The organism is Achromobacter spanius, assembly GCF_029637605.1.
GTDB lineage: Bacteria > Pseudomonadota > Gammaproteobacteria > Burkholderiales > Burkholderiaceae_B > Achromobacter > Achromobacter spanius_E.
In genome coordinates, this window is record NZ_CP121261.1 from 4851328 (window position 1) to 4907321 (window position 55994).

A 55994-nucleotide genomic window follows, 5' to 3' on the forward strand; every position below is an offset into this window, starting at 1 on the left:
GGAACGCCGGGGCGGTCCAGCCAGCGGCACAGGTCCACCAGCCATAAATTGCGGTCGGCCAGCGGCGCGTCCGGATCGGCGTTGGCCAGTATCACGTCCAATTGCGGCCCGCCGTGGTGCGTAGCCCGCCACTTGCGCCAAAGGGAGGTAAGCATCGATGGCCTCGAGGTTCATGGGAAATCGGGGAAATCGTGAAGACAGGCGGGGCATTGCGCGGTGATCAATGGTACGCCGGAAGGCGCCGCCCGGGCAGGGGCCGTCGGTGGATAACTATGTGGGCAAGCCGGTGGAAAAGGGGTGGATAGCCAGTGGATAGGCGGTGGATAGCCGGTGGACAACGCGGGATAACTTTTGGTGACGCATACGCGATCTCTGTTTCCGGGTATTCCCGTAGATTTCGGGTACGCTGCCCGGTGCTTCGCGCGTGCCGGCCCGGACTGCCATGCCTGCCCGTGCCGCCATGACGGGGCGTCGGGCACGCTTGCGCCGGCCGCCGGCCGCCGTCCCTGTCCACCGTCCGTTTTCACCCTTAGCTGCTTCTTGCCATGACCCTGACTTTCAATGGGCGCGCCTTCGCCGCCCTGCTTGCCGTAACCGCGCTGTTGGCCGTGATTGCCCTGTATGGCGCGCCCTATCCGTTCTTGCGCGGGTTCATGGGTGACGTGGTGGCGGTGGGTTGGGCGTTTTTGCTGTACCGCACGTTCATCCGCGCGCGCGTGTTGCCGCTGGCGGTTGCTGCGCTGTTGACCGGTTACGCGGTCGAATTCTGCCAATACCTGGCGCGGCTTTACGGCTTGCAGATTCAGCAGCCGGTGTTGCGGGTGGTGCTGGGCAGCGTGCCCGATTGGTGGGACGTGCTGGCCTACACGGTGGGGTTTGTGGTGGTGCTGATGCTGGCTGGCGCCAATGAACGCCGCCAACACGCGGCGTCTCTGCAGCATGCCCGGATGCGGGCCAGCCTGCGCGCGCGCCGCTAGGCGGCATCGCGCTTGGGCCGGTGCAGAGGCGCCGGCCCGGCTACCGGCTTAGCGGAGCCCGGCCGGCAAAACATCAACCTGCCTGACACACCGGTTCGTCGTCGTGCCGACGGACCGCGGGGGCTGCCGCGCGCAACGGTTGCAGCCGGGCGCTGCGGAACGGCGCAAACAACTCGGTCCAGGAAGACGGGAACAGGGGGGTGGCGTGGCGCACCGCATCGCGGCGGGCGTAATGCGTCAGCAGTTGCTGGCCGATGGGAGCGTCTCCCAGAGGGTGGCGGGTAGTCATGGTATTTCCGTATTGCATTGATAATGTATTCATTGTACTCAGCGCTCGCCATGTCGTCCACCCAGCTTCCTGCCGCTTGTCTTATCCACAACCCCTTGATTTGAAGGGCTCTGGCCCCTTTTCTACCGAACATCTTCGGGATTGCCCTAGCAGTCCAAAACAGTAGACGGTATACAATGTTCATCATTCCCGGGCTAAACCCAGCCTGGTATCCCTCCCTACTGGACTGGAGCGCGTCATGGCAGAACTGATGAACCGAGATGAATTCCGCACCGCGTTGGAAAACGCGATCAAGGGCAAGAGCGCCAATGCGTCGCCCTTTTCCATTGCCTGGGCCGAAGGCAAGCTCAGCCGCGAACATCTGTCGCGCTGGGCCGAGAACCACTACCACTATGTCGGCCCGTTCGCCGACTACCTGGGGTATCTGTACGCCCGCACGCCCGACACCTACACCGAGGCCAAGGACTTCCTGCTGGCCAATATGTATGAAGAAGAGATCGGCGGCGACCGCCATACCGACCTGCTGATCCGCTTTGCCGAAGCCTGCGGCACGACGCGCGAACGGGTCACCAACCCGGACAACATGTCGCCCACCACGCGCGCGCTGCAAAGCTGGTGTTATGCCGTGGCCATGCGCGAAGACCCCATCGTGGCGGTGGCGGGCCTGGTGGTCGGCCTGGAATCGCAGGTGCCGTCCATTTACCGCAAGCAGACGCCGACGCTGCGCGAAAAGTACGGCTTCACCGATGAAGAAGTGGAATTCTTCGACCTGCACATCGTGTCCGACGAGATCCACGGCGAACGCGGCTATCAGATCGTGCTGGAACACGCGAACACGGTAGACCTGCAGCAGCGCTGCCTGAAGATCTGCGAAATCGGCGCCCAGATGCGGCTGCTGTACACCACGGCGCTTTACACCGACTACGTGCAGCACGAGATCAAGCTGCCCGAACTCGGGCTGGCCGCCTGATTGTTATTGGTGTTTTCCGGGGCCGCGCCGTATAGGCGCCGCGCCCGGCCCGCCGTTCCTGGACGACAGACTCATGCCTACCGTTGTATTTCATAAAGGCGGCCAGACCTACACCGACGTGGTGAAGGACAACACCAATCTGGTGGTGCGGGCCGGCATCAAGCAGTTTCCGTATCCGCATCTGCGCTACGAATGCGGCATGGGCAAGTGCGCCAAGTGCGCGTGCCGCGTGCTGGCTGGCGCCGAGCATCTGCCGCCGGTCAACTGGAAAGAGAAAAAGCAGTTGGGCGACCGTATCGACCAGGGCTATCGGCTGGCCTGCCAACTGTGGTTGAACAACGATGTCGAGCTGGTTCAGGACGGGGAGGCATAACGCCATGGATGCCGTGTACGTAATCCTGACGTCCAAGCCCGGCGTGTTCCGCACCGAGGTCGGCAGCGATGTCGACATCATCGAAACGTATGACTACGCGTTCTACGGGCGGGCCTTGGCCGTGTTCTGCATTGCGCGACTGCACGGCGACACGCGCCTGATCGTGACGGAAGAAACGCCGCCCTATGTCGTCAATCGCGTGCCCGCCAAGTTTCTGGAGAAGTTCGCGTCGCTGGAGGCGGCTCGCAAGGAACTTGCCCACCTGACCCGCTTTGGCAGCATGGAATCCACCTTGACGCTGCGCCCCGCCGCCATCGTCGCAAGGCATTGAAAAAACATGGTTCAGATTACATTCGTCTCGAACGGCGGCAAGGTTGCCACCGCGCCCGAGAACAGCAACCTGCTGCGCGTTTCGCTCAAGGAAAAAGGGGGCATCCCCTTCAAGTGCGGGGGCGGCCTGTGCGGCACCTGCAAGTGCCGTATCGAGGAAGGGCTGGAGCACACTGACGCGATCAAGCCCAAGGAACGCAAACACCTGCGTCCCGAAGACTTCGAGGCCGGCTACCGCATGGCCTGCCAGACCTTTGTGAACGGCGACGTAAAGGTGTCGTGGGTGGTGCAGAACGGCAAGGGCGTGGTGGTGGGCGTGGCGTCAGACGCGGCCGACGCGCCGGTGCCATCCGCCTGACACGGCGGGCGCAACGCCCGTTGCGCTTTTTGCCTTATTGCTTACTGGCCTGATCAGTCAGCCGCGCCATGCGGCTGCTGGGCGTCGGTGTAGGCCTTGGCCGCGTTGTGCACATGCTGGCTGGCCAGCAGGGCGGCCAAGTCGCCATTGCCGGCGATCACGGCATTCAAGATCTGCGAATGTTCATCCCAATTCGCCTTGGCGCGATGCATGTTGCTGGGCGCGAACAAGAGCGCCGTGCGGTCACGCAGCGAGCGCATCAGATCCGTCAGCACCACGTTGCCGGCAATGGTGGCCAGCATTTCGTGAAACTGGGAGTTCAGCGCCAGGAACTTGTCCAACTGTTCGCCGCGCGCGGCTTCGGTGCCTTCGCGCAGGAATTCCTGCAAGCGTTCCACGGTTTTGGCGTCGCGGCGTTGCGCCGCCAGCTTGGCGTTCAGCCCTTCCAGCGTGGCGCGCACTTCCACCATGTCGTAGGCGATGGCGTCCGACAGTACCGATACCGATGCGCCGCGCCGCGGCTCGATGGTGACCAGCCCTTCGGCGGCCAATGCGCGCAGCGCTTCGCGCACGGGGATGCGCGACACGCCCATTTCCTCGGACAAGCGGCCTTCCACCAAGCGGTCACCGGGGGTGAATTCCCCGCTGAGTATGCGTTCGCGCAGCTTGTCCCGGATGACGGCGAACAACTGCGGATGCTGCTCGCCGATCTTCAGCGGGGCGGAAGACGGCGTCTCTACGGCTTGCGGGCTGACGGGAGAAGTGGTCATGGCGAGCAGATATGGATTAATGGATACAGTCCGCATTGTATTACCGGGTGTAGCCGAATGCCGCGAGGGCAAGCGCGCATTGCGGCGCCGGACACCAGGGCTTCCGGCATCGGGGCGGCCAACGTCGAGGCGGGCGGGGCTGCCAACATCAGGCGCCCCAGAAGGCCTTGGCCAGCACCCCCACGGCGCTTAGTGCGCATACCGCAAGCAGCACGCTGCGCACGGCATGCGGCGGCAGCCGGTTGCGCAAGCGATTCGAGACCGCAAAGCCCGCCAGCAGAAAAGGCGCCAGGCTAAGCGCCAGCCCAACGTGGTAACCCGTGTACCGCTTGGCTAGCGCCAGCATGGCCAGAGAGAAAATCGACCCCAGGAACAGCACCACGCCCAGCGTGGCCCGTAGTTGGGGCGGCGCGGTGTGTTGCAACACGATGGCGATGGGCGGGGCGCCCACCGACGTCATCGTTCCCATGATGCCGGAGGCCACGCCGGCCCCGGACACCCGGCCCGGCGTGGCGGTAAAGCGCAAGCCTGCCACGCTCAGGGCCACGGCCACGAGGATCACGCCGGCGAACAGCACGCCCAGGGTCTGGGGCGCAAAGCGCGCCATCGCGTAGATGGCCAGCAGCGTGCCGACCGCGCGGCCGGCCAGCGCATAAGACACGGAAGACCAGTCGATAAAGGTCCGCTCGCGCAAGGCGGTCAACAGTGAGATGAAGCCGCCCAGCGTCAGCAAGGGGCCGGGCGCCAGTTGCGGAAAGAACATTGCCGCCACCGGGGCCGCGAACATGGCGAAGCCGATGCCGCCCACGCCTTGCGCCACGGCGGCGCCGAACACCACCACGGCCATGGCGGCGTAATGCCAAAAATCGGGGAAAGACAGGGCGGACATGGGCTAAGCCTATTTATGTATACGATAGTCAGGCGTGAATTTCGGATGCAGTGAGCCCCGGTACCCAAAGGCAAGGGTAAACCCGTAATTTTCGGGCGAGATTCATGTAATTTTCAGAATTATCGGTTTCCCTAGGCACTGCATATTTCGATTGGTATGCCTGCAAACGAAATATAGTATACCGACTGTGGCGACCTAACAGCCACGTCACAAGGGGAATCACGCATGCAAGCGGACGTCGTGCTCACTGCTGCTCACTGGATGTATCTGATCAGCGTGGCCGCCATCATCCTGACGATGATTTTGCGGGCCAATGTGGTGGTGCCATCGGTAATCGGCACTTTTCTGGTGGTGCTGGCCATCACCGGCAGTCCGATCAGCGCGCTGATCGGCATCTTTTCGGCCAGCTTCGTGGCGGCCAAGGAATTGTTCAACATTTTCCTGGTCATCACGTTCATGACCGCCCTGCTGAATTCGCTGAAGACCTTGCAGGCGGACGTGCGCATGGTGCAGCCGTTTCGGCGCGTGATGCGGGGCGGCCATTCGGCATTCATCATCATCGCGCTCTGTACCTATGTGCTGTCTCTGTTCTTCTGGCCCACGCCCGCCGTGCCGCTGGTATCCGCCATCTTGCTGCCCGCCGCCATCGCGGCCGGCCTGCCGCCCCTGGCGGGCGCCATGGCGATTGCCATTGCCGGCCAAGGCATGGCCCTGTCGTCCGATTATGTGATTGGCGTGGCGCCCAGCATCAGCGCCAAGGCCGCGGGCGCGGCGGTCAGCGCGGCCGTGGTGGCCGACCGTGCGCTGGTGTTGTCGCTGATAACCGGCGCCGTGGCGCTGACCGCGGCCTATCTGCTGATCCGCAAGCACATCGTTCCGGCCAACGCGGGGCTGTTGGACGCCTGGCAGGCGCGTGCCCAGGACGGCAGCCTGGCAAGCATCGAGCAATCTGGCTCATTCGACAAAGCCGAACTTGCGCGCGGCACCATGGGCACCGACCCGGCCTTGCCCAACGGCGTCACCGTCAGCGATGAAGAACGCCGCCGTGTGCGCTGGTCCAAGACCTTCGCCGTGGTGACGCCGCTGGCCTTCCTGACGGTGATCGGGGTGATGGTGCTGCCCCGCCTGTTCCCATCGCTGCCCGCCTTGCGCGGCGGTGACGCGGCGGCGCTGGTGGGCGGTGTCGCCTTCGTGGTGATGATGCTGGTGACGCTGGCCGCCGAAGGCCCGCGCAAGATGCTGGATGTGTGCCCCGAGCACGTGACGGATGGCTTTGTCTTCGCGTTCAAGGCCATGGGATCGGTCCTGCCGATTGCCGGCTTCTTCTTTATCGGCGCCAACGAGACAGCGGCGCAGATCCTGGGCGTTTCGCAGGCGCAGGCCCCTGGGCTGCTGTTCGAAGTGATCTCGGCCGGTCAGCACCTGATTCCCGAAAACCACTTCCTGGTCGCGTTCGGCGTCTTGCTGGTGGGGATGATCACCGGCATCGACGGCTCTGGTTTTGCCGGGTTGCCGCTCACCGGCACCTTGTCGGGCGCGCTGGGTCCGGTGGTGGGCGTGGACGCGGCCACCCTGGCCGCCGTGGGCCAGATGGGGGCGGTGTGGACGGGCGGGGGCACGCTGATCGCGTGGTCTTCCCTGATTGCGGTGGCCGGCTTCGCCCGCGTGAACGTCCTGTCGCTGGTGCGGGCGCTATTGCTGCCGGTACTGCTGGCGCTGTCCGTGTCCACCATTTGCGCGGTGCTGATCTGGGGTTGAGCTTCGGATAGTGCCAATCAAAGAGGGGCCTGCGGGCCCCTTTTTCACAAGCCTGCCTGGGGTTTCCACGTATCGTTCTTCAAAGATTAAAGTATACAATGTTCATAAATTACCTCAGACGCCCCATCTCGGGCCAAGCCCGCACCGACAAAGGAAGCGCTCCCGTGGACGATCTTTCGCAGCAAACCTTCATGAACCATATCGGCGGCGCCTGGGAGCCCAGCGCCACCGGCCGCACGGCCCCCAACATCAACCCCGCCGACACCAGCGACATCGTGGGTAACTTCCCGGTATCGGACGCCGACGACGCGCGGCGCGCGGTGCAGGCGGCTGACGCGGCCTTTGCCGCCTGGCGCGACACGCCGATCTCGAAGCGGGCGGCCATTCTGTTTCGCGCGGCGCAATACCTGGAAGACCACGCCGACCAATTCGCCCGCGAACTGACGCGCGAAGAGGGCAAGGGCCTGAACCTGGCCAAGGACGAAGTCATGCGCTCGGCGCAGACGATCCGTTTCTATGCCGTCGAAGGGCAGAGCTTTACCGGCGAAACCTTCGTCAATGATGATCCGGACATGGTGGTCTACAGCCAGCGCGAGCCGCTGGGCGTGGCGGCCGTGATATCGCCCTGGAACTTCCCCATTTCCATCCCGGCCCGCAAGATCGCGCCCGCGCTCATCGCCGGCAACACGGTGGTGTTCAAGCCGTCGTCGGACGCGCCGTTATCGGGCTACCGCCTGACCGAAGCCTTTGTGCAGGCCGGCTTGCCCGCGGGCGTGCTGAACCTGGTTGTCGGCCCGGCGGCGGCGGTGGGCGCCGCCATCACCGGCGCCCCGGCGGTGCGCGCCATCTCGTTTACCGGGTCCACCGCAGCGGGTGAACAGATCCACCGCAGCGCCGGCCTGACGACGCGCACGCAGATGGAACTGGGCGGCAAGAACCCGCTGATCGTGCTGGCCGACGCCGACCTGGACCGCGCCGTGGACCTGGCGGTCAAGGGCGGCTTTTCGCTGAGCGGCCAGGCCTGCACGGGGACCAGCCGCGTACTGGTGGACGCCAAGGTGCGCCAGGCGTTCACCGAAAAACTGGTCGCGCGCGTCAAGGCGCTGACCATCGGCAATGGCCTGGAAGGCAACTTCGATCTGGGGCCGCTGGCCACCCGCAAGCAGTTGGACAATGTGCTGAGCTACGTGGCGATCGGCAAGGAAGAGGCCACGCACCTGTGTGGCGGCGAGCAACTGACCGGCCCGGGCTTTGACGGCGGTTACTACGTCACGCCCGCGCTCTTCACCGACGTGACCCAGCAGATGCGTATCGCGCGCGAAGAGATCTTCGGGCCGGTGATCGCGCTGATTGAAGTCGATGGCTACGACGACGCCATCGCCAAGGCCAATGACACGGAATACGGCCTGTCCGCCGCCATCGCCACCACCGACGCGCGTTACGCACACCGCTTCGCGCGCGACATCCAGGCGGGCACGGTGAAGATCAACCGCACCACCACCGGCAACCTGATCAACGCGCCGTTTGGCGGCCTGAAGCATTCCAGCACGTCCACGTTCCGGGAATCCGGCCGGGTGGGCCTGGAGTTCTACACGCAGATCAAAACCATCTACCGCGCGGGCTGAACGCGCGCCATCAATCACTGAAGAGGCTACGAATATGAAGCAGATCTACCGCCTGGAACTGGAAGAAGCGCGCGTGATGGTGCGTGCCGCCATGGCCAAGTCCGAAGCCATCGGCGTGCTGGAATCCATTTGCATCGTGGACGACGGCGGCTACCCCATCGCCTTGGAACGCATGGACGGTGCGCGCATCACCGGCCCGCAGATCGCCTGGAACAAGGCCTTTACCGCCGCCGGCCACAAGCGCTCGACGCACTTGTTCAACACGCCGCCCAATGGCCCCGCGCTGCCCGGCAACGAAGCCTTCGGCATCCAATGGAGCTTTGACGGCAAGTTCGCCGTGTTCGTGGGCGGCTTTCCCATCGTGGTGAACGACGAGGTGATCGGCGGCGTGGGCTTGAGCGGCGGCAACGGCGAACAGGACACGCAGGCGGGTCTGGCCGCGTTGGCGGCCTTGGCCGAACTGCTGGAGCCGCGCGGCATGAAAGTGCTGGTGCAGGCCGACATCAAGAAATAAGCGAGGCCCGTCATGGCATACCGCGTGCATATCCTGCAGACCGGCGCAGCCTTCGTTGCCGGCGCCGACGAATCGCTGTTGGAAGCCGCCGAACGCGCGGCGGTGAAGCTGCCGCACGAATGTACCTTTGGCGGCTGCGGCACCTGCCGCATCAAGCTGGAATCCGGCGCGGTGCGCTATGACGAATTCCCGATGGCGTTGACGCCGGAAGAAGCCGCCGAAGGCTACGCGCTGGCTTGCCAGGCGCGCGCCGAAAGCGATCTTTGCATCAGCGTGCCCAGCAGCCGCCAGGTGTTTCCCGAGCCGCGCCAGCTTGCCGCCACCGTGCACCGCATCGACGCCTATACGGACGACATCATCCACCTGACGCTGGCGCTGCCTGATGGCGGGCTGGACTATGTGCCGGGCCAGTACATGAACGTGCTGCTGCCGGATGGCGAAACGCGCAGTTTTTCCATGGCATCGGTGCCCTCGGATGGGCTGGTCGATTTTCACGTGCGCCGGATTCCCGGTGGCCGTTACACCGACCTATGGCTGGGGCAAGCGCAACCCGGCGCGGCCTTGACGATCGAAGCGCCGTTGGGGGTGTTCAGCTATCACGAGGAAGATTGGCGCCCGCTCATCATGGTGGCCACGGGCACCGGCATCGCACCCATCAAGGCCATTCTGGAATCCTTGCTGGACAAGGAAGACTGCCCGCCCGTGACCCTGTATTGGGGCATGCGCACGCAGGCTGACCTGTATCTGCAAGATGAAATCGCGGGCTGGGCGGGACGCTTGTACGAATTCAATTTCGTGCCCGTGCTGTCGCGCGCGGACGCAAGCTGGCAAGGCCGTCGCGGCCATGTGCAGGACGCCGTGGCGCAAGATCACGACGACCTGTCCGAACACGCGATCTACCTGTGCGGCGCGCCCGCCATGATTCAAGACGCCAAGCACATGCTGGCCGGACGCGGCGCCAGCCTGGACTACATATACGCCGACAGCTTCACCTTCCAGCACGCGCTGGAGCCGGCGGGCTGACGGCAAAGACGTCCGGCCTGGCGCCCTAGCGGAACACCAGCACCGGCAGCCGCGTCTTGGCCAGCACGCGCTGCGTTTCGCTACCCAGCAGAAAGCCCGTCATCCCGTGGCGCCCGTGCGACCCCATGATGATCAGGTCGCAACCCTGGCCCTTCGCGGTTTCCACAATGGCCTCGTGCGGATGGTCGTTGATCAGCACGACGCAATTGCACGGCACCAGCGCGTGGCGGGCTTCGATTTCAAGACCGTTCAGGTAGTTTTCCGCGTTCTTGCGCGTCTGGTCGGTGTGATGCGTTTGCGTGGTGCCCAGCATTTCGGCCTGGTGAACCAGCAGATGGTCCTCCGGAATGGCGCGGATGAGCGTGATGGTTGCGCCCATTTCCTTGGCGAAAACGAGCGCGCGCTTGAATGCCGATTCGGACAGCAGTGAGCCATCCACGGCGATGAGCAAGTGCCTGTACATGTTGCCTCTCCTTTAGGAAAAGGAATGTCGAGCAACGGCGAAATCAGTATAGGCCCGGCCCTGCCGGCAATCCAGTCCCGCAGAAGGACGAGGCGCGCGGCGCCAGGGCTTCCCATGCCCTGGTGATAGGCATATATTGTCAGCGCGTCATCCGGCAGTTCCCTCGTGGCTTTCAGCTTCATGCGTTGCAACACGGAGAACGGTTCATGCGTCGACTGCAAGCGTGGTTAATTTCTTGTTTGTGTCTGGGGCTGGCGGTCTGCATGCCCGCGGCGGCGCAAACCAAGCTGGACAACGGGCAATTGGATCAGTTGATGGCGCCGGTGGCGCTGTACCCCGATTCATTGCTGTCGCAGATCCTCATGGGGGCTACCTACCCCGACGACGTCGCGGCCGCCGCCAAATGGTCGGCGGCGCATACCTCGGAATCAGGTGACCAGGCGGTCAAGGCGGTCGAAGGCGAGGCCTGGGATCCCAGCGTGAAATCATTGGTGGCGTTCCCGTCGGTCATGGACATGATGGGCCGCCAACCTGACTGGGTGAAGTCCGTGGGCGATGCCTTCCTGGCGCAGCCGGATGCCGTGATGGATTCGGTCCAGCGCTTGCGCACGCAGGCGCAAAAGGCCGGCAACCTGAAAAGCACGCCGCAGCAGACGGTCACCACCAACACCACCAACGAGAAGACGGTGGTCGTGATCGAGCCGGCTGATCCGCAGGTGGTCTACGTGCCCAGTTACAACCCCACCGTGGTCTACGGGGCGTGGGCTTACCCGTCCTACCCGCCTTACTACTATCCGCCGCCGCCTGGGTCCGTCTTTGGGACCGCGCTGGTGTCCGGCATCGGTTTCGGCTTGGGCGTGGCGGCGGTGAATTCGATGTGGGGCGGGTTTGACTGGGGACACAACGACGTCGACATCGACGTCAACCGCTACAACAACGTCAACGTCAACCAGCGGATCAACAACGCCAACAACAATAATGTGTCCTGGAAGCACAACCCGCAGAACCGTGGCAACACGCCTTATGCGGACCAGGCCAACCGCCAGCGCTTTGATAGCCAGCGGCAACAGGGCCTGCAGAACCGGCAGGCGGGTCAGCGGCCGGGGCAAGGTCAGGGCGGACGCGTGGCTGGCGCCGCACCTGCGCCGAACTCCCGCGACGCCGCGCGTGATCGCGCTGCGCAGTCGTTCCAGGGACGCACCGGGGAGCCCATTGCGGGCCATGCGCAACCCGGCGCAGGGCGCGGCCAGGGCGCCGGCACCGCAGGGCGAAATGGCCAAGGCGCGGCAGGACGGTCAGACGGCCAGGGGGCTCGCAGCACACAGGCCGGCACCCATAGCCCGCGCTCTTCAAGTGTGTCCACGCAGAACCACCAGGCCGCGGCCCAGCGCCAGCGCGCGGATGAAAGCGCTGCCCGTGATCGGGCCCGGGCGGCCAACAGCAACAACGCACTGCGCGATTCCGGCAACGGCGACCGCATGCGCCAGCAAAGCCACCGAAGCGACATGAGCCGGGGCGGGGGTGGAGGCGGCGTCCATCGCGGCGGCGGCGGGCACGCGGGTGGCGGCGGCCATTTCGGCGGTCGGAGGTAGCACCATGGACAAGGGAAACTTCATGACGAATGCCTGGATTCGTGCCCGTGCCCTGGGTGGCGCGACACTGCTGGCGATGGGGCTGGCCGCGCCGTTGGCGGCGCAAAGCCTGTATCCCACCCCCGAGGCCGCGGCCGATGCCTTCGCCGACGCCCTGGCCACCAGCGATTCCGTTGCCATGGCAAAGGTGCTGGGACCCAACCACAATCAGCTGGTGCCGGGCGGCGTGGCGCAAGACGACATCTACCGATTCCTGGCGGCCTGGGCCAAGAAGCACGAGGTCGTCACCGACGGTGGCCGCTCCTGGTTGGCCGTGGGCGAATCCGGCTGGACCTTGCCCGTGCCCATCGTAAGCGCGGGCAAGGGCTGGCGGTTTGACCCGGTGGCAGGCAAGGCCGAACTTCAGCGCCGTGCGATCGGCCGCAATGAACTGACCGCCATCGAAACCCTGCAGCAACTGCAGGCCGCGCAGACCCGTTACCAGCAAGGCGTGGGGCAAGGCCGCTACGCCAGCCGCCTGGTCAGCCGCCCCGGCGCCATGGATGGCCTGTACTGGCCGGAGGTGCCCGGCGCCCCGCCGCAAGCCCTCGGGCCCGACGCGCTGGTCATGGGCCCGGAGGTGCCGGTGGCCGATGCGTATTACGGTTATCGCTACAAAGTCCTGCCGGGCGGTAAAGACATGGCCTACCGCATCGTGGCATGGCCCGCGCGGTACGGGCAGACGGGCATCGGCACCTTCGTCATCGGTCCGCAGGGCGGGGTACGCGAGGCCGATCTTGGCCCCTCGTCCGCCACCCGCGCGGCGTCGCTGCGCGACCGCGATGTCGACGCCGGAAACTGGGTGGAGGCCGACGCGCAACCCGCTGGCGCCAAATGAGTTTTTGGCGTTTCCGGGGGCTGCGCGAGCAGGGGTTGTTGCTGAGTGGCAACAGGCGCAAGCGAATGCTCCCCAGCCCCTGCTTGATGCCCTTTTGAAAGGTGCGTGTGCATAAAATGGCGAGCACTGGGATCGGTGCCCGATCCTCCTTCGCCGGACCTTGAAATTGAACCCCTTGCATTTTGTCCGCTACGCCCTGGTTGGCGTAGGGATGGCGCTTAGCGCAGCGGCGGCATCCGCCCCGATTTTTGTCCTGAATTCCTTGGACGCCAACGTCAGCATCGTCGACCCGGTGTCCTACAAAGAGCTTCGGCGCGTACCCACCGGCAAGGAACCGCACCACCTGTACCTGACGCCCGACGAAAAGTCGCTGATGGTGGCCAACGCGACGGGCAACACCATCACCATGATGGATCCGAAGACAGGCGAGGTGCAGCGCACCCTGAAGGATATCGTCGACCCCTATCAGTTGCAGTTTTCTCCGGACATGAAGTGGTTCGTCACCGCCGCCAACCGGCTGGACCATATCGACATCTATGCCTGGCAGCCGCAGCATCCGGGCGCGGAACTGAAGCTGGTCAAGCGCTTGCAGGCGGGCAAGACGCCCAGCCACATCATGATCGACAAGCGCAGCACCACGGCCTACGTCACCTTGCAGGACAGCGACCAGTTGATCGCCATCGACCTGGCCACGCAGACACCGAAGTGGACCGTGTCGGTGGGCAAGACGCCGGCCGACGTGTTTCTGACGCCTGACCAGAAAACCCTGCTGGTGGCGCTGACGGGCGATTCCTTCGTGGAAGCCTATGACGTCAGCCACGGTCCCGCCAAGCTGATCAAGCGCATCCCCACCGGCGCCGGCGCGCACGCCTTTCGCGCGCAGGGCGACAAGCACCATCTGTTCGTCAGCAACCGCACCGCCAACTCCATCAGCCGTATCGACATGCTGACGCTGACCGTCACCGACACCTTCGCCGTGCCGGGCGGCCCGGACTGCATGGACATCCTGGCGGATGGCAAAACGCTGCTGGTGACGTCGCGCTGGGCACGCAAGCTGACCGTGGTGGATTTGGAACAGAAGAAGGTCGTGAACCAGGTCCCGGTAGGAAAATCGCCGCACGGCGTATGGACGCTGAACCATGCACCAACCCGTTAAGAGCTTGCTCGCTGTCGCCCTTGCATTCGCCATCCCGATGGCGCATGCCGCGGCGCCGACCACCTGCGACAAGCCGGTCTACCTGACCTTCGACACCGGCCACATGGGCGTGGCGCCGCTGATCGCGGACGTGCTGGCGCGCCATCATGTGAAGGTCACTTTCTTCCTGGCCAACGAACGCACCAAGACAGACGGCGCAAGTTTGGACGACGTGTGGGCGCCCTGGTGGAAGGCGCGCGTGGCGGAAGGCCATGCGTTTGCCTCGCACACCTACGACCACGTCTACTGGCAGGGCGACCTGCCCGGCGGCAAATTCCGCGTGAAGCCCAGCGCCGGCCCCAACACCGGCAAGCGCGCCGAAATGACGTCGGAACAATACTGCGCCGAGATCAAGCGATCCGCCACCCGCTTCCATCAGATGACGGGCGCCACCATGTTGCCGCTGTACCGCGCGCCGGGTGGCAAGACCTCGCCCGCCTTGCTCAAGGCCGCAAAAGAGTGTGGCTACGAACACGTGGGCTGGTCGCCAGCAGGTTTCCTGGGCGATGAACTGCCCAGCGACAAATTCCCCAACGCCAAGCTGCTGGACCAGGCCCTGCGCACGATCAAGCCAGGCGACATCCTGCTGGCGCATCTGGGCATCTGGTCGCGCCAGGACCCCTGGGCGCCCGCCGTGCTTGAACCCCTGATTGTCGGCCTGCAACAGAAGGGCTATTGTTTTGCCACCCTGGACAAGAACCCCGCCTATCGCGACTGGATCGCCACGCATCATTGATCATGGAAACGCTTAGCCAATTCTTCGGCGCAAGCCAGCAATGGCTCTTCGAAACCCTGATCCAGCCCGCGCTGTTTCACCTGGGCATGAGCAACCTCATCGAAGACGGCTACGACGCCACCATGTGGCTGCTGGTTGGCCTGGTGCAGGTGGCCGTGCTGGTGCTGGTGCTCGGCCCGCTGCAACGCCTGCGGCCGGTCGAACCCGTTACCGACCGCCGCCAGATCGGCATCGACGTGCTCTACACCTTGATCCACCGGCTGGGCGTTTTCCGGCTGGCGCTGTTCTTCACCATCGACCCGTTCTGGGACAGCGTGTTCGGGCAGTTGCACGTGTGGGGCTTCGCGCCGTTCCAGCTTGACCAGTACTGGCCCGGCGTCACCGACAAAGCCTGGGTCAGCCTGATCATCTATCTGCTGCTGTTCGACGCGGTCGACTACTTCTACCACCGCGCGCAGCATCGCTTTGGCTGGCTATGGGCGCTGCATGCCGTGCATCACAGTCAACGCCAGATGACCGTCTGGAGCGATGACCGCAACCACCTGCTGGACGACATGCTGCGCGACGTGCTGGTCGTGTTCGTGTCGCAACTGGTGGGCGTGCCGCCCGCGCAGTTCGTAGTGGTGGTGGCCATTACGCAATTGGCGCAGAGCCTGTCGCACGCGAACCTGCGCATGCACTTTGGCGCGTTGGGTGAACGCTTGCTGGTCAGCCCGCGTTTTCATCGGCACCACCATTCCATCGCCTATGACGCCTCCACCCCCGGCCCCGTCGGCGGCTATAACTTCGCCGCGCTGTTCCCCATCTGGGACGTGCTGTTTCGTACCGCCCGCTTCGGCGTGGGCTACGGCCCCACGGGCATCCATGACCAGCAGGCCGAATTGGGCGGACGCGACTACGGCCGCGGATTCTGGTCCCAGCAATGGCTGGGATTGAAGCGCATGGTGGGGCGTGACCGCGAGCCGGCGTCCGCACCGCCCGCGCCGCCGGGAGCGGCTGAGCGGGCTTGATGTCGGTCTGAAGCCGCGCGAAGAATGAACCCGCGCGACGAACCAGGCCTACGCCGCGTCGTGCGTGGTTTCGCGCTTGATCTCGTCGTGGCGGCGTTCCATTTCCTGGCGCAGTTCGCGGCGCAGGCGCGCGGCTTCGAAGCGCTGCCGCTCTTCCAGGTTGCGCGGGGCCAGCGGGGGCACGGCCGTGGGCGCGCCCTTGTCGTCCACCGCCACCATTGTGAAATAACAGCTGTTGGTGTGGCGCACGAGCTTCTGGCGGATGTCTTCGGTGACGACCTTGATGCCGATCTCCATCGACGTGCGCCCGGTGAAGTTCACGGCCGCCAGGAAAGTCACCAATTCGCCCACGTGGATGGGTTCGCGAAACACCACCTGATCCACGGACAGCGTCACCACGTATTGGCCGGCGTAGCGGCTGGCACAGGCGTAGGCCACCTGGTCCAGGTACTTCAGAATGGTTCCGCCGTGGACGTTTCCTGAAAAATTCGCCATGTCCGGCGTCATCAGGATGGTCATCGACAATTGGTGGCTAAAGGCGTCGTCCATGGCGGGCGCTCATCACTCAAAAATAAAACGCCTATGGTAGCGGCAGTGGCTGTCATGGTGCCGACTACTGGGCACGTCCTAGGGTTTATTCGCGGATGTCCGGGCTGACGCTGGCGCCAATGGTTGTGCAGGCCCTTGCGTCGGCGGTTCCGGCATCGCCTGCGCGACTGGCGACGCGGCGTCGGGCAGCGCCTCGGGCCCGTTGCGTACCAGCGCCGGTGGGATCCACAAGCCATCCAGCAACGCGGGCTGCGGCTCGTACACGCGCAGCAACAGAGTCGCCGGCCCCGCCGACGGCAGCGGTAGCCAGTTGGCCTGCTGTTCTGGCGGGGGCGGCGTGTGGCTGATGGGCAGCTCCAGCGAACCGTCGGCGTTGTAAAGCAAGGGCGAGCGGTCGCCCAGGGCATAACGGTTCAGGATATTTGCCACCGGCATGCCCTGGCTGTCGTAGGCCGCCAGCGACCACGACGCGCCGGCGGGCGGCAACTGCCCGGCTTCAAAGCGCATGACGTAGTGGTGCGCGCCATCGATAGGCGCGCCCTGGCTGTCGGCCGCCAGCAGCAGCACGGACAAGTCTTCGGGCAGGCCGGCGCCGGGTTGTGCCTGGGCGGCCAGCGCGCGGCGCAGATAGGCGTTGCCGTACACGCCCACGCTGGCCGTCTCCTGCTGCCACCCGTTCAGGCTGCGCAAGCTGGCGCCCGCGGCGGCGGCCATGCGCTCACGCGCGGCGCGCAGGCCGCGTCGCATGCCTTGTTTGGCGGGGTGGTCCAGCTTGTCGAAGTCAAAGGGCCTGCCGGGTATCAATCCCACCCGGCGCAGCATGGCCAGCACCGGCTGGTCGGTGGCGTGCGGCGGATTTTGGCGCAGCAGCGCGGCGGCGTAGGTGAAGTAGGCATCGGTCGGCATGGATTCCACCTGTTCGCGCACCGGAATCTTCAGGTCCAGGTTCGGGTCGGACTTCACGCGCTGCGATTGCGCGGGCAGGTTCCATTGCGACAGCGGCGTCAGCGTGTAGCCATCCTGCAAGGCGTGCACGGCCGCATAGTCGGCGGGTCCGTTGGTTTGGATGAGGATCTTGCTCCAGACGTGGGCAGTCGGCGCGTCGATGCGCGCCATGCCCGAAGGCAGCGTGCCCGTCCAGCCGGGCGGCACGATGACGGTGTTGGACTTGGCGGTGCCCGTGGTGCGCTGGCCCAGCGTGGCGAAGACGTCCGTCCACATATCCAGCAGGGTCAGCGTGGACAGCCGGCCCTGGGTGTCGGGCACCGACAGCACCACGGGGCCGGCCGTCAGGTCCACCCAGCCCGTGCTGCGCAGCATGTCGGGGTTGGCCCAGGGCGAGGCCGCGACGGCGCCGGCCTGGGGCAGCGTGCGGCCATGCAGGAAGGTGTTGGCGGCCGCGCCTTTGTCGCCTTGCGACGGGTGCGTGAACTGGCGCCGGGTCAGGTCCATCGTGACCAGCGGATAAAAGTACAGATAGCCCTGCATGGCCGCTTGATGCGCGGCTTCGGTGGCGGCGGCGGCGGGCGTGGGGCGGCCGGACGCGGGGGCGGCATGCACGGTGTGGGCGGGCGTTCCAGCCAGACAGGCAAGCAAGAGGGCCGAGAGGGCAAAGCGGTCCAGACGGTCCAAGCGGGCAAAGCGGCGCATCGGCATTCCAATTGTCAGGCAGTCAACGCGAAATGTAGCAGCCGGCAGACAATCCAAAATCTGCGAACAACTTCCATTTCGCTTTCATTTCCGCAGTGCAGCGTGCGTTTTACATGGCGTGGGCGTCCGCCTTGGGCATATACTTTTCCAATGTCCTTCGATGCCGTAGGGCTTTTTCCGCGTTGGGCGAGCCATCGGCTTTGTTCATTCACCAGGAGAGGAGTGCTTCATGGTCAACATGAATCGCCGCCAGTTCTTCAAGGTGACGGGTGCAACCCTGGCAGGCTCCAGCCTGGCATTGCTGGGGGTAGCCCCCGGCACGGCCATGGCTGAGGTCCGTCAGTACAAACTTGCGCGCATGACTGAAACGCGCAACACCTGTCCCTACTGTTCGGTCGCCTGTGGCTTGCTGATGTACGGTCTGGGCGATGGGTCCAAGAACGCGCGTGCCAGCATCATGCACATTGAGGGCGACCCTGATCACCCCGTCAACCGCGGCACGCTCTGTCCGAAGGGTGCGGCGCTGATTGACTTCATCCACAGCCCCAACCGCCTGAAGTACCCGGAATATCGGGCGCCCGGTTCGGACAAGTGGCAGCGGATGTCCTGGGACGAAGCACTCACCCGCATCACCAAACTCATGAAAGCCGACCGCGATGCGAACTTCGTCGAGAAGACCGCGGACGGCAAAACGGTTAACCGGTGGCTGACCACCGGCATGCTGGCCGCCTCGGCAAGCAGCAACGAGGTGGGCTACGTCACGCACAAGACCGTGCGCAGCATGGGGATGTTGGCATTCGATAATCAAGCACGTGTCTGACACGGCCCGACGGTGGCAGGTCTTGCCCCGACGTTTGGCCGTGGAGCGATGACGAACCATTGGGTCGACATCAAGAACGCGGACGTAGTGTTGATCATGGGCGGCAATGCCGCCGAGGCCCACCCCTGCGGGTTCAAGTGGGTAACCGAAGCCAAGGCCCATAACAAGGCCAAGCTGATCGTCGTGGATCCGCGCTTTACGCGCTCGGCGTCCGTGGCGGACTTCTACGCGCCCATACGCACCGGCACCGACATCATCTTCCTGGGTGGCGTCATCAAGTACCTGTTGGATAACGACAAGATCCAGCACGAGTACGTGCGCAACTACACCGACTTTTCCTTCATCGTGCGCGAGGATTTTGCGTTCGACGCGGGCCTGTATTCGGGCTACAACGCCGACAAGCGCACCTACGACAAGGCAAGCTGGGACTACGAGCGCGGCGACGACGGCTACGTCAAGACGGACCCCACGCTGGCGCATCCGCGCACCGTCTACCAACTGCTGAAGAAGCACTATTCGCGCTACACCGAAGACATGGTCGAGCGCGTGTGCGGCACGCCGAAGGACAAGTTCCTGAAGGTGTGCGAGATGCTGGCGTCCACCGCCAGCCCCAACCGCGCGGCCACGGTGCTGTACGCGCTGGGTTGGACGCAGCATTCCATTGGTTCGCAGATCATCCGCACCGGCGCCATGGTGCAGTTGCTGCTGGGCAACATCGGCATCGCGGGCGGCGGCATGAATGCGCTGCGCGGGCACTCGAACATCCAGGGCCTGACCGACCTGGGGCTGATGTCCAACCTGCTGCCGGGCTACCTGACGCTGCCCAACGAAGCCGAACAGGAGTACGGCAAGTACATCGAAACCCGCACGCTGAAGCCGCTGCGCCCCAACCAGCTCAGCTACTGGCAGAACTACAACAAGTTCCACGTCAGCCTGATGAAGGCCTGGTGGGGCCAGGCCGCCACGGCGGAAAACAATTGGGCCTTCGACTACCTGCCCAAGCTGGACAAGCTCTACGACATGCTGCAAGTCTACGAGCTCATGGTCCAGGGCAAGATGAACGGCTACATCGCGCAGGGCTTCAACCCGCTGGCGGCCGCGCCCAACAAGTCCAAGATGAACGACGGCTTCGCCAAGCTGAAGTACCTGATCATCATGGATCCGCTCGTCACCGAGACCTCGGAATTCTGGCGTAACGCGGGCGAGCTCAACGATGTGGACCCGTCCCAGATCCAGACCGAAGTCTTCCGCCTGCCCACCACCTGTTTTGCCGAGGAAGACGGCGCGCTGGTGAACTCCGGGCGCTGGTTGCAGTGGCACTGGAAGGGCGCCGAGCCCCCCGGCGAAGCCAAGAGCGACATCGAAATCATGTCGCTCATCTTCACGCGCCTGCGCAAGATGTACCAGGACGAAGGCGGCACGTATCCCGACCCCATCGTCAACCTGTCCTGGCCGTACGCCAACCCGCAGAACCCCACCGCGGAAGAGCTGGCCAAGGAATATTCCGGCCGCGCGCTCGCGGACCTTGTCGACCCCAAGGACCCCACCAAAGTCACTCGCAAGGGCGGTGAGCAATTGGCGGGCTTTGCGGAACTGCGTGATGACGGCTCCACGGCCAGCGGCTGTTGGATCTTCGCCGGCGCCTGGGGCCCCGGTGGCAACCTGATGGCCCGGCGCGACAACAGCGACCCCACCGGCATCGGGCAGACCCTGAACTGGGCCTGGTCATGGCCGGCCAACCGCCGCATCCTGTACAACCGCGCGTCTTGCGATGTAACGGGCAAGCCGTTCGACCCCAGCCGCAGGCTGATCAGCTGGAACGGCAAGGCCTGGACGGGTGTCGACATTCCCGACTTCAAGGGTGACGAAAACCCGGCAGGCGGCATGGGTCCGTTCATCATGAACCCGGAGGGCGTGGCGCGCTTCTTCGCGCGGGCAAGCATGGCCGAAGGGCCGTTCCCCGAACACTACGAACCCTTCGAGACGCCACTGGGCTACAACCCGCTGTACCCGAAGGCCAAGGGCGTGACCAGCAACCCGGCCGCGCGCGTCTTCAAGGACGACCTGGCCGCGATGGGCACGGTGGAAAACTTCCCGTATGTGGCCACCACCTATCGCTTGACCGAGCATTTCCACTACTGGACCAAGAACGTCGAGATCAATGCGATTCTCCAGCCGGAGCAATTCGTGGAGATCGGCGACGCGCTGGCCAAGGAACTGGGCATCGCCAACGGGTCGCGGGTGAAAGTGACGTCCAACCGTGGCTACATCAAGGCGGTGGCGCTGGTCACCAAGCGCTTGCGTGCGTTGACCATCGAGGGCAAGACGGTGCACCACGTGGGCATTCCCATTCACTGGGGCTTTGTGGGCCTGGCCAGACCCGGCTTCCTTGCCAACACCCTGACGCCATTCGTGGGCGACGGCAATTCCCAGACACCGGAATTCAAGTCGTTCCTGGTCAAGGTCGAAAAGGTATAGGAGAACCGACATGTCCATGCAATCCCTAGACATCAAGCGGCGCTCCGCCACCACCACGCCGCCGCCCGGCATCCGGGAACCTGTCACGGGTTCGGTGGCCAAGCTGATCGACGTGTCCAAGTGCATCGGCTGCAAGGCCTGCCAAAGCGCCTGTATGGAATGGAACGATCTGCGCGACGAGATCGGCACCAACGTCGGCGTCTACGACAACCCGGCTGACCTGACCGAGCATTCCTGGACCGTCATGCGCTTCTCGGAATACGAGAACCCCGCGGGCGACCTGGAATGGCTGATCCGCAAGGACGGCTGCATGCACTGCGAGGACCCGGGCTGCCTGAAGGCCTGTCCATCGCCGGGGGCCATCATCCAGTACACCAACGGCATCGTGGATTTCCACGAGGAAAACTGCATTGGTTGCGGCTACTGCATCACCGGCTGTCCGTTCGACGTGCCGCGCATCGCCAAGAAAGACAACAAGGCCTACAAGTGCACCTTGTGCTCCGACCGCGTGGCGGTCGGCCAGGAGCCGGCCTGCGTCAAGGCCTGTCCCACCGGCGCCATCGTCTTCGGCACCAAGGAAGACATGAAGCAGCATGCCGAAGAGCGCATCGTGGACCTGAAGTCGCGCGGCTTCGACCAGGCCGGGCTGTACGACCCGCAAGGCGTGGGCGGCACCCACGTCATGTATGTGCTGCATCACGCCGACCAGCCCGGGCTGTATCACGGCCTGCCCAAAGACCCGCACATCAGCCCGATGGTGTCGCTGTGGAAGGGCCTGGCCAAACCGGTGGGCCTGGCCATGATGGCCCTGACCGCCCTGGCGGGCTTCTTCCATTACGCCCGCGTGGGCCGCAACGAGGTGTCGGAAGAGGACGAGCGCCGCGCCGAAGAGGAGATGCGTCATGACTGAAGACCACCATCACCGCCGCATCAAGCGCTATTCGCCCGGCGAGCGCACCAACCACTGGATCATCGCCTTCACGTTCATCCTTTTGGCGCTGTCCGGCCTGGCCTTGTTTCACCCGTCCATGTACTGGCTTAGCAACCTGTTCGGCGGCGGCCCCTGGACGCGCATTCTCCACCCCATCATCGGGGTGGTGATGTTCGTTTGCTTCGTTGTGTTCGCCGGCCACATGTGGCGGCAGAACATGATGACCAAGGCTGACCGCCAATGGCTTCGGCAACTGAACGACGTGGTTGAAAACCGCGAAGAGAAACTGCCCGAAGTCGGCAAGTACAACGCCGGCCAGAAGCTGTTGTTCTATGTACTGGTGCTGTGCATGCTGGGCTTGTTCATCAGCGGCATCGTGATCTGGCGCGAGTATTTCGCGTTCTATTTCCCGATCTGGGTGGTTCGGATCGCATCGGTGGTGCACGCGGTAAGCGCGTTGGTGATGATCTGCGCGATCATCGTGCACATCTATGCGGGTATCTGGGTCAAGGGCTCGCTGACGGCGATGCTGCGCGGTCACGTGACGGCGGGATGGGCCTGGAAGCACCATCGCGCCTGGTTCCGCGAGCAAGTCAAGAAATAGGCCGCGCCCACCTCGCCAGAGGGCTTCCCCCTCTGGTCGCAAACGGCTGCTATCCTTCTTTTCACGAAGGCTGGCAGCCGTGTTTGTTTTCTTGGAGACGCAATTGCAGCGAATTCTTCCGCGCGGTGAAATCGAAGCGCTAGACCACAATGTCATCCCCCGTGTCAGCCTGCCTGATCGCGGGTCAGTCTTTTCGACGCGCGCGGCGCGCCTGCGGCAACTGGCCTCAGACAGCCCGGTGGCGGATTACCTGCTCTTGATGGCGCAACTGGTCGACGCCCAACACCGTGCCTTGCAGGACTGCACCGCGCCTGGCGCATCCGAAGACCGGCTGGCGCTGGCGCAGGCGCATGGCATGCCGCCGTTGCAGGCGGTGGGCTGGCCGCGTGATCCGATGTGGCGCGGCATCCTGGCGCGGCTGGTTGACGACGTGGCGCGCGGCCAGGGCGTACCGGCCGAAGCCATTGAAGTCTGTACGGCGCTGCGCCGGGCGGTGGATGAAGACCCCGAATCCTTGGAAGACCTGGCCGAAGCCGTGTTGTCCGAGCAGGACCAGGGTGTGGACGGCGCCGCCGCGCCCTTCGTGATGGCGGCCCTGCAGGTCTACTGGACGGATCTGGCCAGCCGCTTCGACGCCAGACAATTGCCGGTGGTCAGCCCCTTTGGCGTGTGCCCCGTCTGCGCCAGCCTGCCGGTGGCCAGCGTGGTGCGCGTGGGCGGCCAATTCGAAGGCTACCGCTATCTGTGTTGCAGCCTGTGCGCCACGCAGTGGCACATGGTGCGCGTCAAGTGCACGCACTGCGAAGACGTGGAATCCGTCGCCTACCAGGCCATCGACGGCCGCGCGCCGGCCATCAAGGCCGAAACCTGCGACCACTGCCACACCTACCGCAAGATCTTCTATCAAGACAAAGACCTGTACGTCGAGCCGGTGGCCGATGATCTGGCCAGCTTGATGCTGGACGTGCTGGTGGGCGAGGCCGGCTATTCGCGTGCCAGCGGCAACCCCCTGTTGTGGCATGGCAACGAGGAATAGCATGGCCCAGCAACCGTCTGGCGGTGATGTGGCCGCCGCCTCGGACATCCCTCCGCTGGATCGTCTGCTGAACGCCGATGCCCTGCGCGCCGCCCTGGATACGCACGGCCGCACGCAAGTGGTGGCGGCGTTGCGGCGCGACCTGGACGCCTTGCGCCAACGCGTGCTGGCGGGCGATCTGATGCGCACGGAACTGGAAGCTGCCGCCGTGGCGTCCCGCGTGACGGCGGCGTTAAACAAGGCTACCCAGCCGCGCCTGCGCGCCGTCTACAACCTGACCGGCACGGTGCTGCACACCAACCTGGGCCGAGCCCTGCTGCCCGACGAGGCGGTGGCCTCGGTGATGCGCGCGCTGACCACGCCGGCCAATCTTGAATTCGACCTGGACAGCGGTGGGCGCGGTGACCGCGACGATCTCATCGACGAGCTGCTGTGCGAATTGACCGGTGCCGAGGCCGCCACCGTCGTCAACAACAACGCCGCCGCCGTGCTGCTGATGCTGAACGCGCTGGCCGACCGGCGCGAGGTCGTGGTGTCGCGCGGTGAACTCGTCGAGATTGGCGGGGCGTTCCGCATTCCCGACATCATGAAGCGCGCGGGCGCCAAGCTGGTTGAAGTGGGCACCACCAATCGCACCCATGCCGCCGACTACGACGGCGCCATCGGCCCGCGCACCGCGATGCTGATGAAAGTGCATTGCAGCAACTATGCCGTTACCGGCTTCACCAAAAGCGTGGGCCTGGCCGAGGTGGCGGCGTTGGCGCATGCCAAGGGCCTGCCCGCCACTGTGGACCTGGGCAGCGGCACGCTGGTGGACTTGACGCAGTTTGGCCTGCCGCGCGAAGACACGGTGCGCGACACCATTGCCGCGGGCGCGGACCTGGTCACCTTCAGCGGCGACAAGCTGCTGGGCGGGCCGCAAGCGGGCCTGCTGGTGGGCCGCGCCGACCTGATCCGCAAGATCAAGAAGAATCCGCTCAAGCGCGCATTGCGTGTCGGCAAGCTGACGCTGGCGGCGCTGGAACCCGTGCTGAACCTGTACCGCGCGCCGGAATTCCTGGCGCAGCGCCTGACCACCTTGCGCTTGCTGACCCGGCCGCAGCGCGACATCCAGCCGCAGGCCGAACGCTTGCGCGCCGTGCTGGCGCATGCGGTGGGCGCGAACTACGCGGTTGAAGCGGTGCCCATGTTCAGCCAGATCGGCAGCGGCGCCTTGCCCGTGGATCAATTACCCAGCTTCGGCCTGACCGCGCGTTATACCGGCAGTGGCCGGCCGGGCCGACATCTGGACAAGCTGGAAGCGCAGTTGCGCGGCTTGCCCACGCCCGTCATCGGCCGCATCGCCGACGACGCCTTGTGGCTGGACCTGCGCTGCCTGGAGGCGCGTGACGAAGCCGCGTTTGTCGAGCAACTGGCGGAGCCGCTGGCATGATCATCGGCACCGCGGGCCATATCGACCACGGCAAGACCACGCTGGTGCGCGCGCTGACCGGGGTCGACACCGACCGGCTCAAGGAAGAGAAGGCGCGCGGCATCTCCATTGAACTCGGCTACGCCTACACGCCGCTGGCCAACGGCGACGTGCTGGGCTTCATCGACGTGCCCGGCCACGAAAAGCTGGTGCACACGATGGCGGCCGGCGCCAGCGGTATCGACTTCGGCCTGCTGGTGGTGGCGGCGGATGACGGGGTCATGCCGCAAACGCGCGAGCACCTTGCCATTCTGACGCTGCTGGGCGTGGCCCGGGGCGCGGTGGCGCTCACGAAAGCTGACCGCGCCGACGCCGCGCGGCTAGCCGCCGTGCGTGCCGAGATCGCCGAACTGACCACCGGCACGTTCCTGGATGGCGCAGCGGTATACGCCGTCTGCGCGGCGCAGGCCGATGACACCGGTACGGCGCAACTGAAGCACTACCTGCACGCGCAGGCCGAACTCCTGCAACGGCGCGACGCCGGCGGCCTGTTCCGGCTGGCGGTGGATCGCGTCTTTACGCTGGCGGGCCACGGCACGGTGGTAACGGGTACGGCGCATTCGGGTCAAGCGCGCGCGGGCGACGACGGCGCCGATCTGCGCGTGATGCCGGCCGGCACGCGCGTGCGGGTGCGCAGCATCCATGCCCAGAACCAGCCCAGCTACACCGGCGCGGCCGGCCAGCGCTGCGCCTTGAACCTGGCGGGCATCGACAAGCAGGCTATCTCGCGCGGCGATTGGATCGCGGATGCGCGTTGCTTTCAGCCGTCGCGCCATATCGACGTTGCGCTGACCCTGCTGCCATCGGCCGATGCGCCCTTGCGGGCCTGGGCGCCCTTGCACGTCCACATCGGCGCCGCGCGCCAGGTGGCGCACGTGGTGCCGCTAAGCGCGGAGACATTGGCGCCGGGGCAATCGGGCTGGGTGCAACTGGTGTTCGACGAGCCGGTGTGCGCCATGCCCGGCGACCGCTACATCGTGCGCAACGCGCAGGCGACCCGCACGGTGGGCGGCGGCCGCGTGCTGGACCCCAATGCGCCGGACCGCAAACGCCGAGCGGCGACGCGCATGCAGGGCTTGCAGGCGCTGTGCGACATGCTGGACGGCGGCGGGCTGCCCCCGGTATTGGCGCATGCGCCATTGGGCCTGGACGAAGGAGCCTTGCAACGCCTGACCGGCAAGCCCGTGCAAGACATCGACGCTCCGCACGGCGCCTTGTGGATTGAGTCGCGCCACGCGCAAGGCTCGCGCACGCTGATCGGGTCAGCCCACTGGGATGCGCTGCTTGGCCGCGTGGAACAGGCGCTGGCGACCTTCCATCAGAGCGCGCCGGACGAGCCCGGCCCGGACAGCGCGCGTCTGCGCCGCATGGCCATGCCGGTTGGGTCGGATGCCTTGTGGACGGCGGTGCTGGATCATCTGCAACGCGATGGGCGGGTCGCGCGCAACGGTCCCTGGCTGCATCTGCCTTCGCACACCGCTACGTTGGCCGACGAGGAAAGCGCGCTGGCGCAGCGTTTGCTGCCGCTGCTGGATGCGGGCGCATTCGATCCGCCCTGGGTGCGGGACCTGGCGCGCATGCAAGGCGAACCGGAAGAGCGCGTGCGGCAACTGATGCGCAAGCTGCTGCGGCGGGGAGAGGTCGCGCAGGTGGTGAAGGACTTGTTCTATCACCGCGATCAGGTGCGGGCGCTGGCGCGCCTAGCGGCCGAGCTGGCCGCCCAGCCCCCGGGGCTGAACGCGGCGGTGTTCCGCGACCGCACGGGGCTGGGGCGCAAGCGCGCCATCCAGATCCTGGAATTCTTCGACCGCGTGGGCTATACCCGGCGTGTGCGGGACACGCACCTCCTGCGCGGTGAAAGCGCGTATGCAGCGCTGCAAGAGGCGACGTAAAACCCGCCGCAGCCGGTATCATAGGCAGTCCGCCACGGAAGGCATCCGTGCCCGGCGGCACGGCTGGGCTTCAAACCCAGTTGGGGGCGTCAGACGTTCCCAGGTAGGTTCGACTCCTGCTGCCTTCCGCCACCTCCTTCCTTTCTGGCCCAGGCGGCGTGTCTTGTCCGCTCAGACGGACACGGGTTTCGCGCTGATTTTGTACCGGAATCCATCGGCGTCCAGGCTGTCCAGGCGGCCCGCGCTGGTTTCTCCGTTGGGGTACATCAGAAACGGCACGGGCTCATGGGCCGAACCCGGCAGCACGACATCGTGGCCGTGGTTGTACGCCACCCAGTTCATTTCCCAGGCGCCAAACAGCATGACGCGCGCCGCGCGCACCTTGGCATTGGTCAAGGGCAATTCCCCGGGCGGTTCTTCCAGCATCACCTTGCGCACATCGGCCGGATCGACCGGTACCCAGCCATAGCCCGCGGCATAGAACTCGGCACGGCAGTGCTGCGCTTTCGTGACGTCGCCCGCCTTGCCCAGGCTTTTGTAGCCCAATTCGGAATTGGCTACGCGCACGCCGTAGGCGTCGCGCGCGGGGATGCCAGAGGCGCGCGCCAACGCCACGAACAGCGCGTTGATGTCGGCACACTTGCCGTTCAGGTCGTTGGCGCTAAGCATGTAGTGCACGTCGCCCACCCCGCAGCCGGGCGTTGACGCGGTGCGGCAAGTGTTTTCAACCACCCATTCGTAGATGGCGCGGGCACGCGCCACGTCGCCCTGGTGGCCGCGTGTGATCTGGTCGGCGGTGGCCTTGACGATGCCGTCGGTGGGCAGCAGCGCCGTGGGTTTCACGAATTCGCGCAGCACGGCCGGGTCTTCAAGCACGGCGTTGGCGGGAGGCGGCTGCGTCAGGTCGACGCGGCGGTTGCGGGTCTGGAAGCGGCTGGTCACCGTTACGCCGCGCGGCGCCTGGGCGTCGGGCCATTGCACGGCCAGCATCTGCACGTCGTAGCCGGGTGCCTGCGTCAACTGCGCGGTGCCGCCGCCGCTGACGTTCCAGGTGGTCGTCACCCCGCGCTGGTAGTCCGTGTCGGCGGCATAGGGCACCGGAATCCAGATGCGCGTGTGTGCGCCGGGCTTGGTCACGCTGATGTCGGTGCTAAGTTCAAAGCCACGCCAGCCCGCGGTGACGGGCGCCTGCTGCGCGCGCAGTACCTGGGGCAATGCGGTGGTGGTGGCGGCGCACAATGCGCCGGATAAACGGAGAAAGTGTCGGCGATCCATAGAGCCCTCACGCACGGTGAAGATTGGCTGTCGGTGCGCCCGGGGCCGGGCGGCCGTCCGTTGCTGCTGAAGTCGAGCATACTGCGGCAATGCCTGCCGCCAAAACATCATAGGGCCATCGGCGGGCGCGATGCTATCCTTTTTTTGTTGATCCCCGGAGACTGAAATGACCCAGGAAGTCGAGTCCGCGGCAGTGCCGCGTTTGACATCGCTATCGCACGGCGGCGGCTGTGGCTGCAAGATCGCGCCGGGCGTGCTGTCCGAACTGCTCAAGCGTTTCGGCCCCGCCGCAAGCTATCCCAACCTGATGGTCGGCACCGAGACCGCCGACGACGCGGCGGTCTACCGGCTGAACGACGAGCAGGCGCTTATCGCCACCACCGACTTCTTCATGCCCATCGTGGATGACCCGCATGACTTCGGCCGCATCGCGGCCACCAATGCGCTGTCGGACGTGTATGCCATGGGCGGCACGCCCATCATGGCGCTGGCCATCGTGGGTATGCCGATCAACGTGCTGCCGCACAGTGTCATTGCCGAGATCCTGCGCGGCGGTGAATCGGTTTGCGCGGAGGCGGGCATTCCGGTGGCGGGCGGGCACAGCATTGATTCCGTCGAGCCCATCTACGGCCTGGCGGTGATGGGGCTGGTGCACCCCAGCCGCGTCAAGCGCAATGCCGATGCGCGCGCGGGCGACGTGCTGATCCTGGGCAAGGCGCTGGGCGTGGGCATCTTGTCGGCCGCGCTGAAAAAGAATCGACTGGACGACGCCGGCTACCGCGTGATGATCGACACGACCACCCGGCTGAACCGGCCCGGCGCCGCCCTGGCGACGCTGGACGGCGTGCATGCGGTCACGGACGTCACCGGCTTTGGCCTGGCGGGCCATGCGCTGGAAATGGCGCGCGGCGCGAACCTGACGGCGCGGCTGCGGCTGGACGCGCTGCCGTGGCTGCCGGGGGTGGAAGCCTTTGCGGCGGATGGCGTGATTACGGGCGCATCCGGCCGCAACTGGGCGTCTTATGGTGAATCCGTGCACTTGGGCGCCAACGTGAGCGACACGCACCGCGCCTTGCTGACCGACCCACAAACCTCGGGCGGGCTGCTGGTGTCGTGTTCGCCGGAAGCGGCCGACGCGGTGCTGGCGCTGTTTCACAGCCAGGGGTTCGGCGACGCCACAGTGATCGGCGAGATGGTCGAAGGCGACGCGCGGGTGTTGGTGGAATAGGCAGGTTGGCCGAGCAGGTAGGCCGAGTAGGTACGCTGATCGAACCCGGGCCGCTTCGCGCAGGCCCGCGTTGCCCTGCGTTACCTCACGCCCGCAGATCTTGCGCGGTGGACGAGGCCTGCTCGATCAGCCATTGGGCCACCACATCGGCGTCTGGCGTGCCGCGGCGCGTATTGCGCACCAGCCAATAGGCAAGTTCGGTGGCACGGGCGGGCTGGCCGCCCACCGCCTGCAGCCGCCCATCGGCCAGCATGGGTGCAATCAATGCCAGCCTGCCCAGCGCAATGCCGTGGCCTGCCAGCGCCGCCAACACAATCTGGTCGTACTGGTTAAAGCGCAGCATGCCTCGGGCGCGCGTGCGCCCCAGGCCGCGCGCGCTCAGCCATTCCGACCATTGCAGCCACGGCCGGGTCGGGTCGTCGAATTCCAGCAAGACATGGCGTTGCAGCACCTGCGCATCCAGTTCGCGCACCTTGAGCGAAGGGTGGGCCACCGGCACCACCGCTTCTCCGAACAGCCACGCGGCGGCGTCCGGCACCTTGTCGCGCTCGCTGTAGCGAATGGCGATGTCCACGCTTTCACGGTCGATGTCGATCAAGCGGTTGTCGGCCGCCACGCGCACGTCGATGTGGGGATGCGCCGCCTGAAATGCCCCCAGGCGCGGCAGCAGCCACAACGAGGCCACGCCGATGGTGGTGGTGACGGTGACCGGCGTGCGCCGCTCGGGCGCGCGCAATTGTTCGGTCAGGTCACCCAATTGGCTGAGCCATACATCGGCCATGCGAAACAGTTGCGCGCCTTCGGACGTGAACGACACGCTGCGGAACCCGCGCACCAGCAGGGGCACGCCCAGATGTTCTTCCAGCGCGCGAATCTGGCGGCTGACGGCGGATTGCGTCACGTGCAGATCCTGCGCGGCCAGGGTGATGCTCATGCGGCGGCCCACGGCGACAAAGCCTCGGACCAGATCCAGCGGGGGAAGCTTGGCTAGCGGATATGGCATTCGTGAAACTCATGCGTGTTGGACGGAAAAGTCGCTTGAGCAATAGTACGCCGAGCGCGTTCAATGGGAACCATGCGACAGGCGGAGGGGAGTATCCCTGACGCCTGACGTGATCGCCGCCGACGCGGCCAGGGGGTTGCCATGATCCAGTTACGCTGCACCACGGGAATGTCATTCCGTTTGGATGGCGGCTCGACTATGCTGCTCAAGCGCGCTTCGGGCGTCCGCATCGTGTGCCGTGCCGGCGCCGTGTGGATTTCCGAATACCGCCGCTTCGATGACAGCGTGCTGCAAGCGGGCGATTCGCTCACCGTCGCCAGCGATCGCGATGTCGTGCTCAGCGGCCTGCGGGATGCGCAGGTCGCGCTACTTTCCCAGCCGGAGTCTCCCGAATGACCGCGTCTTTGTCCGATGGCCCCCGCATGCAGATGTGGTTCGATTTCGCCAGCCCCTACAGCTATCTGGCGATCGAACGCATAGAAGCCCTGGCGCGCGACGCCGGCGTAAACGTCGACCTGCGCCCCTTCCTGCTGGGGCCGATTTTTCAGGCGCAGGGCTGGAACGATTCGCCATTCCGGCTGTTTCCGGGCAAGGGCGCGTACATGATGCGCGACATCGCGCGCCTGGCCGACAAGTACGGCGTGGTCTACAAGCGCCCGCGCCTGTTTCCCCGCATGAGCGTGCTGCCGGCCCGTATCGCGCTGTTGGGCCAGGACGAGCCCTGGTGCCGAGATTTCTGCGTGGCGGTGTTTCGCGCCAACTTCCAGCATGACGAGGACATCCAGTCCGAAGACGTGGTGCACGCTTTGCTGAAGGGCCTGTCGCTGGACGCCGATGCGCTGATCGCGCGCGCCAAGTCCGAAGCCGCCAAGGAAGCGCTGCGCCGCCAGGTGGACCGGGCGCGCGACCTGGGCCTGTTCGGCGCGCCCACGTTTTTTGTGGGCGATGAAATGTTCTGGGGCAATGATCGGCTGGAAGACGCGCTGGACTGGGCGCGTCGCGGGCAGGGCTGATTCGCCAGCCCGGGTTTACAGCCCTGGTTTAGAGGCCGGGTCTACAGGCCGGGTCTACAGGCCGGGTCTACAGCCGTATAGCCAGCCCGTATCGCGCCGGTCTTTCCCCGCACGCTATCCCTTCGTCACGGGCGCCACGCGCGCCCATTCGTCGTCCGAATACAGTCGCGAGCGCAGCAGAAAGCGCTTGCCTTCCGCGCTGTCCAGCGAAAACGCGCCGCCGCGTCCCGGTACAGCGTCGATGATGAGCTGGGTGTGTTCCCAGTACGCGAACTGGTCCTCGCCCATGTAGAACGGGCAGCCCTCAAGCTGGCCCAGCAACACGTCCGACCCACCCACCATGAATTCGCCTTGCGCATAGCACATGGGGGAACTGCCATCGCAGCATCCGCCCGATTGGTGGAACATCAGCGGGCCGTGCTTGGCGCGCAGCGTGTCGATCAACTCGCGTGCCGCGTCGGTGGCAACCACGCGCGGGGTCGGTTCATCCATGGTGTTTTCCTTGTCGCCTGCGTTGTGGCTTTCCTGGTGGCATCAAATACGGCAAATACGCGCACCGGACCCGATGGCCCGGTGCGCGTGTCGCGGTGTGAAGCTCAGAAGAAACCCAGCTTCTTCGGCGAATAGCTCACCAGCAGGTTCTTCGTCTGCTGGTAGTGGTTGAGCATCATCTTGTGATTCTCACGCCCGATGCCCGACTGCTTGTATCCGCCAAACGCCGCATGCGCGGGGTAGGCGTGGTAGCAGTTGGTCCACACGCGGCCGGCCTTGATGGCGCGCCCCATCCGGTAGCAGGTGTTGGCGTCGCGCGACCACACGCCCGCGCCCAGCCCATACAGCGTGTCGTTGGCCAGCGCCAGCGCGTCGTCGGCATCCTTGAACGTCGTCACCGCAACGACCGGGCCGAAAATTTCTTCCTGGAAAACGCGCATCTTGTTGTGGCCCTTGAACACGGTGGGCTGCACGTAGTAACCGCCTTCCAGCGCGCCCTGCATCTGCGCCCGGGATCCGCCCGCCAGCACGTCGGCGCCTTCCTGCTTGCCGATGTCCAGGTACGACAAAATCTTCTCCAACTGTTCGGTGGAGGCCTGCGCGCCCAGCATGGTGTCGCCGTCCAGGGGGTTGCCCTGCTTGATCTCGGCCACGCGCTTCAAGGCGCGTTCCATGAACTTGTCGTAGAGGGACTCCTGGATCAGCGCGCGGCTGGGGCAGGTGCACACTTCGCCCTGGTTCAGCGCAAACATCACGAAACCTTCCACGGCCTTGTCCAGGAAGTCGTCGTCTTGCGCGGCCACGTCGGCAAAGAAGATATTGGGCGACTTGCCACCCAGCTCCAGCGTGACGGGAATGATGTTCTGCGAGGCGTACTGCATGATCAGCCGGCCGGTGGTGGTTTCCCCGGTGAAGGCGATCTTGGCGATGCGCTTGCTGGAGGCCAGCGGCTTGCCGGCTTCAAGGCCAAAACCCGTCACCACGTTCAGCACGCCCGGGGGCAGGATGTCGCCTATCAGTTCCATCAGCAGCAGGATGCCCAGCGGCGTTTGTTCGGCGGGTTTGAGCACCACGCAGTTGCCGGCGGCCAGCGCGGGGGCCAGCTTCCACGCGGCCATCAGGATGGGGAAGTTCCAGGGAATGATCTGTCCCACCACGCCCAGCGGTTCGTTGAAGTGGTAGGCGACCGTGTCGCTATCGATTTCCGACAGCCCGCCTTCCTGGCTGCGGATGCACGAGGCGAAGTAGCGGAAGTGGTCGATGGCCAGCGGGATGTCGGCGGCGCGGGCTTCGCGGATCGGCTTGCCGTTGTCCCAGGTTTCGGCGGTGGCCAGGCGTTCCAGGTTGGCTTCCATGACGTCGGCAATCTGCATCAGCATGCGCGCGCGTTCGGCCGCCGGGGTCGCACCCCATTTCGGCGCGGCGCGGTGCGCGGCGTCCAGCGCCAGCTCGATGTCGCGGTCCTTGGAGCGCGCGTTGCGCGTCAACACCTGGCCGGTCACCGGCGTCACGTTGTCAAAGTATTCGCCGTCGGCGGGCTTTTGCCATTTGCCGTCGATGAAGTTGTCGTACTGCGTCTTCAGGTCCAGGCGCGTGCCGTACGTGTCCGGGGTGATGCGGGTCGCGATGTCCATGCTTGTCTCCGATATTGTTGGGATAGCGGCAGTGGGCTGCCTACTTCCTATCAAGCAAGGAGCATGCCAAGCTTGGGGCTTCCCCGCTGGACAGTGCGGCCTCCAGCGTGCGAAAGTTGATTGCGACGCGCCCCGACGGGCGTGCACGATTTTTTGTCCTTTCGAGATGACGTTTTTTGCGACGGTGTCGCAGAACAGGTGTCGCAGAACACCCGTCCAAGGAGACATGCATGGCCAGTCAATCCCGTCAGCACGCGCTGACGCAAGCGCGCCTGCTGTTCAACCAGCAGGGGGCGGTGCCCGGCGGCATCGTCGCTGAACCCATCCTGCGATCCTGGCGGCGCTGCGCCGACCTGGGCTTTGACATGCGTGGCGTGCGCCGCGCTGAACTCATGACCCAAGGCGAACTGCGCGAAGCCCAGCAGCGCAATGAAGCCCTGCGACGCCTGTCCGAACCCGCCATGTCCTACCTGCGCCGCCAGGCCGGCGGCAATGGCAACCTGGTGATCTTGTCCGACGCGCAAGGGCTGGTGCTGGACAGCGATGGCGACACCGGATTCGCCAGCCGCGCGTCCCGCGTGGCGCTGATGCCCGGCGCGCCCTGGGATGAGGCCGCCGCCGGTACCAACGCCATCGGCACCGCGCTGGTTGAAGGCCGGCCCATCGCCGTGCATGGCGCGGAACACTACTTTGAACCCAATCGCATCCTGACCTGCGCGGCCGTGCCCATCACCGACAGCGAAGGGCGCATGCTGGGAGTGCTGGACCTGTCCAGCCAGGCGCGCGACGTTCGCCCGGATGTGCTGGCCCTGGTGCGCGCGGCCGTGGACGTGATCGAGCACCGCTTGTTCGAACAAGCCTACGAGCACTACGCCGTGCTGCGCCTGCATGCCGACGCATCCGGCCTGGGCGCGCCGGGTGAAGGCTTGCTGGCGTTTCAGGGGGATGTGCTGATTGGCGCGAACCGCCGCGCCTTGCAGGCCTTGGGTCTGGCCGCGACCGCCTTGGGCGTGTACCGCTACGCTGATGTCTTCGACGGCGAGCTGGAACGCTGCCCCGACGCGGCGGGCCGAGTGCATGCACGCGCGGGCACGAGCTACCACGCGCGCCTGCGGCTGCCGCGTTCGCGCCCGCCGCGACCGGTGGCGCCCGCCTTACCGCTCAGCGAGCCGCCCACCGAGGCCAATCGCCCCGTGGCGCCCAGCTTCGACGCCGCCACACTGGGCGCGTTGGCGCGTGCCGTGCATCTGTCGGATGCGGGCGTGTCGATTTTGCTGCAAGGCGAAACCGGGGTGGGCAAGGAAGTGTTTGCCCGCGAATTGCATGCGCGCGGCAAGCGCGCGGCGGGGCCGTTCGTGGCGGTCAATTGCGCGGCGCTGCCCGAAAGCCTGATCGAATCCGAACTGTTTGGCTACGAGGACGGCGCCTTTACCGGCGCGCGCCGCCAGGGCAGCAAGGGCTTGCTGCGCCAGGCGCACGGCGGGGTGCTGTTCCTGGATGAAATCGGCGATATGCCGCTGCTGCTGCAATCGCGTTTACTGCGCGTGCTGCAAACGCGCGAAGTGTCGCCGCTGGGCGCGGCGCGGCCGGTGCCGGTGGACTTTGCGCTGGTGTGCGCCACCCACCGCCCGCTGGCGCATGACGGCGCGGATGCGCCGGTGCGCCCTGACCTGTACTTCCGCATCGCCGAATACACGGTCACGCTGGAACCGCTGCGCGCCCGCGCCGACCGCCTGGAATTGCTGCGCGGGCTATGGGCGGCACAAGGCCCGGGCCCAATGCTGCCGCCGCACATCGAAGCGCTGTTGGCGGCGTATCCCTGGCCGGGCAACTACCGCCAATTGGCGGCGGTGCTGCGCAACATGCATGTGTTGGCGGGGCCATCGGGCGTGGTGGATGCCGACATGTTGCCGGCCGAGTTGTTGCAGGCCAAGGTATTGCCGTCCGATCCGCTGCCCACGGGTCTGTTGGCAACCGATGTGAGGCCAACCATGGACGCGCGTCACGCCACCGACGTGGCGGCGGCTGCCGGCAGCAGCATGGAAGATCTGCAATCGATTACGGACACGGCGATCCGCGACGCGCTGGCCGCGCACGGCGGCAATGTCAGCCGCGCGGCGCGGGCCCTGGGTGTGCACCGCAGCACCGTGTACCGGCGCGCGGGCGGGCTGGGTTTGCCGCGCTCGCGCTAAGCCCTTGATCTCTCGGCCCAGGACTCCTCAGCCCATGACTTCTTGGCCCATGACTTGTCGACCCATGACCTCTGTGCCCCTGGCCCGGAGCCCGTGGCGCCTTAGTGCATCAGGCGGGCAAGTTCGCTGCCCGGATCCTTGGCGCGCATGAAGGCTTCGCCCACCAGGAAGGCGTTGACCTGGTTATCGCGCATGAGCTTGACGTCTTCGGGCTTGAGAATGCCGCTTTCCGTGACGACGCGCTTGCCTGCCGGAATGCTGGGCAGCAGGTCCAGCGTGTTCTTCAGGCTGGTTTCGAAGGTGCGCAGGTTGCGGTTGTTGATGCCCAGGAGCGGCGTCTTCATCGTCAGCGCCACGTCCAGTTCGCGGGCGTCGTGCACTTCCACCAGCACGTCCATGCCCAGTTCCATCGCCAGCGTTTCGTAGTCGCGCAGTTGCGACGGCGTCAGCGCGGCCACGATCAGCAGCACGCAGTCGGCGCCCATCGCGCGCGCCGCGATGATCTGGTAGGAATCGATCACGAAGTCCTTGCGCAGCACGGGTAGCGAGCAGGCCGCGCGCGCTTGGCGCAGGTGGTCGTGCGAACCCTGGAAGAACTGCACGTCGGTCAGCACCGACAGGCAGGCCGCGCCATGCACGGCATAGGACGACGCAATGTCCGCGGGGGCAAAGGTGTCGCGCAGCACGCCCTTGGAGGGCGATGCTTTCTTGATTTCAGCGATGACGCCGGCCTTGCCCTGCGAGATCTTGTCTTCGATGGCTTGCGCGAAGCCGCGCACGTCCTGGCGAGCCTGCGCTTCGCGCAGGACTTCGGCTTCGCTGCGCATCTGGCGAGCGGCGGCGACTTCCTCAACCTTGACGGCGAGGATCTTCGCGAGAATATCGTTCATTTCTGGAATTTCCGGGTATATGCGCAGAATTCTTCCAGCTTGGCTCGCGCCGCGCCGGTGGCGATCAGTTCAAATGCTAGCGCTAAGGCTTCGGGAATGGAATCGGCTTTATTGCCGGCGTAGATGGCAAGTCCTGCATTCAGGGCGACGATGTCGCGGGCCGTGCCCTCGACATTTTCCAGCGCCTCGATGACAAGTTCGCGCGACTGCTCGCGATTGGACACCTTGATGGACCGGTTGGACATCATGGATAGCCCGTAGTCTTCGGGGTGGATTTCATATTCCCGTATTTGACCATCTTTCAGCTCGCCGACCAGCGTGGCCCCGCCCAACGACGCTTCGTCCATGCCGTCCTTGCCGTGCACCACCAGCACATGGCGCGAGCCCAGGCGTTCCAGCACGCGCACCTGAATGCCGACCAGGTCAGGGTGGAACACGCCCATCAACTGGTTGGCGGCGCCGGCAGGGTTGGTCAGGGGGCCAAGAATATTGAAGATGGTGCGCACGGCCAATTCCTTGCGCACGGCGGCCACGTTCTTCATGGCGCCGTGATGCGCGGGCGCGAACATGAAGCCGATGCCGGTGGCCTGGATGCACTCGGCCACTTCATCGGGCGTCAGCACCAGGTTGGCGCCCAGCGCTTCCAGCACGTCGGCGCTGCCGCTGGACGACGAGGCGCTGCGGTTGCCATGCTTGGCGATCGGCACGCCGGCCGCCGCCGCCACGAACATGGCCGTGGTCGAGATGTTGAAGGTGTGGCTGCCGTCGCCGCCCGTGCCGCACATGTCCAGCAGGTCTTGCGGGTTGGGCGTGACGACCGGCGTGGCGAATTCGCGCATGACCTGGGCGGCGGCGGTGATTTCGCCGATGGTCTCCTTCTTGACGCGCAGGCCCATCAAGAGCGCGCTGGCGATTTGCGGCGACATCTCGCCGCGCATCAGCATGCGCATCAGATGCAGCATTTCGTCGTGGAAAATTTCGCGATGTTCAATGCAGCGCGTCAGGGCTTCGGTGGGGGAAATGGTCACGGTGCGTCCTTCTTGTCTTAGGCGAGGTTCAGGAAATTGCGCAGCAGGGCATGGCCGTGTTCGCTGAGCACGGACTCGGGGTGAAACTGTACTCCGTACAGCGGCAGGGTCTTGTGGCGCACGCCCATGATGTCGCCGTCCGGCGCTGTTGCCGTCACCGCCAGGCAGTCGGGCAGGGTGGCGGGGTCTATCGTCAGCGAGTTGTAACGGATCACGGTGTACGGCGTGGGCAGGTCGGTGAAGATGTCTGTGCCGGTATGGGAAATTTGTACCGTCTTGCCATGCATGATCTGCTGGGCGCGCACGATGTCGCCGCCGTAGGCCGCGCCGATCGCCTGATGGCCCAGGCACACACCCAGAATCGGTTTCTTGCCGGCGAAGGCCTGGATGGCGGCCACCGAAATGCCGGCTTCAGAAGGCGAGCACGGGCCGGGCGACACGCAGATGCGGTCCGGGTTCAGCGCGCTGATTTCTTCCAGCGTGATTTGGTCATTGCGCGCCACGCGCACGTCTTCGCCGAGCTCGCCGAAGTACTGGACCAGGTTGTAGGTAAACGAATCGTAGTTATCAATCATCAACAGCATTTTTTTCTCCGTGCGGGCGGGGGGCGTCTGGCCGGGGCCGGAATCAGATGGGTTCGTCCAGGCCGTGCTGGACCTGCTCGGCGGCGCGCAGCACCGCGCGGGCCTTGGCTTCGGTTTCGGCATATTCGGCTTCGGGGTTGGAGTCGGCCACGATGCCGGCTGCGGCTTGCACGTACAGCGTGCCGTCCTTGATGACGCCGGTGCGGATGGCGATGGCCACGTCCATTTCGCCGCCGTAGCTCAGGTAGCCGGCGGCTCCGCCGTAGATGCCACGGCGCACGGGTTCCAGTTCGTCGATGATCTTCATGGCTTCCACTTTGGGTGCGCCCGTCAGGGTGCCGGCGGGGAAGGACGCGCGCAGCACGTCCATGCTGCTCATGCCGGGATTCAGGTTGCCGGTGACGTTGGACACCAGGTGCATCACGTGCGAATAGCGTTCGATGACCATGGTGTCGCTGACCTTGACCGAGCCCACTTCAGCCACGCGACCCACGTCGTTGCGCGCCAGGTCGATCAGCATCACGTGTTCGGCCACTTCCTTGGGGTCGGCCTTCAGTTCGGCGGCCAGCGCCGCGTCTTCCTGGGGCGTGGCGCCGCGCTTGCGGGTGCCGGCCAGCGGGCGGATGGTGATCTGCGACTTGGGCACGCCGTTGTCCACCACGCTTTCCTGGCGCACCAGGATCTCGGGCGACGCGCCCACCACCTGGAAGTCGCCAAAGTTCCAGAAGTACATGTAGGGCGAGGGGTTCAGCGAACGCAGGGCGCGGTAGAGGGACAACGGGGAATCACGGAAGGGCTTGGCGATGACTTGGCCGATCTGCACCTGCATCAGGTCGCCGGCGGCAATGTGTTCCTTGGCGCGGTGCACGGCGGCCAGATAGTCTTCTTTCTTGAAGTCGCGCCGCTCTTCGGTCTGCATGCTGGCGTGGCTGTACGGAATTTCAACCGGGCGTCGCAGGCGGGCGCGCAGGTCGTGCAGGCGCTGCTGGGCGCGGCTGTAGGATTCGGGCTGGCTGGGGTCGGCGTAGACCATCAGGTAGATGCGGCCGGCCAGGTTGTCGACGATGACCAGTTCATCCACATGCATCAGCATCAGGTCGGGCGTACCGCCTTCCATGCCGGCCGGGAACGGTTTGACGGCAGGCCCCAGGCAGGGCTCGATGTGGCGCACGGTGTCATAGCCGAAGTAGCCGGCCAGGCCGCCGCAAAAGCGCGGCATGCCGGGGCGCAGCGCCACCTTGAAACGGCTTTGGTATTGCTCGATGAAGGCCAGCGGGTCGCCTTCGTGCGTTTCCACGACCTTGCCGTCGTGCAGCACTTCCGTCAGCGTGCCGCTGGCCCGGATCACGGTGCGGGCGGGCAGGCCGATGAAGGAATAGCGACCGAAGCGCTCGCCGCCCACCACGGATTCCATCAGGCAGGTCATGCGGCCGGCCAAGGGGCCCGCGTGCGCCAGCTTCAGGTAGATGCCCAGCGGGGTATCCAGGTCGGCGTAGGTTTCGGCCACCAGCGGGATGCGGTTGTAGCCTTGGGCGGCGAGGGCCTTGAATTCGATTTCGGTCATGTCGGGTCTCGTGAGCGATTCTTGATTTGCTTTCAGACCGGGCGCACAACAAAAAAGCCCGGTCCAGGTATCTGGTTCCGGGCTTGGCTCTGTGTTTACACAGCTACGGCACTAGGCGGCATACGCGTCCAGGGCCGGGAGGGATCATCGCCACCCGGAAGACAAACGCCACCAGCGCCACGAGGCGCCGAGCATTTGGTTCTGGGGGTAAGCGTTCATTGATCTGGCTGTGTCTTTACGTGTTGGGGGTATTGCTGGTGTTCACGCTGGTATTCAGTTTGCTGGCACCGATCAGGAGGCGATTTTCGCGGCGTTCTGGTTTTGATTCCAGAGCGCCACCCACTGGGCGGCGTCAACAAGCGTGTCAACTATACCATCGACATCCAGCTCCCGCACGTCACGGCCTTCGTTGTAGCCATAAGGCACCACCAGCACCTGCGTGCCGGCCGTGCGGCCCGCCTGGGCGTCGTTGATCGAGTCGCCGATGGTGACGGCTTCACCCACCGCCACGCCCAGCAGTTCGCAGGCGTGCACGACCTGGTCCGGGTCGGGTTTGCGGCGCGCGCAGGTGTCGCCGCAGACGACCGCGTCGAAAAAGCCCGCCAAGCCGGTGCGCTGCAACAGCGGCAGCGTGAATTCGGTGGGCTTGTTGGTGACGACGGCCAGCTTCAGGCCCTGGTCGCGCATGTGCTTCAGGCCGTCGATGACGCCGGGGTAGACCTGGGCGCGTTCGCCGTTGACCAGGTGATAGTGGCGATAGAAAGATTCCCGGGCGCGTTCGAATTCGGCGGGCGAGGGGTCGGCGGCGTGCAGGCTGCCGGCCAGGCTGCGGCGGACCAGGTTGTCGACGCCCTTGCCCACGAAGGTGGCCACTACGTCTACACGCAGCGCGGTCATGCCGAGCTCAACGCGCATGGCGTTGGCGGCGAAGGCCAGGTCGGGGATGGAGTCCAGCAGGGTGCCGTCCAGGTCCAGCAGCGCGGCGCGAAAAGCGGTCATGGCGATTATTCCTGGGTTCAGACGGCGGTGGTTTCGCCAACGGCGATCTGTTCGCGCATGGACTTGATGATGCCGGCGTAGTCCGGCTTGCCGAAAATGGCGGAGCCGGCCACGAAGGTGTCGGCACCCGCGCGGCGGATTTCGGCGATGTTGTCGATTTTGACGCCGCCGTCCACCTGCAGCACGATTTCCTGGCCGCCCGCCTGCGTCCAGGCGTCGATCCGGGCGCGCGCTTCGCGCAGCTTGGTCAGCGCGCCGGGAATGAAGCTCTGGCCGCCAAAGCCCGGGTTCACCGACATGATCAGGATCAGGTCGATCTTGTCCATGACGTAATCCAGGTAGGACAGCGGCGTGGCGGGGTTGAAGACCAGGCCGGCCTTACAGCCGTTTTCGCGGATCAAGGACAGCGTGCGGTCCACGTGGCGGCTGGCGTCCGGGTGGAAGCTGATGTAGTCGGCGCCCGCCTTGGCGAACATGGGCACCAGGTCGTCCACCGGCTCAACCATCAGATGCACGTCAATCGGCACTTGCACGTGGGGGCGGATCGCCGCGCACACCATCGGGCCGATGGTCAGATTGGGGACATAGTGATTGTCCATCACGTCCACGTGGATCCAGTCGGCGCCGGCGGCGACAACGTTGCGGACTTCCTCGCCCAGGCGGGCGAAGTCAGCCGACAGGATGCTGGGGGTGATGCGAGTGGAGGCCATGGAGGATGACATGATGTTCGGAATCGGGGAGGGCATAATGTGCCATTATTGCAGTTTGAGGCGCGGGTTCGGGAAAGGCCCGGTTTCGCGGGACCGAAATCTGCGTCTCTTATACACGTTCCCATACGTCTCCCAAATGTCTACCAAGCGCCCGGCGCCGTTCTGTGGCCCGGGGCGTCCAGCCACACAGGAAGGACTGTGAAACCTTACGACCTGAGCGTCTCTGTCTCTCCGCGCTTCGTGCCTGAACAGTCCGATCCCAGCGAGCAGCAATTCGTCTTCGCCTATACCGTGCGCATCACCAATACCGGCGAACATCCCGCCCAGGTGATCAGCCGCCACTGGGTCATCACCGACGGCAACCAGCGCGTGCAGGAAGTGCGCGGGCTGGGCATCGTGGGCCAGCAGCCCCTGCTGGCGCCCGGCGAAACCTTCGAATACACCAGCGGCTGTCCGCTACCCACGCCGGTGGGTACGATGCGTGGCACTTACCATTGCGTCGGCGAGAACGGCATCCCGTTCGAAGTGCCGATCTCTGAATTCGTCCTGGCCATGCCTCGCACCCTGCATTAATGGTTGTGCCCGCCGTCCGTAGCCCGTCGCCCGCTTGTTCCCTCTGCTCATGAAGCGCATTCTCAGCCTGTCCCTGCTGTCCATCCTGCTGGCGGCATGTTCCACCCCCTCGGATATTCCTCCTGATTCCGGCGGCTCCGGTATTCCCGGTGCGCCTGCGTCGGCGGCCGATGGCCCGCTGGTGGTGCCGCAACTGTCGGCGCTGCGTGATACGCCGCCCCGTGCGCTGGCTGGAAAATTCAAGCCCGCCAACTGGTCCGAAATGCCGGGCTGGACGTCCGACGACCTGACCCAGTTCTGGCCCTTGTTCCTGCGTAACTGCAAGGGCTTGATGCGGCAGACCAGCGGCAACCTGGCCGCGCCCGCGCGCGCCACGCCGCGCGTCTGGCAGCCAGTTTGCGCCGCCGCCGTCGACCCGGCCCGCGCTCCGGCCGCTGGTGACGGCGAAGGCGTGCGCCGCTTCCTGCAAACCTATTTGCAGCCGTGGCGCCTGAACGCCGCCGACGGCAAGCCCGCCGCCAACACGGTCACTGGCTATTACGAACCCCTGGTGCGCGGCTCGCGTCGCCAGGGCGGCAAGTACCAGTGGCCGCTCTACGCCGTGCCGGCCGACCTGCTGACGATCGACCTGGGCTCGGTGTACCCGGACCTGGCCGGCAAGCGCGTGCGCGGCAAGCTCGACGGCAAGCGCGTCGTGCCCTATGACACCCGGGCGGCCATCGAGTCCTCCGGGCGCAAGCCGCCGGTGGTGGTCTGGGTTGACGACCCGGTCGACAACTTCTTCCTGCAGGTACAGGGCTCCGGCCGTGTCCAACTGACCGATGGGCCGGACGCAGGCAAGACCATCCGTGTCGCCTACGCCGACCATAACGGCCAGCCCTATGCGTCCATCGGCCGCTGGCTGATCGACCGTGGCGAGCTGACCGCCGACCAGGCGTCCATGCAGAACATCCGCGCCTGGGCGCAGCGCAATCCCAAGCGCGTGCCCGAGATGCTGAACGCCAATCCGGCCGTCGTGTTCTTCCGCGAAGAGCCGGTCATTGACCCCGAACAAGGGCCGAAGGGCGCCTACGCGATCCCGCTGTCGCCCCGGCGCTCCATCGCGGTGGACGCCACCTTCGTGCCGCTGGGCACGCCGGTATACCTGAGCACGACCTTTCCGGCCTCCGACCGGCCGCTGCAACGCCTGGTGTTCGCACAGGACACGGGCACGGCCATCCGGGGCGCCGCGCGCGCCGACTTCTACTGGGGTTACGGCGAAGAAGCCGGCCAGCAGGCGGGCCGCATGAAACAACGGGGCCAGATGTGGGTGCTGTGGCCCAAGCAAGCGGGGGAGCCCTCGGCAAGATGAGCCATCAAATCGTTGTTTGCGGGGCCGGCATCGTCGGCCTGTCCACCGCCCTGGCGCTGGCCCGACGCGGCCAGCGCGTAGCCGTGCTGGCGCCGCGCGCGTCCGTGCCCGCGGCGGATCCCAACCACTACCACCCGCGCGTCTACGCCATCTCGCCCGCCAGCCAGCGTTTCCTGGCCGACCTGGGCGTCTGGGACGCCATGCCCGCCGCCCGGCTGACGCCGGTCGAGGCCATGGAGATCCACGGCGACGCCGACGGGCAGGTCAACCTGAACGCCTGGCAGGCGGCTTTGCCGCAGCTTGCCTGGATCGTCGAATCCGGCGAAATCGAACGTGTGCTGATCCAAGCCGTGCGGATGTTCGGCATCCCCTGGCTGGAAGACCGCTGCACGGGCTATCAGGATGGCGCGGTCGATACCGAAAGCGGTACGCGCATCCGGGCAGAACTGTTCGTGGGCGCCGACGGCGCGGCCTCGCCGCTGCGCGCGGCGGCGGGCCTGAAACACGATGCGGTCTCGTACAACGACACCGGGCTGGTCGTACACCTGGACGCGGAACGTGCCCACCACGGCACGGCGCTCCAGTGGTTCCGCGACGACGGCGTGCTGGCCTTGCTGCCGCTGCCCGACACCACCAGCGGCCCGCAAGTGTCGATGGTGTGGTCCATGCGCAGCGAATTGGCGCAGGACCTGCTGGCCTTGCCGCCCGAGCAGCAGACGTCGCGCCTGGAAACCTTGCTGGCCGATGCCGCCGAGGGCCGGCTGGGCCGCTTGACGGTCCGCAGCAAGCTGCACGGCTTTCCGCTCACGCTGGAGCGCGCCCAGATGGTGGCGCCCGGCATCGCGCTGGCCGGCGACGCCGCGCACCGCTTGCACCCGTTGGCGGGGCAGGGGCTGAACCTGGGCCTGGGAGATGTCGAGGCGCTGGCTCGCACCGTGGCGGGGCGCGAGCCGTACCGCTCGGCGGGCGACATCCGCGTGCTGCACCGCTACCAGCGTGCGCGCGCCGAACCGGTGCTGGCGATGCGCCTGGCCACCGACGGCTTGCACAAGCTGTTCGCCTCGCGCGCCACGCCCCTGGTTTGGCTGCGCAATGCCGGCATGCACTGGGTGGAAAAAGCGCCCCTGATCAAGCGCCGCCTGATCGCCGGGGCATCGGCCAATTGACGCGCTCTTGCGCTTTTTCTTGAGGTTTTCTTTTGGAACCTTGAAGGGTGGCCGGCGTCTGAATGACACTCCGCCTTTCCGCGTCGCCCCGGCAAGTCGTCCGGCCCGGCTCCCCGCCGGATGAGTTACGCTTTTCCCCAAAGAACACGATAAGTACAGGAGCACCCATGACTTTCCGCATCTCCGCCACGCTGGCGGCTTGTTTCCTGGCCGGCGGGCTGGGCTTGTCCGCCCCGGCCCTGGCGCAAGCGCCCGCCCAAGGCGCCAAGACCATTTCGACCGACTCGGTCGGACAGCCCGGCAAGGGCGAGAAAAGCGTGTCGACGCCGCAGCTCGACGCCGTCAAGGAACGCTTCCAGCAACGCTTCTCCGGCATGGACGTGACCGCCGTGCGCCTGACGCCCTACGGCATTTTTGAAGTGCAACTGGGCATGGACCTGATCTACACCGACGAAAAGGTCACCTGGGTCATGGAAGGTCCGTTGATCGACGCCATGACGCGTCAGGACGTCACCCGCGCCTCGCAGGAAAAGCTCAGCGCCGTCACGTTCGACCAACTGCCGCTGGAACTGGCCATCAAGCAGGTCAAGGGCACCGGCGCGAAGAAGGTCGCCATCTTTGAAGACCCCAACTGCGGCTACTGCAAGCAGTTGCGCAAGACGATGGAAGAGCTTACCGACGTCACCGTCTACACCTTCATGTACCCGATCCTGTCGCCCGATTCCAAGGACAAGGTGCGCGACGTCTGGTGCGCCAAGGACCAGGGCAAGACCTGGGACGACTGGATGGTGCGCAACAAGAAGCCGGCCACCGCCAACTGCGACGTGCCTGAAGACAAGCTGCTGGCGCTGGGCCACAAGCTGATGGTGCGCGGCACGCCCACGCTGTTCTTTGCGGACGGCTCGCGCGTCAGCGGCGCCATTCCGCTGGACCAATTGAAAGAACGCTTGAACTGACCGGCGCTGGTCGCGCCGGCCGGGTGGCTGGCGCGATTGCCGCCTAGCCATCCGGAGACATCACTTGAAAATCGCAATACTCGACGATTACCACGACGTAGCACGGCGCTATGCGAACTGGACCTCGCTGGGCGGTGACGCCGAGGTGCAGATCTTCAATAACTTCATTCCGGCGGAACAGGTCGAGGCCACGCTCGAACCCTTCGACGTGATCGTGGCGATGCGCGAACGCACGCCGTTCCCCGCCGAACGCATCCGCGCCTTGCCGCGCCTGCGTCTCTTGATCACCACCGGCATGCGCAACAACGCCATCGACATGCAAGCCTGCACGGCCCAAGGCATAGTCGTGTGCGGGGCGCCGGGCAGCGCCGACGCCAATACCGCCACGGCCGAGCTGGCCTGGGCGCATATCCTGGGCCTGTTCAAGCACCTGACAACGGAAGACGCGGCCATGCGGCGCGGCATGTGGCAAACCGCCATGCCCGAACCCTTGGCCGGCAAACGGCTGGGCGTGGTGGGCCTGGGCAAGCTGGGCGCCGCCGTGGCCAAGGTGGGCCTGGCGTTCGGCATGGATGTGGTGGCCTGGAGCCCCAACCTGACCGACGAACGCGCCGAAGCCGCGGGCGTGAAGCGGGTGGACAAGCATGAGCTCTTCGCCACGTCCGACGTGGTCAGCCTGCACTTGATTCTGTCCGACCGCAGCCGCCACGTGGTGGACGCCACGGCCTTGGCCGCCATGAAGCCGACCTCCTATCTGGTGAACACGTCGCGCGCCGGACTGGTGGACAACGAGGCCTTGATGGACGCGCTGGTGAAGTTCCGCATCGCGGGCGCGGGGCTGGACGTGTACCCCGAAGAGCCGCTGTCGCCGACCGATACCGTGCGTGACCTGGACAACGTGATCCTGACCCCGCACCTGGGCTATGTCAGCCGCGAGAATTTCGAGGCGTTCTACCAGAACGCGCTGGACGCCGTGAAGGTGTTTCAGGCGGGCAAGCCGATTCGGGTGTTGAACACGAAGGGGGATTGAATCCAGGGTTGAACCCCGGACTGAACCCCTGGCCGTCGCTCACGGCCGCTTCCAGATACTTCCATAGGCGATTCAGCACCGGCCCCTGCGGTCGGTCGCTGCGCCGCGCTGCCACCAGCGCCTCGACGCTGCCCGGCAGATGACGGCTGGTGATGTCCAGCAGCCGCCCATCGCGCAATTCCTCTTCAATCAGAAAGCGCGGCAGGTGGCCCCAGCCCATGCCCTGCATGATGACTTCCTTTTTCATCTGCTGGTCCGCCACCGTGCATTGATGCGCGCCTTCAATCATGAAGTAGCTGCGGTCCGGCGTATGGCGGGCGGTATCGCGCATGACGCACTGCGTGTAGTCGCGCAGCAGTCGGGGGGTGACAGGACGGCGGGCCGACGCGGGTAGAAAGCCCGGCGCCATGACAGGTGTGAAAGGCACGTTCAGCAAGTCCAGGAATTCGATGCGGGAATCGCCGCGATCCACCCGGTGCAGGATCAGGTCGGCCTCCCCATCCAGCAAGCGTTCCATCGGCCCACCCACCGCCTCGAAGTGCAGGTGCAGGCGCGTGGCGGGGCACTGCGCAAAAAAGCGGCTGAGCAGGCCCAGCATCTGGGGGCGTGGGCATAAATCGCCAATCACCACATGCAGCTCGCTTTCCTCGCCCATCGCCAATTGCGCGGCGTGCGTGCGCAGGCCTTCCAATTCGCGCAGCATGCCTTGCGCGCGGCGGTGAAACGATTCGCCCGCGGGCGTAGGCCGCACGCGGTAGCCGCTGCGGTCAAGCAACGTCACGCCCAACTGGCGCTCCAGCTTGGCCACGGCGGCGAACACGGCGGGATGGGAGCGGTGCAGGGCGGCGGCGGCGGCTTGAAAGCCGCCCAGCCGCAGCACGGCATCAAAGCATTGAAGGTCGCGCAGCGTGAAGTCGCTCATTTCCGTTTTTCTGACAATGACTGTGCGATCTTTGTAATTTCTTATTCGATCCGCCGCAACTACGCTGTGCCTCAAGTTCACCCTCCAAGACGAGTGCATCATGCAAGCAAGTTCACCTTTCACCCCCACTTTCACCACCGGCGACGGCGTGCAGATCGCCTACCAGTTTGACGGCGACGAGCGCCTGCCCGTGCTGGTCCTGTCGAATTCCATCGGCACCACGCTGCACATGTGGGACGGCCAGGTCGCGGCGCTGTCCCGGCATTTTCGGGTGCTGCGCTACGACACGCGCGGGCATGGCGCCTCCGGCGTGCCGGCGGGCGCGTACTCCATGGACCGTCTGGGTCGTGACGTCATCGAATTGCTGGACGCACTGGGCATTGCCCGCGCGCATTTCCTGGGCTTGTCGCTAGGAGGCTTCATCGGTCAGTGGTTGGGTGTACACGCGCCGGAGCGCATAGACCATTTGATCCTGGCCAACACGTCTTCGTATCTGGGGCCCGTGCCGCAGTGGGACGCCCGCATCGCCGCGACCTTGCAGGCGCCCGACATGACGGAAAACACAGAGATGTTTCTGGGGAACTGGTTTCCGCGCGCCATGCTGCAAGCGGGCGGCCCGGTCATCGATCAGTTTCGATCCATGCTGCTGGCGATGGATCGGCAAGGTCTTGCGGGCGCATTCGCGGCGGTCAGGGATGCGGACCTGCGGCGCACGATCACACTGATCAATCGGCCTACGCTGGTGATAGCTGGCCGCGACGACACCGTTACCGCCGCCAGCCATGGCGCGTTGATAGCGGCCTCGGTGCCGGGAGCGCGCCTGGTGGAATTGCCCACCGTGCATTTGTCGAATGTTGAACGGCCCGAAGCGTTCGTGGACGCGGTGCTGTCGTTCTTGCCACCGCGTTGAATCCGTGCCGGGCGGCGAAGATGGGAAGGGCGCCGCCGTGGGCGGCCCCATACCGCGACTGTCGATTACTGGCGCGTGAACGTCACTTTCTTCTCGACGATCGCACCTGGCTCCAACGCTTCGGGCGTGTCGCCGCAAGCCTCGTCCGCGTTGTCGTCCGGGTCCACCGCGTCAAACGCCGTGTCGCCATTTGCGTCCGGCACACCGGTGGGCTTCAAGCCGACAAAGTCGAACAGGTCGCGGTCCATCAGGTGCGAGGGCACCACGCGCGACAAGGCGTTGAACACGTTCCACGAACGGCCGGGATGCTGCTTGTCCCAGTCCTTGATCATCCGGCCCACTTCCTTGCGCTTCAGGTTTTCCTGCGAGCCGCAGAGGTTGCACGGAATGATGGGGAACTGCTTCAACTCCGCATACGCGATCAGGTCGGTCTCGGCCACATAGGCCAGCGGACGGATCACCGTGTGGCGGCCGTCGTCGGACACCAGCTTGGGCGGCATGCCCTTGGCCTTGCCGCCATAGAACAGGTTCAGGAAGAACGTGGCCAGGATGTCGTCGCGGTGGTGGCCCAGCGCGATCTTGGTGGCGCCCAGTTCCGAGGCAACGCGGTACAGAATGCCGCGGCGCAAGCGCGAACAGAGCGAGCACATCGTCTTGCCTTCTTCCAGCACGCGCGTGACGATGGAATACGTGTCCTGCGTCTCGATGTGGAAGGGCACGCCCAGGTCTTTCAGGTACTGGGGCAGGATGTGGTCGGGAAAGCCGGGCTGCTTCTGGTCCAGGTTGACGGCGATCAGTTCAAACTTGAACGGCGCGCGCTTTTGCAGTTGCAGCAGGATGTCCAGCATCGCATAGGAATCCTTGCCGCCCGACAGGCAGACCATCACGCGGTCGCCTTCTTCAATCATGTTGTAGTCGGACAGGGCGCGCGTGGTTTCGCGGGCCAGGCGCTTGGTCAGTTTGTTGCCTTCGTGGCGAGCCTTTTCTTCGGCCTCGGTGCGATAGCGGACCTCGGGGGAGCGGACGGCGGGGGGCGGAGCAATATCGTTCATGGTCAACGCGTGATCTGGATTTCCACGCCTACCGCCGCGCAGTCGGAAAAGGCCATGGGCTTGCTGATGCGCAAGCGCAACGAGCGGATTTCCTGGAAGTCGGCCAACAGGCGCGCGGCGACTTGTTCGGACAGGGTTTCGATCAGGTTCACATGCGCCTGCGTGCATTCCTCGACGATGGCCTCGCGCAGACGGCGGTAGTCCAGCACGCTGTGGATATCGTGGTCGTCCACCGAGCGATGGATGTCCACATCGAACTCGGCGTCGACATGCAGGGGCTGGGTGGCGCGGCGCTCGTGTTCGAGGATGCCGATGCGGGCGTCGAGCGCAAGCCCGGAAAGGATGATGCGACGTGTGGGCATGGTGAAAACCTGGGTGGGACAGCCGGAATTGTAAGGGGACGGCGGATTGGGGCCGGCGCGCTGGCTACAATTCAGCCACGTCCGTGCGCCCGTGAGGCGCCGGCGCGGTCAATAAGGGTTCAAATGCAACAAATGCACGATGCGGTCATTGTAGGCGGCGGCCCGGCCGGCGCGTCCTGCGCCCTGTGGCTGGCCAGGCTTGGTTTGTCCCCAATATTAATTGAGGCCAGCCCCCACCTGGGCGGCCTGGCCAAGGACAACCCCTTCGCCGACGACTGGATCGCGGTGCTGCCTGGCGTGACGGGGCAACAGGTGGCTGACAACATCGACGCCAGCGTGCGCGCGGCCCAGGTGCCGCTGCGCATGGAAACCCGCGTCGTCGGCGTGGTGCCGTGCAAGGGCGGCATTGAAGCCAGTTTGGCCGGGGCGGACGGCAACCAGACGCAGGTGCGCGGCCGCACGCTGGTGATTGCGTCCGGCGTGCGCGCCAAGGGCCTGCCGGACCATCCCCCGGGCGCCTCATGGCCCGGCGTGCTGATCGGGCCGGGTTCGCCCATCGTTGCGCAAGACTATTCCGGCTTGTCGGTGGCGGTGCTGGGCGGGGGCGACAACGCCTTCGAAAACTATGTCTATGTGCGCAACCGAGGCGCCCGCGCCGTGCATCTGTATGCCCGCAGCGTGCGCGCCCAGCAGCAATGGGTCACGCGAGCCGGTCGCGAAGGCGTGCGCATCGGCCCCTACACCGTGGACCCCGCCCGCCGCAGTGTCGATGGCCGGCAGTACGACTTGATCCTGGTGTTCTATGGCTGGGAACCGCAGGCCGCTTTTGCCGACAGCCTGCAACTGGCCCGCGACGAGCGCGGCTATATCCGTACCGACTTCGCCACCGCCGAAACCAGCGTGCCGGACATCTATGCCGTGGGCGAAGTGGCCCACCGCATGCACCCTTGCGTGGTGACGTCGATGGCGGACGGCGTGGTGGCGGCCAAGGCCATCCAGCGCCGCTGGGAACGCGCGGGCGACTAAGTCCCCGCGCGGCTGCGTTGCAGCCCAAGCCCATGGGTTCGCCTAGCCCAGCGTTCAGCCCAGGCGAAGCCCGTCCTCCAGATTGCAGAATTGGCATTTGCCCGCGCGGCACACACACTTGCCCCACAAGTTGGTCATCCATGACCGCGTTCGGAGACAAGCATGTTGCAAGCGCATCGCTGGCTGGCCGCGGGCGTGATGGCGGCCGCCATTGCCAGCCCCGTCCACGCCGCCTGGCCGGAACGGCCGATCACCCTGATCATCCCGGCTGCCCCTGGCGGCACCACCGACATTTCCGCGCGGCTGATCGCCGACAAGATGGCCGCCAAGCTGGGCCAGCAGGTCATCGTGGAAAACCGCGCCGGCGCCGCTGGCATCATCGGCGCGCAGGCCTTGGCGCGGGCCAAGCCCGACGGCTACACCCTGCTGATGGGCAACATTGGCCCCAACGCCATCAACTACGCGCTTTACAAGACACTGCCCTACAAGCCGGCCGATTTTGCGCCCGTGACGCTGGTGATCTCGGTGCCCAACGTGCTGGTCGTCAACGAAGCGTCGCCTGCCCGCAGCGTGAAGGACTTGCTGGCCGAGGCCAGGCGCGACCCGTCGCAGGTGTCGTTCGGCAGTTCCGGCGCGGGCCAATCGCCGCACCTGTCCGCCGAACTCTTCAAGCAGCGCGCGGGCATCGCGGGCACGCATGTTCCCTACAAAGGGGCCGGCCCTGCCGTGGCCGCGCTACTGGGGCAGCAGTTCACCTTCATGATCGACAACCTGCCCAGCTCGATGCCATTCATCCAGTCCGGCAAGCTGCGCGCGCTGGCCGTCACCAGCGACAAACGGCTGGCCGAACTGCCGGACGTACCCACCATGGCCGAGGCGGGCGTCAAGGACATGGTGGTCACGGCGTGGTTCGGCTTGATTGCGCCAGCCGGCACGCCGAAGGACGTGGTCGACAAGCTCTACGCTGCCGCGCGCGACGTGGTGCGCAGCCCCGACATCAGCGGCCGCTTCAAGGCCATGGGCGGGCAGGCAGGCGGCAATACGCCCGCCGAGTTCACGGCCTTCATCGTCCAGGAACGTGCCCGCTGGAAACAGATCGTGGATACGGCCGGCCTGGCCCGGGAGCAATAGATGATCGACAAGATTCAAGCCTCCATGGCCGAAGCCGTGGCCGTGATTCCCGACGGCGCCTCGGTGCTGGTCGGCGGCTTTGGCGAAGCGGGCGTGCCTTACGAGCTGCTGCAATGCCTGGCGGATGCCGGGCGGCGCGACCTGACCATCATTTCCAACAACGCCGGCACGTTCGAACGCGGCATCGCCGCATTGCTGATCCGCAAGCAGGTCAGGAAGATCATCTGCTCGCATCCACGCCCGCCCAATTCCGATGCCTTCGCCCGCGCCTACCGGGCCGGCGAGGTCGAACTGGAATGCGTGCCCCAAGGCACGCTGGCCGAGCGCCTGCGTGCCGCCGGCGCGGGGCTGGGGCCGTTCTACACCCCCACCGGCTACGGCACGGAACTGGCCGAGGGCCGCCGCCAGGAAGTGATCGACGGCGTGGGCTACGTGCTGGAGCATCCGCTGCGCGCCGACTTCGCGCTGATCCGCGCGCATCTGGGCGACCGCTGGGGCAACCTGATGTACCGGCACGCGGCGCGCAACTTCAACCCGGTCATGTGCATGGCCGCGGGCCACGCCATTGCGCAGGTGGACGAGGTGGTGCCGCTGGGCACCTTCGTGCCGGAGCAGGTGATGACGCAGGGCATCTTCGTGAAAGCCGTGGTGCGGGTGGAGGCCTGACATGCAAGACGCGAACAGCACGAACAGCGTGAGCAACTCGAACAACACGAACAACGCGCAAGACATCAAGGGCTTGACCCGGCAACAGATCGCGCAATTGCTGGCCAGTGATATCCCGGACGGCTCCATCGTCAACCTGGGCATCGGCATGCCAACGCTGGTGGGCGACTATCTGCCGCCCGACAAAGACATTCTGCTGCACAGCGAAAACGGCATCCTGGGCATGGGTCCCGCCGCCAGCGGCAAGGACGTGGACCCGGACCTGATCAACGCCAGCCGCCAGCCCATCACCTTGTTGGGCGGCGCATCCATTACGGAGCACACGGTGTCGTTCGCCATGATGCGCGGCGGCCACCTGGACTACGCCGTGCTGGGCGCGTTCCAGGTGTCGGAAGAGGGTGACCTGGCCAACTGGAAAACCGACGCGGCCGACGCCATCCCCGCCGTGGGCGGCGCCATGGACCTGGCCGTGGGCGCCAAGCAGGTGCTGGTCACCATGGAGCACCGCGGCCGCGACGGCACGCCGAAGGTGCTGCGCCAATGCACCTATCCGCTGACGGGCAAGGGCGTGGTGACGCGCATCTACACCGACCTGGCGGTGATCGACGTAAGGCCTGATGGGCTGAGCGTCTACGCCATGCTCGCCGGCGTCGATGCCGCCTTCCTGCGTTCCGTTACCGGCGCACCGCTTAACTTCCCGGCGACGCCACGCGTGATCGTCCTGGACCCGGCCGGCGCGCCGCGCTACGCCTGATTGTTAGCGCCCTGCCCGGGCCAAGGAGACCGTTGATGATCCGTTCCCTGTTCACCGCAGCCTCGCTCTGCCTTGCATCTTTGGGCGCCGCGCAAGCCGCGCCCACGTATCCCGACAAACCCGTCACCTTGCTGATTCCGTACCCGCCCGGCGGCAGCGCCGACATGCTGGCGCGCCCCTTGGGGGCGGAACTGCAAAAGAAATGGGGCCAACCCGTGGTGCTGGAATACAAGCCCGGCGCGGGCGGGGCGATCGCCTCGGCGCAACTGGCCCGCGCCAAGCCTGATGGCTACACGCTGCTGATGGTGCTGGCCGCGCACGCCATCAACCCCAGCCTGTACCCGTCTCTGCCTTACGACACACGGAAGGACTTCGCGCCGGTCTCGCTGGTGGCGACCTTGCCGATGCTGGTGGCCGCGCCCCTGAGCACGCCGGCCAACAACATTGCCGAGCTGATCGCCTACGGCAAGAGCCATCCCGGCAAGCTCAGCTTTGCGTCGGCCGGCAACGGCAATACCAGCCATCTGGCTGCCGAGATGTTCAAGAGCCAGACGGGCGCCGACATGATGCACGTGCCCTACAAAGGCAGCGGCCCGGCCGTGGTGGCGCTGTTGGGCGGCGAGGTCTCGTTGATGTTCGACAGCATTTCCACGTCGCTGCCGCAGGTGCAGGCTGGCAAGTTGAAGGCGCTTGCGGTGACGGGCGAGCGTCGCTCGCCCCTGCTGCCCGATGTGCCTACCGTGGCCGAGACCGTGCCCGGCTTCGTGGTGAACGGCTGGTACGGCGTGTTGGCGCCCGCGGGCACCCCGCCCGCCGTGGTCAATACCCTAAGCCGCGCCATCGCCGACGCGGTGGCGGTGCCCGCCTTGAAGCAGCAACTGATGGGCTATGGCTACGAAACGGTCGGGTCCACGCCGGAAGCCTTTGCCAGCCATATCGATCGCGAACTGGATACGTGGAAGCAGGCGGTTCAGCAGTCGGGCGCCAAAGTGAATTGACGTCTGTCTTTCACCAGCAGGATATGTGGCGCGGCAGTGCCAGTATGTTCCCCGCGCGTTTCCTTTGAGAACTTTCTCATATTGCTTGCCGAGTGAAATCGAAACAATGACCGCCATCCCCCTCTTGGGGAAACAGGCATTCGGAGATTTCGGTGAACAAGAAGATTGTTGCAGCACGTTTGGCCTTCTCGTCCCTGCTGTTGTGCGGCAGCGCGATGGCAGCGGATGTGAAGTTGGTATTCACGGGCGATGTGTCTTCGTCTACCTGCTCAATAGACAGCGGAAATGGTGACGGCCAATACTTGAAGGCTGTGCCGCTGCCCACTGTCAGCGCCCGAGCACTGGCCAAGCAGAACGATGTGGCTGGCCGCGAACTCGTCACGCTGGAGCTGTCCGGTTGCACCGGCACCAAGGTTCGCACTCGCTTCAACCGCGGTGCCAACGTGGATGCCGTCACCGGCGCCCTGATCAACCAGGCACTGGTAGGTAATGGCCCGGTTTCGTCCGCCCAGGTGCAGTTGCTGAACAGCAAGTACCAACCGATCAATCTGTCTACCGACGCAGGCGCTGAAACCGTCAATATTGAATCGGGTACCGCCAAGCTGGAGTTCTACGCCCAGTACCTCGCCGCCACACCCGGCACCACGCCCGGCAAGGTGGAAACCGAAGTGCTGCTTGACCTGATCTACGAATGACGCCGAACCCCCTTGAGCGTACGCTCGGGGGGCTTTTGGACCGTGCAAGTCAGGTGAGACGACGCCATTTAGGCGCGTTGCTGCTCCTGGCTTGCGCTTTCCTGCTGCCCCCGGAAGCCCGATCCAACGTGGTGATCGGCGGCACGCGAATCATCTATCCCGCTGCCGAGCGCGAAGTCACATTGCGCCTGACCAATGAAGGCGGCAAGCCGGCGTTGGTGCAGGCCTGGATAGACGACGGCGACCTGGATTCAAACCCCGACGAAACCGACGTGCCCTTCGTGATCATGCCGCCGCTGGCGCGTGTCAATCCGCGCATGGGCCAGACGCTGCGCATTGCCTACATTCCTCAACCTGGCGTTGCGACGGATCGCGAATCCGTGTTCTGGATGAACGCGCTTGACGTTCCACCCCTGCCATCCGCCCAGGTTGCAAACCACATGCAATTGGCTTTCCGCAGCCGTATCAAACTGTTCTTCCGCCCCGCCGGCCTGTCCGGCACGCCTCGCGAAGCCGCCGAGCGCCTCAATTGGCGCGTGGTGGTCACCAGCAAGGGCGCGGCGCTGAAAGTGCGCAATGACAGCGCATTCCATGTGTCGCTGACCGCTGT

Annotated in this window: 57 protein-coding genes and 1 tRNA gene (2 of these 58 only partly in view); 38 read left to right on the forward strand and 20 right to left on the reverse strand. The window is 65.5% G+C overall.

Annotated elements, in window-relative coordinates:
• Positions 1-155 carry the beginning of a site-specific recombinase gene (locus P8T11_RS21585; protein WP_268080095.1) on the reverse strand. 1996 nt of this gene lie to the left of the window's left edge, so the window shows 155 of its 2151 coding nt (coding positions 1-155); its start codon is at positions 153-155; the stop codon falls past the left edge of the window.
• A gap of 390 nt (positions 156-545) precedes the next feature.
• On the opposite strand from P8T11_RS21585, the gene P8T11_RS21590 reads away from it, so the two are divergent.
• Complete coding sequence (locus P8T11_RS21590; RefSeq protein ID WP_268080094.1) at positions 546-977, forward strand: DUF2809 domain-containing protein; 432 nt, start codon at positions 546-548, stop codon at positions 975-977.
• Between the two features lie 73 nt (positions 978-1050).
• Here the strand turns inward: P8T11_RS21590 and P8T11_RS21595 are convergent, their stop codons facing one another.
• Positions 1051-1266, reverse strand: coding sequence for a hypothetical protein (locus tag P8T11_RS21595; RefSeq protein ID WP_268080093.1), 216 nt, complete (start codon positions 1264-1266; stop codon positions 1051-1053).
• Between the two features lie 238 nt (positions 1267-1504).
• Here P8T11_RS21595 and P8T11_RS21600 point away from each other — a divergent pair, with 238 nt between their 5' ends.
• From P8T11_RS21600 to P8T11_RS21615, 4 genes are all read left to right on the forward strand, one after another.
• On the forward strand, positions 1505-2236 hold the full coding sequence (locus P8T11_RS21600; protein ID WP_050446826.1) for a TenA family transcriptional regulator: 732 nt from the start codon (positions 1505-1507) through the stop codon (positions 2234-2236).
• Between the two features lie 73 nt (positions 2237-2309).
• Complete coding sequence (locus P8T11_RS21605) at positions 2310-2609, forward strand: 2Fe-2S iron-sulfur cluster-binding protein (RefSeq protein WP_100853414.1); 300 nt, start codon at positions 2310-2312, stop codon at positions 2607-2609.
• A 4-nt stretch (positions 2610-2613) separates the two neighbouring features.
• Entirely contained in the window at positions 2614-2940 is a 327-nt protein-coding gene (locus P8T11_RS21610) for a ferredoxin (protein WP_268080092.1), read from the forward strand.
• Between the two features lie 6 nt (positions 2941-2946).
• Positions 2947-3297, forward strand: a complete 351-nt coding sequence (locus P8T11_RS21615; RefSeq protein WP_268080091.1) for a 2Fe-2S iron-sulfur cluster-binding protein — start codon at positions 2947-2949, stop codon at positions 3295-3297.
• 53 nt (positions 3298-3350) lie between these two features.
• Here the strand turns inward: P8T11_RS21615 and P8T11_RS21620 are convergent, their stop codons facing one another.
• Complete coding sequence (locus tag P8T11_RS21620) at positions 3351-4067, reverse strand: GntR family transcriptional regulator (protein ID WP_259252787.1); 717 nt, start codon at positions 4065-4067, stop codon at positions 3351-3353.
• A 148-nt stretch (positions 4068-4215) separates the two neighbouring features.
• The gene (locus tag P8T11_RS21625; RefSeq protein ID WP_268080090.1) at positions 4216-4956 is read right to left on the reverse strand and encodes a sulfite exporter TauE/SafE family protein; all 741 of its coding nucleotides are present in this window, start codon (positions 4954-4956) and stop codon (positions 4216-4218) included.
• A gap of 225 nt (positions 4957-5181) precedes the next feature.
• On the opposite strand from P8T11_RS21625, the gene P8T11_RS21630 reads away from it, so the two are divergent.
• The 4 genes from P8T11_RS21630 (at position 5182) to P8T11_RS21645 (ending at position 9876) form a co-directional block, all read left to right on the forward strand.
• Positions 5182-6714 (forward strand): hypothetical protein, encoded by a 1533-nt coding sequence (locus P8T11_RS21630; RefSeq protein ID WP_268080089.1) that lies wholly within the window; start codon positions 5182-5184, stop codon positions 6712-6714.
• Between the two features lie 191 nt (positions 6715-6905).
• Complete coding sequence (locus P8T11_RS21635) at positions 6906-8339, forward strand: aldehyde dehydrogenase family protein (protein WP_418910322.1); 1434 nt, start codon at positions 6906-6908, stop codon at positions 8337-8339.
• A 34-nt stretch (positions 8340-8373) separates the two neighbouring features.
• Positions 8374-8853, forward strand: a complete 480-nt coding sequence (locus P8T11_RS21640) for a GlcG/HbpS family heme-binding protein (protein ID WP_100853407.1) — start codon at positions 8374-8376, stop codon at positions 8851-8853.
• Between the two features lie 12 nt (positions 8854-8865).
• Positions 8866-9876, forward strand: coding sequence for a 2Fe-2S iron-sulfur cluster-binding protein (locus P8T11_RS21645; RefSeq protein ID WP_268080086.1), 1011 nt, complete (start codon positions 8866-8868; stop codon positions 9874-9876).
• Between the two features lie 25 nt (positions 9877-9901).
• Here the strand turns inward: P8T11_RS21645 and P8T11_RS21650 are convergent, their stop codons facing one another.
• Positions 9902-10339, reverse strand: a complete 438-nt coding sequence (locus tag P8T11_RS21650; RefSeq protein ID WP_268080085.1) for a universal stress protein — start codon at positions 10337-10339, stop codon at positions 9902-9904.
• Positions 10340-10545: 206 nt separating this feature from the next.
• On the opposite strand from P8T11_RS21650, the gene P8T11_RS21655 reads away from it, so the two are divergent.
• From P8T11_RS21655 to P8T11_RS21675, 5 genes are all read left to right on the forward strand, one after another.
• Positions 10546-11931: a DUF3300 domain-containing protein gene (locus tag P8T11_RS21655; RefSeq protein WP_268080084.1), complete on the forward strand. Its 1386-nt coding sequence runs from the start codon at positions 10546-10548 to the stop codon at positions 11929-11931.
• 4 nt (positions 11932-11935) lie between these two features.
• On the forward strand, positions 11936-12808 hold the full coding sequence (locus P8T11_RS21660; RefSeq protein ID WP_268080083.1) for a DUF2950 family protein: 873 nt from the start codon (positions 11936-11938) through the stop codon (positions 12806-12808).
• Between the two features lie 211 nt (positions 12809-13019).
• A complete protein-coding gene (locus P8T11_RS21665; protein ID WP_268082300.1) occupies positions 13020-13964 on the forward strand; it encodes a YncE family protein in 945 nt (314 codons plus the stop codon).
• The gene (locus P8T11_RS21670; protein ID WP_418910282.1) at positions 13948-14739 is read left to right on the forward strand and encodes a polysaccharide deacetylase family protein; all 792 of its coding nucleotides are present in this window, start codon (positions 13948-13950) and stop codon (positions 14737-14739) included. The genes P8T11_RS21665 and P8T11_RS21670 overlap by 17 nt, the downstream gene beginning before the upstream one ends.
• A gap of 2 nt (positions 14740-14741) precedes the next feature.
• Positions 14742-15749 (forward strand): sterol desaturase family protein, encoded by a 1008-nt coding sequence (locus P8T11_RS21675; protein ID WP_268080082.1) that lies wholly within the window; start codon positions 14742-14744, stop codon positions 15747-15749.
• Positions 15750-15797: 48 nt separating this feature from the next.
• Here the strand turns inward: P8T11_RS21675 and P8T11_RS21680 are convergent, their stop codons facing one another.
• Both P8T11_RS21680 and P8T11_RS21685 read right to left on the reverse strand, forming a co-directional pair.
• A complete protein-coding gene (locus P8T11_RS21680) occupies positions 15798-16298 on the reverse strand; it encodes an acyl-CoA thioesterase (RefSeq protein ID WP_259252798.1) in 501 nt (166 codons plus the stop codon).
• 78 nt (positions 16299-16376) lie between these two features.
• A complete protein-coding gene (locus tag P8T11_RS21685) occupies positions 16377-17948 on the reverse strand; it encodes a DUF1254 domain-containing protein (RefSeq protein WP_268080081.1) in 1572 nt (523 codons plus the stop codon).
• A 229-nt stretch (positions 17949-18177) separates the two neighbouring features.
• Here P8T11_RS21685 and fdnG point away from each other — a divergent pair, with 229 nt between their 5' ends.
• The 7 genes from fdnG (at position 18178) to P8T11_RS21720 (ending at position 27312) form a co-directional block, all read left to right on the forward strand.
• On the forward strand, positions 18178-21246 hold the full coding sequence (gene fdnG, locus P8T11_RS21690) for a formate dehydrogenase-N subunit alpha (RefSeq protein ID WP_268080080.1): 3069 nt from the start codon (positions 18178-18180) through the stop codon (positions 21244-21246).
• Positions 21247-21256: 10 nt separating this feature from the next.
• On the forward strand, positions 21257-22156 hold the full coding sequence (gene fdxH, locus P8T11_RS21695; RefSeq protein WP_268080079.1) for a formate dehydrogenase subunit beta: 900 nt from the start codon (positions 21257-21259) through the stop codon (positions 22154-22156).
• Positions 22149-22781: a formate dehydrogenase subunit gamma gene (locus P8T11_RS21700; protein ID WP_268080078.1), complete on the forward strand. Its 633-nt coding sequence runs from the start codon at positions 22149-22151 to the stop codon at positions 22779-22781. Before fdxH ends, P8T11_RS21700 begins: the two co-directional genes overlap by 8 nt.
• A gap of 103 nt (positions 22782-22884) precedes the next feature.
• On the forward strand, positions 22885-23817 hold the full coding sequence (fdhE, locus tag P8T11_RS21705) for a formate dehydrogenase accessory protein FdhE (protein ID WP_268080077.1): 933 nt from the start codon (positions 22885-22887) through the stop codon (positions 23815-23817).
• 1 nt (position 23818) lies between these two features.
• Positions 23819-25249, forward strand: coding sequence for an L-seryl-tRNA(Sec) selenium transferase (gene selA / locus P8T11_RS21710; RefSeq protein ID WP_268080076.1), 1431 nt, complete (start codon positions 23819-23821; stop codon positions 25247-25249).
• Complete coding sequence (gene selB, locus P8T11_RS21715) at positions 25246-27180, forward strand: selenocysteine-specific translation elongation factor (RefSeq protein WP_268080075.1); 1935 nt, start codon at positions 25246-25248, stop codon at positions 27178-27180. The genes selA and selB overlap by 4 nt, the downstream gene beginning before the upstream one ends.
• Positions 27181-27216: 36 nt before the next feature.
• Positions 27217-27312 (forward strand) — tRNA-Sec (locus tag P8T11_RS21720).
• Positions 27313-27351: 39 nt separating this feature from the next.
• Here P8T11_RS21720 and P8T11_RS21725 read toward each other — a convergent pair.
• Positions 27352-28455 carry a transglutaminase-like domain-containing protein gene (locus P8T11_RS21725; protein WP_268080074.1) on the reverse strand — a complete coding sequence of 368 codons (1104 nt, stop codon included), beginning with the start codon at positions 28453-28455 and terminating at the stop codon, positions 27352-27354.
• 166 nt (positions 28456-28621) lie between these two features.
• Here P8T11_RS21725 and selD point away from each other — a divergent pair, with 166 nt between their 5' ends.
• Positions 28622-29683 (forward strand): selenide, water dikinase SelD, encoded by a 1062-nt coding sequence (gene selD / locus P8T11_RS21730; protein WP_268080073.1) that lies wholly within the window; start codon positions 28622-28624, stop codon positions 29681-29683.
• Between the two features lie 85 nt (positions 29684-29768).
• Here selD and P8T11_RS21735 read toward each other — a convergent pair whose 3' ends face one another.
• Positions 29769-30686, reverse strand: coding sequence for a LysR substrate-binding domain-containing protein (locus P8T11_RS21735; RefSeq protein WP_268080072.1), 918 nt, complete (start codon positions 30684-30686; stop codon positions 29769-29771).
• 141 nt (positions 30687-30827) lie between these two features.
• On the opposite strand from P8T11_RS21735, the gene P8T11_RS21740 reads away from it, so the two are divergent.
• Complete coding sequence (locus tag P8T11_RS21740; RefSeq protein WP_268080071.1) at positions 30828-31082, forward strand: DUF2917 domain-containing protein; 255 nt, start codon at positions 30828-30830, stop codon at positions 31080-31082.
• On the forward strand, positions 31079-31699 hold the full coding sequence (locus tag P8T11_RS21745; protein WP_268080070.1) for a 2-hydroxychromene-2-carboxylate isomerase: 621 nt from the start codon (positions 31079-31081) through the stop codon (positions 31697-31699). Before P8T11_RS21740 ends, P8T11_RS21745 begins: the two co-directional genes overlap by 4 nt.
• A 114-nt stretch (positions 31700-31813) precedes the next feature.
• Here the strand turns inward: P8T11_RS21745 and P8T11_RS21750 are convergent, their stop codons facing one another.
• Together P8T11_RS21750 and adh are read right to left on the reverse strand one after the other, a co-directional pair.
• Positions 31814-32191 carry a DUF779 domain-containing protein gene (locus P8T11_RS21750; RefSeq protein WP_039882642.1) on the reverse strand — a complete coding sequence of 126 codons (378 nt, stop codon included), beginning with the start codon at positions 32189-32191 and terminating at the stop codon, positions 31814-31816.
• A 104-nt stretch (positions 32192-32295) separates the two neighbouring features.
• Entirely contained in the window at positions 32296-33825 is a 1530-nt protein-coding gene (adh, locus tag P8T11_RS21755) for an aldehyde dehydrogenase (protein WP_268080069.1), read from the reverse strand.
• A 230-nt stretch (positions 33826-34055) separates the two neighbouring features.
• On the opposite strand from adh, the gene P8T11_RS21760 reads away from it, so the two are divergent.
• On the forward strand, positions 34056-36017 hold the full coding sequence (locus tag P8T11_RS21760; protein ID WP_268080068.1) for a sigma-54-dependent Fis family transcriptional regulator: 1962 nt from the start codon (positions 34056-34058) through the stop codon (positions 36015-36017).
• Between the two features lie 101 nt (positions 36018-36118).
• Here P8T11_RS21760 and trpC read toward each other — a convergent pair whose 3' ends face one another.
• From trpC to rpe, 6 genes are all read right to left on the reverse strand, one after another.
• The gene (trpC, locus tag P8T11_RS21765; protein ID WP_268080067.1) at positions 36119-36907 is read right to left on the reverse strand and encodes an indole-3-glycerol phosphate synthase TrpC; all 789 of its coding nucleotides are present in this window, start codon (positions 36905-36907) and stop codon (positions 36119-36121) included.
• Positions 36904-37935, reverse strand: a complete 1032-nt coding sequence (gene trpD / locus P8T11_RS21770) for an anthranilate phosphoribosyltransferase (RefSeq protein ID WP_050446795.1) — start codon at positions 37933-37935, stop codon at positions 36904-36906. Before trpD ends, trpC begins: the two co-directional genes overlap by 4 nt.
• A gap of 17 nt (positions 37936-37952) precedes the next feature.
• Positions 37953-38519 (reverse strand): aminodeoxychorismate/anthranilate synthase component II, encoded by a 567-nt coding sequence (locus P8T11_RS21775; protein ID WP_050446794.1) that lies wholly within the window; start codon positions 38517-38519, stop codon positions 37953-37955.
• Between the two features lie 43 nt (positions 38520-38562).
• Positions 38563-40083, reverse strand: coding sequence for an anthranilate synthase component I (gene trpE, locus P8T11_RS21780; RefSeq protein WP_050446793.1), 1521 nt, complete (start codon positions 40081-40083; stop codon positions 38563-38565).
• Positions 40084-40374: 291 nt separating this feature from the next.
• Entirely contained in the window at positions 40375-41082 is a 708-nt protein-coding gene (locus tag P8T11_RS21785) for a phosphoglycolate phosphatase (RefSeq protein WP_259252814.1), read from the reverse strand.
• Between the two features lie 17 nt (positions 41083-41099).
• Complete coding sequence (gene rpe / locus P8T11_RS21790; RefSeq protein ID WP_268080066.1) at positions 41100-41828, reverse strand: ribulose-phosphate 3-epimerase; 729 nt, start codon at positions 41826-41828, stop codon at positions 41100-41102.
• Between the two features lie 162 nt (positions 41829-41990).
• On the opposite strand from rpe, the gene apaG reads away from it, so the two are divergent.
• The 5 genes from apaG to P8T11_RS21815 all read left to right on the forward strand — a co-directional run bounded on the left by apaG (position 41991) and on the right by P8T11_RS21815 (position 46868).
• Positions 41991-42365 carry a Co2+/Mg2+ efflux protein ApaG gene (apaG, locus tag P8T11_RS21795; RefSeq protein WP_050446790.1) on the forward strand — a complete coding sequence of 125 codons (375 nt, stop codon included), beginning with the start codon at positions 41991-41993 and terminating at the stop codon, positions 42363-42365.
• A 49-nt stretch (positions 42366-42414) separates the two neighbouring features.
• Positions 42415-43716, forward strand: a complete 1302-nt coding sequence (gene mltA / locus P8T11_RS21800) for a murein transglycosylase A (RefSeq protein ID WP_268080065.1) — start codon at positions 42415-42417, stop codon at positions 43714-43716.
• Positions 43713-44882 (forward strand): UbiH/UbiF family hydroxylase, encoded by a 1170-nt coding sequence (locus P8T11_RS21805; protein ID WP_268080064.1) that lies wholly within the window; start codon positions 43713-43715, stop codon positions 44880-44882. The genes mltA and P8T11_RS21805 overlap by 4 nt, the downstream gene beginning before the upstream one ends.
• Before the next feature lie 167 nt (positions 44883-45049).
• Positions 45050-45838, forward strand: a complete 789-nt coding sequence (locus P8T11_RS21810) for a DsbC family protein (RefSeq protein ID WP_268080063.1) — start codon at positions 45050-45052, stop codon at positions 45836-45838.
• Positions 45839-45902: 64 nt separating this feature from the next.
• A complete protein-coding gene (locus tag P8T11_RS21815) occupies positions 45903-46868 on the forward strand; it encodes a D-2-hydroxyacid dehydrogenase family protein (RefSeq protein WP_268080062.1) in 966 nt (321 codons plus the stop codon).
• Here P8T11_RS21815 and P8T11_RS21820 read toward each other — a convergent pair.
• Entirely contained in the window at positions 46765-47790 is a 1026-nt protein-coding gene (locus tag P8T11_RS21820; RefSeq protein ID WP_268080061.1) for a LysR family transcriptional regulator, read from the reverse strand. The genes P8T11_RS21815 and P8T11_RS21820 overlap by 104 nt on opposite strands.
• Before the next feature lie 100 nt (positions 47791-47890).
• On the opposite strand from P8T11_RS21820, the gene pcaD reads away from it, so the two are divergent.
• Complete coding sequence (pcaD, locus tag P8T11_RS21825) at positions 47891-48700, forward strand: 3-oxoadipate enol-lactonase (protein ID WP_268080060.1); 810 nt, start codon at positions 47891-47893, stop codon at positions 48698-48700.
• A gap of 65 nt (positions 48701-48765) precedes the next feature.
• Here pcaD and ttcA read toward each other — a convergent pair whose 3' ends face one another.
• Entirely contained in the window at positions 48766-49752 is a 987-nt protein-coding gene (gene ttcA, locus P8T11_RS21830; RefSeq protein ID WP_268080059.1) for a tRNA 2-thiocytidine(32) synthetase TtcA, read from the reverse strand.
• Between the two features lie 2 nt (positions 49753-49754).
• Positions 49755-50114, reverse strand: a complete 360-nt coding sequence (folB, locus tag P8T11_RS21835; protein ID WP_050446785.1) for a dihydroneopterin aldolase — start codon at positions 50112-50114, stop codon at positions 49755-49757.
• 123 nt (positions 50115-50237) lie between these two features.
• Between folB and P8T11_RS21840 the strand changes: the two genes are divergently transcribed.
• The 7 genes from P8T11_RS21840 to P8T11_RS21870 form a co-directional block, all read left to right on the forward strand.
• Positions 50238-51140, forward strand: a complete 903-nt coding sequence (locus tag P8T11_RS21840; protein WP_268080058.1) for an NAD(P)/FAD-dependent oxidoreductase — start codon at positions 50238-50240, stop codon at positions 51138-51140.
• A 162-nt stretch (positions 51141-51302) separates the two neighbouring features.
• A complete protein-coding gene (locus P8T11_RS21845; protein WP_268080057.1) occupies positions 51303-52271 on the forward strand; it encodes a Bug family tripartite tricarboxylate transporter substrate binding protein in 969 nt (322 codons plus the stop codon).
• The gene (locus P8T11_RS21850; RefSeq protein ID WP_268080056.1) at positions 52272-52937 is read left to right on the forward strand and encodes a 3-oxoacid CoA-transferase subunit A; all 666 of its coding nucleotides are present in this window, start codon (positions 52272-52274) and stop codon (positions 52935-52937) included.
• A gap of 1 nt (position 52938) precedes the next feature.
• Positions 52939-53691, forward strand: coding sequence for a 3-oxoacid CoA-transferase subunit B (locus P8T11_RS21855; RefSeq protein WP_268080055.1), 753 nt, complete (start codon positions 52939-52941; stop codon positions 53689-53691).
• A gap of 35 nt (positions 53692-53726) precedes the next feature.
• On the forward strand, positions 53727-54689 hold the full coding sequence (locus P8T11_RS21860; RefSeq protein WP_268080054.1) for a Bug family tripartite tricarboxylate transporter substrate binding protein: 963 nt from the start codon (positions 53727-53729) through the stop codon (positions 54687-54689).
• A 152-nt stretch (positions 54690-54841) separates the two neighbouring features.
• Positions 54842-55384 (forward strand): fimbrial protein, encoded by a 543-nt coding sequence (locus P8T11_RS21865; protein WP_268080053.1) that lies wholly within the window; start codon positions 54842-54844, stop codon positions 55382-55384.
• A gap of 53 nt (positions 55385-55437) precedes the next feature.
• A protein-coding gene (locus P8T11_RS21870) for a fimbria/pilus periplasmic chaperone (RefSeq protein WP_268080052.1) crosses the window boundary here: on the forward strand, positions 55438-55994 show its 5' portion. 184 nt of this gene lie beyond the right edge of the window; 557 of the gene's 741 nt are visible here — the first part of the coding sequence; its start codon is at positions 55438-55440; its stop codon lies off the right edge, out of view.

Coding starts and splice junctions, on each gene's coding strand:
- P8T11_RS21590 (WP_268080094.1), top strand. CDS start 546: ATGACCCTGACTTTCAATGGGCGCGCCTTCGCCGCCCTGCTTGCCGTA.
- P8T11_RS21595 (WP_268080093.1), bottom strand. CDS start 1,266: ATGACTACCCGCCACCCTCTGGGAGACGCTCCCATCGGCCAGCAACTG.
- P8T11_RS21600 (WP_050446826.1), top strand. CDS start 1,505: ATGGCAGAACTGATGAACCGAGATGAATTCCGCACCGCGTTGGAAAAC.
- P8T11_RS21605 (WP_100853414.1), top strand. CDS start 2,310: ATGCCTACCGTTGTATTTCATAAAGGCGGCCAGACCTACACCGACGTG.
- P8T11_RS21610 (WP_268080092.1), top strand. CDS start 2,614: ATGGATGCCGTGTACGTAATCCTGACGTCCAAGCCCGGCGTGTTCCGC.
- P8T11_RS21615 (WP_268080091.1), top strand. CDS start 2,947: ATGGTTCAGATTACATTCGTCTCGAACGGCGGCAAGGTTGCCACCGCG.
- P8T11_RS21620 (WP_259252787.1), bottom strand. CDS start 4,067: ATGACCACTTCTCCCGTCAGCCCGCAAGCCGTAGAGACGCCGTCTTCC.
- P8T11_RS21625 (WP_268080090.1), bottom strand. CDS start 4,956: ATGTCCGCCCTGTCTTTCCCCGATTTTTGGCATTACGCCGCCATGGCC.
- P8T11_RS21630 (WP_268080089.1), top strand. CDS start 5,182: ATGCAAGCGGACGTCGTGCTCACTGCTGCTCACTGGATGTATCTGATC.
- P8T11_RS21635 (WP_418910322.1), top strand. CDS start 6,906: ATGAACCATATCGGCGGCGCCTGGGAGCCCAGCGCCACCGGCCGCACG.
- P8T11_RS21640 (WP_100853407.1), top strand. CDS start 8,374: ATGAAGCAGATCTACCGCCTGGAACTGGAAGAAGCGCGCGTGATGGTG.
- P8T11_RS21645 (WP_268080086.1), top strand. CDS start 8,866: ATGGCATACCGCGTGCATATCCTGCAGACCGGCGCAGCCTTCGTTGCC.
- P8T11_RS21650 (WP_268080085.1), bottom strand. CDS start 10,339: ATGTACAGGCACTTGCTCATCGCCGTGGATGGCTCACTGCTGTCCGAA.
- P8T11_RS21655 (WP_268080084.1), top strand. CDS start 10,546: ATGCGTCGACTGCAAGCGTGGTTAATTTCTTGTTTGTGTCTGGGGCTG.
- P8T11_RS21660 (WP_268080083.1), top strand. CDS start 11,936: ATGGACAAGGGAAACTTCATGACGAATGCCTGGATTCGTGCCCGTGCC.
- P8T11_RS21665 (WP_268082300.1), top strand. CDS start 13,020: ATGGCGCTTAGCGCAGCGGCGGCATCCGCCCCGATTTTTGTCCTGAAT.
- P8T11_RS21670 (WP_418910282.1), top strand. CDS start 13,948: ATGCACCAACCCGTTAAGAGCTTGCTCGCTGTCGCCCTTGCATTCGCC.
- P8T11_RS21675 (WP_268080082.1), top strand. CDS start 14,742: ATGGAAACGCTTAGCCAATTCTTCGGCGCAAGCCAGCAATGGCTCTTC.
- P8T11_RS21680 (WP_259252798.1), bottom strand. CDS start 16,298: ATGGACGACGCCTTTAGCCACCAATTGTCGATGACCATCCTGATGACG.
- P8T11_RS21685 (WP_268080081.1), bottom strand. CDS start 17,948: ATGCGCCGCTTTGCCCGCTTGGACCGTCTGGACCGCTTTGCCCTCTCG.
- fdxH (WP_268080079.1), top strand. CDS start 21,257: ATGTCCATGCAATCCCTAGACATCAAGCGGCGCTCCGCCACCACCACG.
- P8T11_RS21700 (WP_268080078.1), top strand. CDS start 22,149: ATGACTGAAGACCACCATCACCGCCGCATCAAGCGCTATTCGCCCGGC.
- selA (WP_268080076.1), top strand. CDS start 23,819: ATGGCCCAGCAACCGTCTGGCGGTGATGTGGCCGCCGCCTCGGACATC.
- selB (WP_268080075.1), top strand. CDS start 25,246: ATGATCATCGGCACCGCGGGCCATATCGACCACGGCAAGACCACGCTG.
- P8T11_RS21725 (WP_268080074.1), bottom strand. CDS start 28,455: ATGGATCGCCGACACTTTCTCCGTTTATCCGGCGCATTGTGCGCCGCC.
- selD (WP_268080073.1), top strand. CDS start 28,622: ATGACCCAGGAAGTCGAGTCCGCGGCAGTGCCGCGTTTGACATCGCTA.
- P8T11_RS21735 (WP_268080072.1), bottom strand. CDS start 30,686: ATGCCATATCCGCTAGCCAAGCTTCCCCCGCTGGATCTGGTCCGAGGC.
- P8T11_RS21740 (WP_268080071.1), top strand. CDS start 30,828: ATGATCCAGTTACGCTGCACCACGGGAATGTCATTCCGTTTGGATGGC.
- P8T11_RS21745 (WP_268080070.1), top strand. CDS start 31,079: ATGACCGCGTCTTTGTCCGATGGCCCCCGCATGCAGATGTGGTTCGAT.
- P8T11_RS21750 (WP_039882642.1), bottom strand. CDS start 32,191: ATGGATGAACCGACCCCGCGCGTGGTTGCCACCGACGCGGCACGCGAG.
- adh (WP_268080069.1), bottom strand. CDS start 33,825: ATGGACATCGCGACCCGCATCACCCCGGACACGTACGGCACGCGCCTG.
- P8T11_RS21760 (WP_268080068.1), top strand. CDS start 34,056: ATGGCCAGTCAATCCCGTCAGCACGCGCTGACGCAAGCGCGCCTGCTG.
- trpC (WP_268080067.1), bottom strand. CDS start 36,907: ATGAACGATATTCTCGCGAAGATCCTCGCCGTCAAGGTTGAGGAAGTC.
- P8T11_RS21775 (WP_050446794.1), bottom strand. CDS start 38,519: ATGCTGTTGATGATTGATAACTACGATTCGTTTACCTACAACCTGGTC.
- trpE (WP_050446793.1), bottom strand. CDS start 40,083: ATGACCGAAATCGAATTCAAGGCCCTCGCCGCCCAAGGCTACAACCGC.
- P8T11_RS21785 (WP_259252814.1), bottom strand. CDS start 41,082: ATGACCGCTTTTCGCGCCGCGCTGCTGGACCTGGACGGCACCCTGCTG.
- rpe (WP_268080066.1), bottom strand. CDS start 41,828: ATGCCCTCCCCGATTCCGAACATCATGTCATCCTCCATGGCCTCCACT.
- mltA (WP_268080065.1), top strand. CDS start 42,415: ATGAAGCGCATTCTCAGCCTGTCCCTGCTGTCCATCCTGCTGGCGGCA.
- P8T11_RS21805 (WP_268080064.1), top strand. CDS start 43,713: ATGAGCCATCAAATCGTTGTTTGCGGGGCCGGCATCGTCGGCCTGTCC.
- P8T11_RS21810 (WP_268080063.1), top strand. CDS start 45,050: ATGACTTTCCGCATCTCCGCCACGCTGGCGGCTTGTTTCCTGGCCGGC.
- P8T11_RS21820 (WP_268080061.1), bottom strand. CDS start 47,790: ATGAGCGACTTCACGCTGCGCGACCTTCAATGCTTTGATGCCGTGCTG.
- pcaD (WP_268080060.1), top strand. CDS start 47,891: ATGCAAGCAAGTTCACCTTTCACCCCCACTTTCACCACCGGCGACGGC.
- ttcA (WP_268080059.1), bottom strand. CDS start 49,752: ATGAACGATATTGCTCCGCCCCCCGCCGTCCGCTCCCCCGAGGTCCGC.
- folB (WP_050446785.1), bottom strand. CDS start 50,114: ATGCCCACACGTCGCATCATCCTTTCCGGGCTTGCGCTCGACGCCCGC.
- P8T11_RS21840 (WP_268080058.1), top strand. CDS start 50,238: ATGCAACAAATGCACGATGCGGTCATTGTAGGCGGCGGCCCGGCCGGC.
- P8T11_RS21845 (WP_268080057.1), top strand. CDS start 51,303: ATGTTGCAAGCGCATCGCTGGCTGGCCGCGGGCGTGATGGCGGCCGCC.
- P8T11_RS21850 (WP_268080056.1), top strand. CDS start 52,272: ATGATCGACAAGATTCAAGCCTCCATGGCCGAAGCCGTGGCCGTGATT.
- P8T11_RS21855 (WP_268080055.1), top strand. CDS start 52,939: ATGCAAGACGCGAACAGCACGAACAGCGTGAGCAACTCGAACAACACG.
- P8T11_RS21860 (WP_268080054.1), top strand. CDS start 53,727: ATGATCCGTTCCCTGTTCACCGCAGCCTCGCTCTGCCTTGCATCTTTG.